The sequence below is a fragment of the Sinorhizobium saheli genome (genome assembly GCF_001651875.1).
GTDB classification, from domain to species: Bacteria; Pseudomonadota; Alphaproteobacteria; order Rhizobiales; family Rhizobiaceae; genus Sinorhizobium; species Sinorhizobium saheli.
This window is the reverse complement of the sequence record NZ_LNQB01000070.1, coordinates 1-55741: the sequence shown is the minus strand read 5'-3', so window position 1 is coordinate 55741 and position 55741 is coordinate 1. Positions and strand designations below refer to the sequence as shown.

The 55741-nt window shown below is 63.2% G+C and carries 54 protein-coding genes and 1 pseudogene (1 of these 55 cut by a window edge); 30 read left to right on the top strand and 25 right to left on the bottom strand.

The features are described from left to right. From ATB98_RS10925 to ATB98_RS10890, 8 genes are all read left to right on the top strand, one after another. On the top strand, positions 1 to 592 hold the 3' portion of the coding sequence (locus ATB98_RS10925; protein ID WP_066873348.1) for a carbohydrate ABC transporter permease. Its footprint begins 317 nt before the window's first position; only the last 592 of its 909 coding nucleotides appear in the window; its start codon lies off the left edge, out of view; its stop codon occupies positions 590 to 592. Next, positions 585 to 1526: a carbohydrate ABC transporter permease gene (locus ATB98_RS10920; RefSeq protein WP_066873345.1), complete on the top strand. Its 942-nt coding sequence runs from the start codon at positions 585 to 587 to the stop codon at positions 1524 to 1526. The genes ATB98_RS10925 and ATB98_RS10920 overlap by 8 nt, the downstream gene beginning before the upstream one ends. A gap of 7 nt (positions 1527 to 1533) precedes the next feature. Further along, entirely contained in the window at positions 1534 to 2619 is a 1086-nt protein-coding gene (locus tag ATB98_RS10915) for an ABC transporter ATP-binding protein (RefSeq protein WP_066873342.1), read from the top strand. Between the two features lie 71 nt (positions 2620 to 2690). Beyond that, complete coding sequence (locus ATB98_RS10910; RefSeq protein WP_066873339.1) at positions 2691 to 5165, top strand: beta-mannosidase; 2475 nt, start codon at positions 2691 to 2693, stop codon at positions 5163 to 5165. Between the two features lie 130 nt (positions 5166 to 5295). Then, positions 5296 to 6057, top strand: a complete 762-nt coding sequence (locus tag ATB98_RS10905) for a sugar phosphate isomerase/epimerase family protein (protein ID WP_066873336.1) — start codon at positions 5296 to 5298, stop codon at positions 6055 to 6057. A 15-nt stretch (positions 6058 to 6072) separates the two neighbouring features. Then, on the top strand, positions 6073 to 7206 hold the full coding sequence (locus ATB98_RS10900; RefSeq protein ID WP_066873334.1) for a Gfo/Idh/MocA family protein: 1134 nt from the start codon (positions 6073 to 6075) through the stop codon (positions 7204 to 7206). A 103-nt stretch (positions 7207 to 7309) separates the two neighbouring features. Next, positions 7310 to 8338, top strand: coding sequence for an L-glyceraldehyde 3-phosphate reductase (gene mgrA / locus ATB98_RS10895; protein ID WP_066873333.1), 1029 nt, complete (start codon positions 7310 to 7312; stop codon positions 8336 to 8338). Between the two features lie 296 nt (positions 8339 to 8634). After that, positions 8635 to 9741, top strand: a complete 1107-nt coding sequence (locus tag ATB98_RS10890; protein ID WP_066873331.1) for a TRAP transporter substrate-binding protein — start codon at positions 8635 to 8637, stop codon at positions 9739 to 9741. A 265-nt stretch (positions 9742 to 10006) separates the two neighbouring features. On the opposite strand, the gene ATB98_RS10885 is transcribed toward ATB98_RS10890, so the two are convergent. After that, positions 10007 to 11797 carry a TRAP transporter large permease gene (locus tag ATB98_RS10885; RefSeq protein ID WP_066873328.1) on the bottom strand — a complete coding sequence of 597 codons (1791 nt, stop codon included), beginning with the start codon at positions 11795 to 11797 and terminating at the stop codon, positions 10007 to 10009. Next, the gene (locus ATB98_RS10880; RefSeq protein WP_066873325.1) at positions 11794 to 12369 is read right to left on the bottom strand and encodes a TRAP transporter small permease subunit; all 576 of its coding nucleotides are present in this window, start codon (positions 12367 to 12369) and stop codon (positions 11794 to 11796) included. Before ATB98_RS10880 ends, ATB98_RS10885 begins: the two co-directional genes overlap by 4 nt. Positions 12370 to 12702: 333 nt before the next feature. Between ATB98_RS10880 and ATB98_RS10875 the strand changes: the two genes are divergently transcribed. Together ATB98_RS10875 and ATB98_RS10870 are read left to right on the top strand one after the other, a co-directional pair. Then, complete coding sequence (locus ATB98_RS10875; protein ID WP_066873596.1) at positions 12703 to 14319, top strand: glycoside hydrolase family 43 protein; 1617 nt, start codon at positions 12703 to 12705, stop codon at positions 14317 to 14319. Between the two features lie 129 nt (positions 14320 to 14448). After that, positions 14449 to 14826: an RcnB family protein gene (locus ATB98_RS10870; protein ID WP_066873322.1), complete on the top strand. Its 378-nt coding sequence runs from the start codon at positions 14449 to 14451 to the stop codon at positions 14824 to 14826. A 66-nt stretch (positions 14827 to 14892) separates the two neighbouring features. On the opposite strand, the gene ATB98_RS10865 is transcribed toward ATB98_RS10870, so the two are convergent. Further along, entirely contained in the window at positions 14893 to 15900 is a 1008-nt protein-coding gene (locus tag ATB98_RS10865; RefSeq protein WP_066873319.1) for a zinc ABC transporter substrate-binding protein, read from the bottom strand. Between the two features lie 145 nt (positions 15901 to 16045). Here ATB98_RS10865 and ATB98_RS10860 point away from each other — a divergent pair, with 145 nt between their 5' ends. From ATB98_RS10860 to ATB98_RS10850, 3 genes are read left to right on the top strand one after another with little or no spacing between them, the layout of a single operon-like run. Further along, complete coding sequence (locus tag ATB98_RS10860; RefSeq protein WP_066873317.1) at positions 16046 to 16954, top strand: ATP-binding cassette domain-containing protein; 909 nt, start codon at positions 16046 to 16048, stop codon at positions 16952 to 16954. Beyond that, a complete protein-coding gene (znuB, locus tag ATB98_RS10855; RefSeq protein WP_066873314.1) occupies positions 16947 to 17774 on the top strand; it encodes a zinc ABC transporter permease subunit ZnuB in 828 nt (275 codons plus the stop codon). The genes ATB98_RS10860 and znuB overlap by 8 nt, the downstream gene beginning before the upstream one ends. After that, positions 17774 to 18169 carry a Fur family transcriptional regulator gene (locus ATB98_RS10850; protein ID WP_066873311.1) on the top strand — a complete coding sequence of 132 codons (396 nt, stop codon included), beginning with the start codon at positions 17774 to 17776 and terminating at the stop codon, positions 18167 to 18169. The genes znuB and ATB98_RS10850 overlap by 1 nt, the downstream gene beginning before the upstream one ends. Before the next feature lie 79 nt (positions 18170 to 18248). Here ATB98_RS10850 and ATB98_RS10845 read toward each other — a convergent pair whose 3' ends face one another. The 4 genes from ATB98_RS10845 to ATB98_RS10830 all read right to left on the bottom strand — a co-directional run bounded on the left by ATB98_RS10845 (position 18249) and on the right by ATB98_RS10830 (position 20650). Further along, a complete protein-coding gene (locus ATB98_RS10845; RefSeq protein WP_066873308.1) occupies positions 18249 to 18779 on the bottom strand; it encodes a gamma carbonic anhydrase family protein in 531 nt (176 codons plus the stop codon). A gap of 59 nt (positions 18780 to 18838) precedes the next feature. Next, a complete protein-coding gene (locus ATB98_RS10840) occupies positions 18839 to 19525 on the bottom strand; it encodes a fumarylacetoacetate hydrolase family protein (RefSeq protein WP_066873305.1) in 687 nt (228 codons plus the stop codon). A 199-nt stretch (positions 19526 to 19724) separates the two neighbouring features. Beyond that, the gene (locus ATB98_RS10835; protein WP_066873302.1) at positions 19725 to 19931 is read right to left on the bottom strand and encodes a hypothetical protein; all 207 of its coding nucleotides are present in this window, start codon (positions 19929 to 19931) and stop codon (positions 19725 to 19727) included. Positions 19932 to 20410: 479 nt separating this feature from the next. Further along, a complete protein-coding gene (locus ATB98_RS10830) occupies positions 20411 to 20650 on the bottom strand; it encodes a DUF982 domain-containing protein (RefSeq protein ID WP_066873299.1) in 240 nt (79 codons plus the stop codon). Positions 20651 to 21061: 411 nt separating this feature from the next. On the opposite strand from ATB98_RS10830, the gene ATB98_RS10825 reads away from it, so the two are divergent. Both ATB98_RS10825 and dusA read left to right on the top strand, forming a co-directional pair. Then, on the top strand, positions 21062 to 21310 hold the full coding sequence (locus ATB98_RS10825; RefSeq protein ID WP_066873295.1) for a hypothetical protein: 249 nt from the start codon (positions 21062 to 21064) through the stop codon (positions 21308 to 21310). A gap of 191 nt (positions 21311 to 21501) precedes the next feature. Continuing rightward, positions 21502 to 22614, top strand: a complete 1113-nt coding sequence (dusA, locus tag ATB98_RS10820) for a tRNA dihydrouridine(20/20a) synthase DusA (RefSeq protein WP_066873292.1) — start codon at positions 21502 to 21504, stop codon at positions 22612 to 22614. A gap of 205 nt (positions 22615 to 22819) precedes the next feature. Here dusA and ATB98_RS10815 read toward each other — a convergent pair whose 3' ends face one another. Beyond that, positions 22820 to 23032: a cold-shock protein gene (locus tag ATB98_RS10815; RefSeq protein ID WP_066873290.1), complete on the bottom strand. Its 213-nt coding sequence runs from the start codon at positions 23030 to 23032 to the stop codon at positions 22820 to 22822. Positions 23033 to 23551: 519 nt separating this feature from the next. Here ATB98_RS10815 and ATB98_RS10810 point away from each other — a divergent pair. Next, a complete protein-coding gene (locus ATB98_RS10810) occupies positions 23552 to 24169 on the top strand; it encodes a J domain-containing protein (RefSeq protein ID WP_084435435.1) in 618 nt (205 codons plus the stop codon). A gap of 230 nt (positions 24170 to 24399) precedes the next feature. Here the strand turns inward: ATB98_RS10810 and ATB98_RS29770 are convergent. From ATB98_RS29770 to uvrB, 4 genes and pseudogenes are all read right to left on the bottom strand, one after another. Continuing rightward, positions 24400 to 24873: pseudogene (locus tag ATB98_RS29770) on the bottom strand (hypothetical protein); the annotation flags it as partial. 555 nt (positions 24874 to 25428) lie between these two features. Further along, positions 25429 to 26274: a DUF4435 domain-containing protein gene (locus tag ATB98_RS27945; RefSeq protein ID WP_084435428.1), complete on the bottom strand. Its 846-nt coding sequence runs from the start codon at positions 26272 to 26274 to the stop codon at positions 25429 to 25431. Further along, positions 26274 to 27548: an AAA family ATPase gene (locus tag ATB98_RS10800; protein WP_066873283.1), complete on the bottom strand. Its 1275-nt coding sequence runs from the start codon at positions 27546 to 27548 to the stop codon at positions 26274 to 26276. The genes ATB98_RS27945 and ATB98_RS10800 overlap by 1 nt, the downstream gene beginning before the upstream one ends. A 192-nt stretch (positions 27549 to 27740) precedes the next feature. After that, positions 27741 to 30806 carry an excinuclease ABC subunit UvrB gene (gene uvrB / locus ATB98_RS10795; protein ID WP_066873280.1) on the bottom strand — a complete coding sequence of 1022 codons (3066 nt, stop codon included), beginning with the start codon at positions 30804 to 30806 and terminating at the stop codon, positions 27741 to 27743. 213 nt (positions 30807 to 31019) lie between these two features. Between uvrB and ATB98_RS10790 the strand changes: the two genes are divergently transcribed. Then, on the top strand, positions 31020 to 31373 hold the full coding sequence (locus tag ATB98_RS10790; protein ID WP_066873277.1) for a DMT family protein: 354 nt from the start codon (positions 31020 to 31022) through the stop codon (positions 31371 to 31373). 172 nt (positions 31374 to 31545) lie between these two features. Here ATB98_RS10790 and ATB98_RS10785 read toward each other — a convergent pair whose 3' ends face one another. Further along, complete coding sequence (locus tag ATB98_RS10785) at positions 31546 to 31932, bottom strand: acyl-CoA thioesterase (protein WP_066873274.1); 387 nt, start codon at positions 31930 to 31932, stop codon at positions 31546 to 31548. Positions 31933 to 32149: 217 nt separating this feature from the next. Here ATB98_RS10785 and ATB98_RS10780 point away from each other — a divergent pair, with 217 nt between their 5' ends. From ATB98_RS10780 to ATB98_RS10755, 6 genes are all read left to right on the top strand, one after another. Beyond that, positions 32150 to 33964, top strand: a complete 1815-nt coding sequence (locus ATB98_RS10780) for a methyl-accepting chemotaxis protein (protein ID WP_066873270.1) — start codon at positions 32150 to 32152, stop codon at positions 33962 to 33964. 346 nt (positions 33965 to 34310) lie between these two features. Further along, on the top strand, positions 34311 to 35525 hold the full coding sequence (locus ATB98_RS10775; RefSeq protein WP_066873268.1) for an extensin-like domain-containing protein: 1215 nt from the start codon (positions 34311 to 34313) through the stop codon (positions 35523 to 35525). 196 nt (positions 35526 to 35721) lie between these two features. Further along, positions 35722 to 36612, top strand: coding sequence for an MBL fold metallo-hydrolase (locus ATB98_RS10770; RefSeq protein ID WP_066873265.1), 891 nt, complete (start codon positions 35722 to 35724; stop codon positions 36610 to 36612). A 10-nt stretch (positions 36613 to 36622) separates the two neighbouring features. Continuing rightward, positions 36623 to 36955 carry a sulfite-sensing transcriptional repressor BigR gene (gene bigR / locus ATB98_RS10765; RefSeq protein WP_066873261.1) on the top strand — a complete coding sequence of 111 codons (333 nt, stop codon included), beginning with the start codon at positions 36623 to 36625 and terminating at the stop codon, positions 36953 to 36955. A 181-nt stretch (positions 36956 to 37136) separates the two neighbouring features. Next, the gene (locus tag ATB98_RS10760) at positions 37137 to 38063 is read left to right on the top strand and encodes an ABC transporter ATP-binding protein (RefSeq protein WP_066873258.1); all 927 of its coding nucleotides are present in this window, start codon (positions 37137 to 37139) and stop codon (positions 38061 to 38063) included. After that, positions 38060 to 38821, top strand: coding sequence for an ABC transporter permease (locus ATB98_RS10755; RefSeq protein WP_066873255.1), 762 nt, complete (start codon positions 38060 to 38062; stop codon positions 38819 to 38821). The genes ATB98_RS10760 and ATB98_RS10755 overlap by 4 nt, the downstream gene beginning before the upstream one ends. A 2-nt stretch (positions 38822 to 38823) precedes the next feature. Here the strand turns inward: ATB98_RS10755 and ATB98_RS10750 are convergent, their stop codons facing one another. The 3 genes from ATB98_RS10750 to ATB98_RS10740 are packed head-to-tail and all read right to left on the bottom strand — an operon-like array spanning position 38824 to position 40580. Then, positions 38824 to 39525, bottom strand: coding sequence for a TIGR02281 family clan AA aspartic protease (locus tag ATB98_RS10750; protein ID WP_066873252.1), 702 nt, complete (start codon positions 39523 to 39525; stop codon positions 38824 to 38826). Further along, complete coding sequence (locus ATB98_RS10745; protein ID WP_066873245.1) at positions 39522 to 39743, bottom strand: DUF1289 domain-containing protein; 222 nt, start codon at positions 39741 to 39743, stop codon at positions 39522 to 39524. The genes ATB98_RS10750 and ATB98_RS10745 overlap by 4 nt, the downstream gene beginning before the upstream one ends. Before the next feature lie 48 nt (positions 39744 to 39791). After that, positions 39792 to 40580 (bottom strand): adenosylcobinamide-GDP ribazoletransferase, encoded by a 789-nt coding sequence (locus ATB98_RS10740; protein ID WP_066873243.1) that lies wholly within the window; start codon positions 40578 to 40580, stop codon positions 39792 to 39794. A gap of 233 nt (positions 40581 to 40813) precedes the next feature. On the opposite strand from ATB98_RS10740, the gene cobT reads away from it, so the two are divergent. Both cobT and ATB98_RS10730 read left to right on the top strand, forming a co-directional pair. After that, a complete protein-coding gene (cobT, locus tag ATB98_RS10735) occupies positions 40814 to 41830 on the top strand; it encodes a nicotinate-nucleotide--dimethylbenzimidazole phosphoribosyltransferase (RefSeq protein WP_066873241.1) in 1017 nt (338 codons plus the stop codon). 276 nt (positions 41831 to 42106) lie between these two features. Continuing rightward, on the top strand, positions 42107 to 42520 hold the full coding sequence (locus ATB98_RS10730; protein WP_066873239.1) for a diacylglycerol kinase: 414 nt from the start codon (positions 42107 to 42109) through the stop codon (positions 42518 to 42520). Between the two features lie 45 nt (positions 42521 to 42565). Here ATB98_RS10730 and ATB98_RS10725 read toward each other — a convergent pair whose 3' ends face one another. Beyond that, a complete protein-coding gene (locus ATB98_RS10725) occupies positions 42566 to 44101 on the bottom strand; it encodes a sensor histidine kinase (protein ID WP_066873237.1) in 1536 nt (511 codons plus the stop codon). Between the two features lie 166 nt (positions 44102 to 44267). Here ATB98_RS10725 and ATB98_RS10720 point away from each other — a divergent pair, with 166 nt between their 5' ends. From ATB98_RS10720 to ATB98_RS10710, 3 genes are all read left to right on the top strand, one after another. Further along, entirely contained in the window at positions 44268 to 44981 is a 714-nt protein-coding gene (locus ATB98_RS10720; protein WP_234781902.1) for a thermonuclease family protein, read from the top strand. Continuing rightward, a complete protein-coding gene (locus ATB98_RS10715) occupies positions 44971 to 45606 on the top strand; it encodes a uracil-DNA glycosylase family protein (RefSeq protein WP_066873234.1) in 636 nt (211 codons plus the stop codon). The genes ATB98_RS10720 and ATB98_RS10715 overlap by 11 nt, the downstream gene beginning before the upstream one ends. 64 nt (positions 45607 to 45670) lie before the next feature. Beyond that, positions 45671 to 46159, top strand: a complete 489-nt coding sequence (locus ATB98_RS10710; protein WP_066873231.1) for an Lrp/AsnC family transcriptional regulator — start codon at positions 45671 to 45673, stop codon at positions 46157 to 46159. Between the two features lie 84 nt (positions 46160 to 46243). Here ATB98_RS10710 and ATB98_RS10705 read toward each other — a convergent pair whose 3' ends face one another. Genes ATB98_RS10705 through ATB98_RS29470 form a run of 4 tightly spaced genes read right to left on the bottom strand, consistent with a single transcriptional unit; the run spans position 46244 to position 49175 of the window. Next, entirely contained in the window at positions 46244 to 46936 is a 693-nt protein-coding gene (locus ATB98_RS10705; protein ID WP_066873228.1) for a DNA alkylation repair protein, read from the bottom strand. Beyond that, positions 46933 to 47868, bottom strand: coding sequence for an NAD(P)-dependent oxidoreductase (locus ATB98_RS10700; RefSeq protein ID WP_268801784.1), 936 nt, complete (start codon positions 47866 to 47868; stop codon positions 46933 to 46935). Before ATB98_RS10700 ends, ATB98_RS10705 begins: the two co-directional genes overlap by 4 nt. After that, complete coding sequence (locus ATB98_RS10695; RefSeq protein WP_066873220.1) at positions 47869 to 48696, bottom strand: class I SAM-dependent DNA methyltransferase; 828 nt, start codon at positions 48694 to 48696, stop codon at positions 47869 to 47871. It lies immediately after the preceding gene. 41 nt (positions 48697 to 48737) lie between these two features. After that, positions 48738 to 49175, bottom strand: a complete 438-nt coding sequence (locus ATB98_RS29470; RefSeq protein WP_167354069.1) for a nuclear transport factor 2 family protein — start codon at positions 49173 to 49175, stop codon at positions 48738 to 48740. Here ATB98_RS29470 and ATB98_RS10685 point away from each other — a divergent pair. Continuing rightward, positions 49075 to 49800: a DUF2270 domain-containing protein gene (locus ATB98_RS10685; protein ID WP_066873217.1), complete on the top strand. Its 726-nt coding sequence runs from the start codon at positions 49075 to 49077 to the stop codon at positions 49798 to 49800. The genes ATB98_RS29470 and ATB98_RS10685 overlap by 101 nt on opposite strands. 189 nt (positions 49801 to 49989) lie before the next feature. Here ATB98_RS10685 and ATB98_RS10680 read toward each other — a convergent pair whose 3' ends face one another. The 4 genes from ATB98_RS10680 to ATB98_RS10665 all read right to left on the bottom strand — a co-directional run bounded on the left by ATB98_RS10680 (position 49990) and on the right by ATB98_RS10665 (position 52990). Beyond that, the gene (locus ATB98_RS10680) at positions 49990 to 50256 is read right to left on the bottom strand and encodes an usg protein (RefSeq protein ID WP_066873216.1); all 267 of its coding nucleotides are present in this window, start codon (positions 50254 to 50256) and stop codon (positions 49990 to 49992) included. 154 nt (positions 50257 to 50410) lie between these two features. Beyond that, a complete protein-coding gene (locus tag ATB98_RS10675; RefSeq protein WP_066873215.1) occupies positions 50411 to 51241 on the bottom strand; it encodes an ABC transporter permease in 831 nt (276 codons plus the stop codon). Beyond that, positions 51238 to 52041, bottom strand: coding sequence for an ABC transporter permease (locus ATB98_RS10670; protein ID WP_066873214.1), 804 nt, complete (start codon positions 52039 to 52041; stop codon positions 51238 to 51240). The genes ATB98_RS10675 and ATB98_RS10670 overlap by 4 nt, the downstream gene beginning before the upstream one ends. Positions 52042 to 52207: 166 nt before the next feature. Next, on the bottom strand, positions 52208 to 52990 hold the full coding sequence (locus tag ATB98_RS10665) for an ABC transporter substrate-binding protein (RefSeq protein WP_066873209.1): 783 nt from the start codon (positions 52988 to 52990) through the stop codon (positions 52208 to 52210). A gap of 406 nt (positions 52991 to 53396) precedes the next feature. Between ATB98_RS10665 and ATB98_RS10660 the strand changes: the two genes are divergently transcribed. Continuing rightward, positions 53397 to 55664, top strand: a complete 2268-nt coding sequence (locus tag ATB98_RS10660; RefSeq protein WP_066873207.1) for an OmpA family protein — start codon at positions 53397 to 53399, stop codon at positions 55662 to 55664. Positions 55665 to 55741 lie beyond the last annotated feature (77 nt).

Below are 55741 nucleotides of genomic sequence, written 5' to 3'. Positions count from 1 at the left end.
CCGCTTCGAGAACACGTTCCGCACCATCATGCTCTATCCCTTCGCCCTGTCGTTCATCGTGACCGGGCTTGTCTGGCAGTGGCTGCTCAACCCGCAATACGGCATCCAGTCGATCATGCGGTCGCTCGGGTGGGAGGGCTTTTCGTTCGACCCGCTCTATAATTCCGACATCGTCATTTACGGCATCCTGATCGCCGCGCTCTGGCAGGGCACCGGTCTCGTCATGTGCCTCATGCTCGCGGGCCTGCGCGGCATCGACGAAGACATCTGGAAGGCGGCGCGGGTCGACGGCATCTCGATGTGGAAGACCTATGTCCTGATCATCATTCCGATGATGCGCGGGGTCTTCATCACCACCCTGGTGATCATCGCCAGCGGCATCGTCAAGGTTTACGACCTTGTCGTCGCGCAGACGAGCGGCGGCCCGGGGATCGCCTCGGAAGTGCCGGCCAAATACGTATACGACTACATGTTCCTCGCCCAGAACCTGGGCCAGGGCTTCGCCGCCTCCACCATGATGCTCGTGACCGTCGCCATCATCATCGTGCCGTGGGCCTATCTGGAATTCGGGGGAGGGCGCAAGCGTGGATAACATCGCAACCAAGGACACGGCCGCGGCCTACGGCGTGGCGCCGGGCAGGCTCAAATCCGGCCCGCGCGGAGCCAAGCCTCGCCGGAGGCTCTCGCGGCGCAACATCATCGTCTACGGCACGCTGATCGTGGTTTCCCTCTATTATCTGCTGCCGCTCTACGTGATGATCGTGACGTCGCTCAAGGGCATGCCGGAGATCCGTGTCGGCAATATCTTCGCCCCGCCGCTCGAGATCACCTTCGAACCCTGGGTGAAAGCCTGGGCCGAGGCCTGCACCGGCCTCAACTGCGACGGGCTTTCGCGGGGCTTCTGGAACTCGGTGCGCATTACCGTGCCTTCGGTGGTCATCTCGATCGCCGTCGCCTCGATCAACGGCTACGCGCTCGCGAACTGGCGGTTCAAGGGGGCGGACCTCTTCTTCACCATCCTGATCATCGGCGCCTTCATTCCCTACCAGGTCATGATCTATCCGATCGTCATCGTGCTCCGGGAAATGGGAGTTTACGGCACGCTCACCGGGCTCGTCATCGTGCATACGATCTTCGGCATGCCGATCTTGACGCTGCTGTTCCGCAACTATTTCGCCGGCCTGCCGGAGGAATTGTTCAAGGCGGCGCGCGTCGACGGCGCCGGGTTCTGGACGATTTACTTCAAGATCATGCTGCCGATGTCCCTGCCGATCTTCGTGGTCGCGATGATCCTGCAGGTCACCGGCATCTGGAACGACTTCCTGTTCGGCGTCGTCTTCACCCGGCCGGAGTACTACCCGATGACGGTCCAACTCAACAACATCGTCAATTCGGTTCAGGGCGTGAAGGAATACAACGTCAACATGGCGGCGACGATCCTGACGGGCCTCGTGCCGCTGACGGTCTACTTCGTATCGGGCCGCCTGTTCGTACGCGGCATCGCCGCCGGCGCAGTGAAAGGATAAGCAGAAAATGACCAGTGTATCTGTGAAGGACCTGTCGCTGAACTTCGGTGCCGTCACCGTGCTCGACAAGCTCAATCTCGACATCGACCACGGCGAGTTCCTGGTGCTTCTCGGCTCGTCGGGATGCGGCAAGTCCACGCTCCTGAACTGCATTGCGGGCCTGCTCGACGTTTCCGACGGGCAGATCTTCATCCATGACCGCAACGTCACGTGGGAGGAGCCGAAGGACCGCGGCATCGGCATGGTGTTCCAGTCCTACGCGCTCTATCCGCAAATGACGGTCGAGAAGAACCTCTCCTTCGGCCTGCAGGTCGCCAGGGTGCCGCAGGCGGAAATCGACAAGCGCGTCAAGCGCGCTGCGGAAATCCTGCAGATCCAGCCGCTCTTGAGGCGCAAGCCGTCGGAGCTTTCGGGCGGCCAGCGCCAGCGCGTGGCGATCGGCCGGGCGCTGGTGCGCGATGTCGACGTCTTCCTGTTCGACGAGCCGCTGTCGAACCTCGACGCCAAGCTGCGCTCGGAACTGCGCGTCGAGATCAAGCGGCTGCACCAGTCGCTGAAGAACACGATGATCTACGTCACCCACGACCAGATCGAGGCGCTGACGCTCGCCGACCGGATCGCTGTCATGAAGAGCGGGGTGATCCAGCAGCTTGCCGATCCGATGACCATCTACAACGCGCCGGAGAACCTGTTCGTCGCCGGCTTCATCGGCTCGCCGTCGATGAACTTCTTCCGCGGCGAGGTGGACGCTCGCGACGGGCGCAGTTTCGTTCGGGCCGACGGCGTCGCCTTCGACGTGAGCGCCTATCCGGCGCGCACGAAGCTGCAGCCGGGCCGGAAGGTGGTGCTCGGCGTGCGCCCGGAACATGTGAAGGTCGACGAAGCGCGCGAGGGCGAAACGGTGCATCAGGCGGTAGTCGACATCGAGGAACCGATGGGGGCGGACAACCTCTTGTGGCTGAAGCTCGCCGGTCAGTCGATGTCGGTCCGGATCGCCGGCCAGCGGCGCTATCCGCCGGGCAGCACGGTGCGGCTTTCCTTCGATACCGCCGTCGCGTCGATCTTCGATGCAGCGAGCGAAAATCGCCTTTGACTTGAAGAACCGACATTTCGATCAGGAAAAGAGATACCGGCAGGTCGCCGGTCCATGACGGATTTGTGGAAATGCCTCCCGAAACCTTGAACCGCGAAGCCACCCGCATCGATCTCTCCGGCGACTGGCTGCTCGCTTCGGCCGACAACAGCCACGCATTGACCATCGCGCTGCCGGGCGATGTGCACAGCGCGCTCCAGCGGGCGGGGATCATTGCCGATCCCTATCACGGCCGCAACGAGGCGGAGGTGCAGTGGGTGGCCCGCAAGGAATGGGTGCTCGAACGCACGGTAACCATCGATGCGGATGACCTCGACGCGGGCTGGTATCTCGATTTCGAAAGCATCGACACCGTCGCGTCGGTCTTCGTCAATGACGAACTGGTGCTGCGGGCGGAGAATTGCTTCCGCCGCTACCGCCCCGACGTATCGAAGGCGATCGTCGCCGGCGAGAACCGCATCCGCATCGTGCTTCATTCCGCGATTGTCGAGGGGCTGCTGCGGCAGCAGGCACAGCCTCTTTTCGTGCCCTATCACGAGGGCAATTCACCGATCGCCAACGGCAACATGCTGCGCAAGCCCCAGTGCCATTTCGGCTGGGACTGGAACATCGCCATCGCGCCGCTCGGCGTCTATGGCTCGCTTGCGCTCTGCCGCTTGGAGACGGCGCGGATCGAGCACGTCACCACCCGTCAGCTCTGGCTGGAGGACGGCTCGGTCGACCTGCAGGTCACCGTCACGCTTCTTGCCCGCGAGCCCGGCATCGTGCCGCTCCACTTTGCTCTCGACGGGGTGGGCGAGCGGCTGGATTGCGCCGTCGCGGCGGGCGAAACGCGCATCACCCACGTCTTCACCATCGAGAAGCCGAGGCGCTGGTGGCCGGCCGGCAGCGGCGATCAGGCCCTTTCGCTCCTCGAGGTCGAAACACCCGAGGAGCGGGTGACGCGCCAGATCGGCTTCCGCACGATCGAACTCGTCACCGACAAGGACGAAGCGGGCAGCCGCTTCGCCTTCCGGGTCAACGGCCGCGAGATCTTCTGCCGCGGAGCGAACTGGATACCGGCCGACGCGCTGATGTCGCGCGTTACGCCGGAAGCCGTCGAGGACCTGCTTCGATCGGCCGTAGACGCCAACATGAACATGATCCGCGTCTGGGGCGGCGGGTTCTACGAGCCCGACTGGTTCTACGATCTTTGCGACCGGCTTGGCCTCATGGTCTGGCAGGACTTCATGTTCGCCTGCAATCTCTATCCCTCGACGCCGGATTTCCTGGAGAACGTGGCGGCAGAGGTCGACTACCAGGTCAAGCGGCTCTCCTCGCATCCGTCGCTGGCACTCTGGTGCGGCGACAACGAACTTGTCGGCGCGCTCACCTGGTTCGAGGAGAGCCGCAAGGACCGCGACCGCTATCTCGTTTCCTACGACCGTTTGAACCGGACGATCGAAGCAGCGATGAAGCAGGCCTGCCCGGAGGCGATCTGGTGGCCGTCGAGCCCGTCGGTCGGCTATCTCGACTTCGGCGACGCCTGGCATGCGGACGGTGCCGGGGACATGCATTACTGGTCCGTCTGGCACGAGAACAAATCCTTCGACAATTACCGGACCGTGCGGCCGCGTTTCTGCTCCGAATTCGGCTTCCAGTCCTACACGTCGATGCCGGTGATCCGGCAGTTCGCCGAGGCGGGCGACCTCAACATCGCTTCGCCGGTGATGGAGGCGCATCAGAAGAATGCCGGCGGCAACGAGCGGATCGCCGGCACGATGTTCCGCTACTTCCGCTTCCCCAAGGACTTTCCGAGCTTCGTCTATCTGAGCCAGGTCCAGCAGGGGCTGGCGATCGGCACCGCCGTCGACTACTGGCGGTCGCTGAAGCCGCATTGCATGGGCACGCTTTACTGGCAGCTCAACGACACCTGGCCGGTGGCCTCCTGGTCGAGCCTCGACTATGGCGGCCATTGGAAGGCCATGCATTACATGGCGCGCCGGTTCTTCCAGCCGGTCGCCGTCGCGGCCATTCCATCGGCGGACGGCCGTGAGATCGTTTTCTCGATGGTGAACGACACGGCCGAGCCGGTCACGGTGCAACTGCAGACCTTTCTCGTGTCGCTCGATGGCAAACGCATGCCGCTCGTCGCGGCGGCCGGGGCATGCTCGCCGGATCGCGCCGCGACGCTCGTCGTCATCGCCGCGAAGGATATCCCTGCCGAGACGCTCCTCTTCTGGTCCTTCGAGGCATCCAATGGCATGCGCGGTGAGGGGCACCATGTCCAGGGCACCTACAAGGCGCTCGAGCTCGCCCCGTCAGGGCTCAGCATCGAGACGGCGCCGCGTACGGACGGTTCCTTCGACGTCACCGTGACCGCGACGGGCCTGGCGCTCCACGTGATGGTCGAGGCGGACGTGGAGGGACGTTATTCCGACAATGCCTTCGACCTGACAGCGGGCGAGGCGAAGGTCGTCCGCTTTACGCCGAAGGTGCCGCTCGAAAGTGGCGCCACGCCGCGCTTCAGCGCCTTCGATCTCGAATCCTGCCAGGGAAAGGGCTGAGCGTCATGACAGGCCCTCCCGTTCGAGCGCGCGGCTCGCCACCAGCCGATGCCATCCCGTGAATGACGGGCGGGGCTCGCCGCCTCGCCTCGCCAGCCCGTTCCTGCAATTTCCACGAGGAGTATTTTCGATGAAAGACGTCAGCTTCCAGCTTTATAGCGCCCGTAATTTCCCGCCGCTTGCCGAGGTGCTCACCGCCATCGGCGCGGCGGGCTACACCCAGGTCGAAGGATATGGTGCGCTCTATGCGGCCCTGACGGACGCGGAGATCGCGGCGTTCAAGGCCGGCCTCGAGCGCAACGGCCTCTCCATGCCGACCGCCCATTTCGGCCTCGACATGCTGGAGAAGGATCCGGTGCGGGTGCTGCAGATCGCCAACACGCTCGGCATTCGCGCCATCTATTGCCCCTTCGTCATGCCGGATCAGCGCCCGAACGACGCTGCCGGCTGGCGGGCTTTCGGCGGCCGGCTGCAGGCAGCGGGCAAGCCCTTCCGCGACGCAGGGCTCGATTTCGGCTGGCACAATCACGATTTCGAATTCAACGCCCTTGCCGACGGCTCGGTGCCGCTCGACCATATTTTCGCCGGCGGGCCCGAGCTTTCGTGGGAGGCTGACATTGCCTGGATCGTTCGCGGCGGCGGCGATCCCTTCGCCTGGATCTCGAAATATGCGAGCCGTATCACCGCGGTCCATGTCAAGGACATCGCGCGGAAGGGCGAGAACACGGACGAGGACGGTTGGGCCGATGTCGGGCAGGGCACGCTCGACTGGAAGCGGCTCATTGGCGCGCTTTCCGCAACCACGGCGAAATACTTCATCGCCGAGCACGACAACCCCAGCGATTTCCGGCGTTTCGCCAAGCGTTCGCTGGCTTTTATTCAATCCTACTGAGCGGCGGGTAATTCCATGGCAAAAGATCTCGGGGTCGGCATCATCGGATGCGGCAATATTTCCACCACCTATTTCAAGCTTTCACCGCTCTTCAAGGGCATCAGGGTCGTTGCCTGCGCGGACATCAACCCGGCGGCAGCCGAAGCGCGCGGGGCCGAATTCGACGTCACGGCCCAGAGCATCGAGGCGCTGCTCGCCAATCCGGAAGTGGACATCGTCGTCAACCTGACGATCCCGAACGCGCATTTCCCGGTCTCGAAGGCGATCCTCGAAGCCGGCAAGCATGTCTACTCGGAAAAACCCCTCGTGCTGTCGCTCGAGCAGGGGGAGCAATTGAGGGCCATTGCCACGGGCAAGGGGCTTGTGGTCGGCTGCGCGCCGGATACGTTCCTCGGCGGCGCGCATCAGCTTGCCCGCTCCCATATCGATGCGGGGAAGATCGGCCGCATCACCTCCGGAACATGCCACGTCATGGGCCCGGGGATGGAGATGTGGCATCCGAACCCGGACTTCTTCTTCCTCCCCGGGGGAGGCCCGATCCTCGACATGGGGCCCTATTACATCGCCAACCTCATCAACCTGATCGGACCGGTCAAGCGCGTCGCAGCCCTTTCCTCCATGGCGAGCGAGACCCGCACCATCACCAGCGATCCGCGCAAGGGGGAGGTGATCCCGGTCAAGACGCCGACCAATATCCACGCGCTTCTCGAGTTCCACAGCGGCGCGACCATCACGCTGTCGGCAAGCTGGGATGTCTGGTCGCATCGCCACGCCAATATGGAACTCTACGGAACGGAGGGGTCGCTGTTCGTTCCGGACCCGAATTTCTTCGGTGGTACGGTTGAGGCGAGCGGGCGCGACAAGAACATTGAGCCGTTGGAGACGTGGGAGCACCCCTTCGCGGTGAACAATTGGGAGCATCCGCTGGGGGCGATCGCCAATTACCGCACCGCCGGCCTCGCCGACCTGGCGGACGCCATCGTCACCGGCCGCGATGCGCGCTGCTCGCTCGATCGCGCGCTGCACGGCGTCGATGTCATGGTGTCGATCCTCAAATCCGGTGAAGAGGGCCGGTTCGTGACGCTGTCGACGACCTGCACGCAGCCGGCCGCTCTCGGCATCGAGGAGGCGAGGGCGCTCTTGCGCTGAGCCGGAAGAAGACCCCCTCCCCAACCGTTCCCCACAAGGCCCCTTGTGGGGAGGGGTTGGGGAGGGGTATTCAGACGCACCAACGAAACGAGGAGCAATATCCATGGCCTGGCAGCCGGCGGAAAACCGCTACGAGAAGATGAAATACAATCGTTGCGGCAGGAGTGGCTTGAAGCTGTCGGCGATTTCGCTTGGTCTCTGGCACAATTTCGGTGACGACACTCCGCATGAGCGCAAGGTGGCGATGTGCCGTACCGCCTTCGACCTCGGCATCACCCATTTCGACCTCGCCAACAATTATGGTCCGCCCCCGGGCTCGGCCGAGATCGCCTTCGGCGAGATCCTGCGCACCGACTTCGCGGGCCTGCGCGACGAGCTCATCATCTCGTCAAAGGCAGGCTACAACATGTGGCCAGGTCCCTATGGCGAGTGGGGCAGCCGCAAGTACCTGATTGCCTCCTGCGACCAGAGCCTGGAGCGCATGGGGCTCGACTATGTCGACATCTTCTATTCGCACCGCTTCGACCCGGACACGCCGCTCGAGGAGACGTGCGGCGCACTCGATCATATCGTGCGCTCGGGCAGGGCGCTTTATGTCGGCATCTCTTCCTACAATTCCCAGCGCACCCGCGAGGCGGCGGCGATCCTCAGGGAACTCGGCACGCCCTGTCTCATTCACCAGCCCAGCTATTCCATGCTCAATCGCTGGATTGAGGACGACGGCCTCGTCGACACGCTCCAAGAGCTCGGCATCGGTTCGATCGTCTTCTCGCCGCTCGCCCAGGGCATGCTGACGACGAAGTACCTCAATGGCATTCCCGAGGACAGCCGCGCGGCGCAAAACCACTTCCTCAAGCGGGACTTCATCCGTCCGGAGATCATCGAAAACATCCGCAAGTTGAACGGCATAGCCGAGCGACGCGGCCAGACGCTCGCGCAGATGGCTCTCGCCTGGGTGCTGCGGGAAGGGCGCGTCACCTCGGCGCTCATCGGCGCCAGCCGCTCCGAGCAGATCGTCGATTGCGTCGAGGCGCTCAGGAACGACACGTTCACGGCCGCTGAGCTGGCCGAGATCGATCTCTATGCGCGCGAGGCCGACATCAATCTCTGGGCCAAGTCCGCCGAGCGCTGAGCCGGCGCGAATGCGTTGATTTGCCTCGATTTTGATCCAAATCCGCGCCCCGTGCACCCCCACTACAAAAGTAGGGAGCGGGGGCCGAAAGCCAGCTCTGGACATGCATTGGTATGTATGTATGGTGCGGTGGTGCCGGTCCGACTTTCAGCGATGTCTTTGCATTTTTGCGGCCGGCAAAACGAGGAGAATGAGCTTTTCGGCGCGCGGAGGCGAGCCGAGCAACGGCTCAGACGACGGTATCGCTGGCCGCAATCGTGCCTGCAACCGTCTTGGCGGGAAATTGGGAGGTATTAATGGATCGCCGTTCATTCATAAAAAATGCGAGCCTCGGCGGCCTCGGTGCGGCTGCCGCAACGGCGCTCGCGACGCCGGCCATCGCGCAAGGCAACCCGAAGGTCACCTGGCGCCTGACGTCGTCATTTCCGAAGTCCCTGGACACCATCTACGGCGGTGCGGAAGTCCTGTCGAAATACGTGTCCGAGGCCACTGACGGCAATTTCCAGATTCAGGTCTTCGCCGCCGGTGAAATCGTTCCGGGCCTGCAGGCCGCCGACGCCACGGCCGCCGGCACGGTCGAGGCTTGCCACACGGTGGCCTATTACTACTGGGGCAAGGACCCGTCCTGGGCTCTCGGCTCCGCCGTGCCATTCGCCCTCAACGCCCGCGGCATGAACGCCTGGCACTACCATGGCGGCGGCATCGACATGTTCAACGAATTCCTGGGCGCCCAGGGCCTGATCGGGTTCCCCGCAGGCAATACCGGCGTGCAGATGGGTGGCTGGTTCCGCAAGGAGATCAAGACCGTTGCCGACATGAAGGGCCTGAAGATGCGCGTCGGCGGCTTCGCCGGCAAGGTCATGGAACGGCTCGGCCTCGTCCCGCAGCAGCTTGCCGGCGGCGATATCTACCCGGCGCTCGAAAAGGGCACGATCGACGCGGCCGAATGGGTCGGCCCCTATGACGACGAGAAGCTCGGCTTCTACAAGGTGGCGCCCTACTACTACTATCCCGGCTGGTGGGAAGGTGGGCCGACCGTGCATGCCATGTTCAACAAGGCGGCATACGAGGGCCTGCCGAAGGCCTACCAGTCGCTGCTGCGCACGGCCAGCCAGGCGACCGACGCCAACATGCTGCAGAAGTACGACTACCTCAACCCGTCGGCGATCAAGCGTCTTGTCGCCGCCGGTGCCAAGCTGAGCCCGTTCAGCCCGGAAATCCTCTCGGCCTGCTTCGACAAGGCGAACGAAGTCTATGCCGAAATGGAAGCTTCGAACCCGACCTTCAAGAAGATCTGGGGCTCGATCAAGGCGTTCCGCGCCGAGTATTACCTCAACGCCCAGATCGCCGAATACAACTACGACACCTTCATGATGATCCAGCAGCGCAACGGCAAGGTCTAGGCTGCGCCTGCATCAGTATCGCCAAAGAAAGAACCCCGGAGCGTCGCTCCGGGGTTTTCTTTTGCTGTTCTTGATAAGGATGTGAATTTGGCCCTCTCCTCCGGGTAGACCCTGGGCTTAACCCGAGGACTAACCCTCTCCCCCCGCGCACCCGCGCGGGGGCGCGGGGAGAGGGGACCCATATGAGGCGCCGCCGCGCGTCCCTTCTCCCGTCAAAACGGGGAGAAGGTGCCGGCAGGCGGATGAGGGGCATACGCACCCCACCTTACTTGAACGACGGCGGTGCACTGAGGTCCGGTGCCTGGTTATTCTGCTGCGGCGCCACGTTCGGCTCGGCCGGCTTCTGACCGCCGTCGAGCGGGCTGCCGCCCGGGAGTTGCAGCCCGCCGGGAAGGCCGAGGCCGCCGCCGTTGTCCGGCAGGGTCAGCCCGCCGCCGCCGGCGCCAAAACCCGGAACCTCGATCTTGATCGTGGACGGATCGACTGCAGCGCCGCTTCCCTTGTAGTGCATGACCATCTGCGGGAACATCAGTGTCAACGCCACCATCAGGATCTGGATGCCGACGAAAGGCACGGCACCCCAATAGATCTGGCCGGTCGTCACCGGTTGCGTCATCTTGCCGGTGACCTTGTCGAGGTAAGGCACCCTGGCCGCGACCGAGCGGAGATAGAAGAGCGCGAAACCGAAGGGCGGGTGCATGAAGCTCGTCTGCATGTTGATGCCGAGCAGCACGCCGAACCAGATCAGGTCGATCCCGAGCTTCTCCGCCGCCGGTGCGAGCAGCGGCACGATGATGAAGGCGAGCTCGAAGAAGTCGAGGAAGAAGGCCAGGAAGAAGACGAGCGTGTTGACGGCGACCAGGAAGCCGATTTCGCCGCCGGGCAAGGCGACCAGCAGATGTTCGACCCAGAGATGCCCGTTGACCCCGTAGAAGGTCAGCGAGAAGACGCGCGCGCCGATGAGGATGAACAGCACGAAGGCGGAGAGGCGCGTGGTGGAGGCGAGCGCGGCGCGCACGACCTCGAGGTTCAGCCGGCCCTTCGCAGCCGCCATGACCAAGGCGCCGACGGCCCCCATCGCGCCGCCTTCCGTTGGCGTCGCGATGCCGAGGAAGATCGTGCCGAGCACCAGGAAGATCAGCGCCAGCGGCGGGATCAGCACGATGATGACCTGCTGCGCGAGGCGCGACAGCGCATTGATCTTCATGGTCCTGTCGATGACGGCGACGACATAGATGAATGCCACGCCGACAGTTGCGCCGAGGATGTCGGCATTCTCGCCCTGTGTCGGCGAGAGATAGACGTGCGCCGCATAGGCGATTCCGGCCGCGACCAGGAGCGCGATTACGAGCGAGGTCACGCCCGAGCCGAGCGTGCGGGCCTCGAGCGGCAGCGCCGGCATGGAGTCGCGATTGAGGAACGACATGAGCAGAATGTAGGCCATGTAGAGGCCCGTCAGCACCAGGCCCGGGATCAGCGCGCCGGCATACATGTCGCCGACCGAGCGGCCGAGCTGGTCGGCGAGAACGATCAGCACAAGCGACGGCGGAATGATCTGGGCGAGGGTACCCGAGGCGGCGATCACGCCGGAGGCGATCCGGCGGTCATAGCCGTAGCGCAGCATGATCGGCAGCGAGATCAGGCCCATGGCGATGACCGAGGCCGCGACGACGCCGGTCGTTGCCGCAAGCAGCGCGCCGACGAAAATCACCGCATAGGCGAGACCGCCGCGGACCGGGCCGAAGAGCTGGCCGATCGTGTCGAGGAGATCCTCCGCCATGCCGGAGCGTTCGAGAACTATGCCCATGAAGGTAAAGAAGGGAATGGCGAGCAACGTGTCGTTGGACATCACGCCCCAGAACCGCTCCGGCAGCGCGTTCAGCAACGGCCAGGAGAGATTGATCGAATCCGAAAGCGGCGCGAGTTCCACGCCGATGATGAAGAACAGAAGACCGTTGGCGGCGAGCGAGAAGGCAACGGGATAACCCAGCAGCAGGAACACGATCAGCGAAAGGAACATGATCGGCGCCAGGTTTTCAGCGATGAATTCGATCACGGGCGCACCTCCGGAGCAATGGTCTCGTCGAGCGGCGCGTGGCTCGGCACATAGGGCGCGGGATCATCCATGTGCCCGGTCATGATGGCGATCTTCTTGATGATTTCCGAAACGCCCTGCAGGGCGAGAAGGATGAAGCCGATCAGCAAAACAGCCTTTGCAGGCCAGATGATGAGCCCTCCGGCGCTGGAGGAAACCTCGCCCGAGACATAGGACATGCGCACGTAGGGCACGAGGTAATAGAGCATCAGCAGCACGAAAGGCATCAGGAAGAAGACGTGCCCGAAGAGATCGATCCAGTGCTGCACGCGACGCGAAAACATGCCGTAGACGATGTCGATGCGGATGTGTTCGTTCTGGCTCAGCGTGTAGGCGGCGGCGAACATGAAGGCGGCCCCGAAGAGGTACCACTGCGCCTCGAGCCAGGCGTTTGACGATATGTTGAACGCTTTTCTGATGATCGCGTTGCCTGCGCTGACAAGGACGGCAACGAGAATGAGCCAGGAGACGGCCTTGCCGACCCTCTCGGTGACGGCGTCTATCAATCGGCTGAAGCCGAGTAACGGTTTCATGAAATACCTCCCCGCTGTGGCTGTTTTTGGTCTTCTGCCAAGCACAGTCACAGTGCCCATTTCAAGCTGCCTTTCAAGCCTGTGCCGCCATTTTTCCCCTCGACAACGGGCTCCTGTACGAAAGTATCATATGGGTGCAAGCGGAATCGGTCAGGCTTGGGCACAAGCGGACGGCCGCCCCGTCGGGGAACCGGGCCGCAGCGCGCGGGGCTTTCTCGGCCGAGGCGATTCGGGGACTGCACTCCCATGAGCGCGAGAATGGTCGGCACTTGAAACGGCGCCGAGTTTCGGGCTGGATGCACCCCGGAAATGGAGGAGGAAGACATGGCCGCGATGATCCGCAATCCCATCCTGCCGGGTTTCAACCCCGACCCGTCGATCTGCCGGGTGGGCGACGACTACTACATCGCCACCTCGACCTTCGAATGGTATCCGGGCGTGCAGATTCACCATTCGCGCGATCTCGTGAACTGGCGGCTGATCCGCCGCCCGCTGGAGCGCGCGAGCCAGCTCGACATGCGCGGCAATCCCGACAGTTGCGGCATCTGGGCGCCCTGCCTTTCCTATTGCGACGGGCTTTTCTGGCTGGTCTACACCGACGTGAAGCGTTTCGACGGCAACTTCAAGGATGCGCATAACTACATCGTGACGGCGGAAGGCGTCGAGGCGACATGGTCCGACCCGGTCTACGTCAATTCCTCCGGCTTCGATCCGTCGCTCTTCCACGACGACGACGGCCGCAAGTGGTTCCTCAACATGCAGTGGAACCACCGCACCGAGAGTTTCGGCGGCTCGCCGAAAAGCCCCGCCTTCGACGGCATCCTGCTGCAGGAATGGGACGAGCGGACGCGCAGGCTGGTCGGTCCGGTCAAGAACATCTTCGCCGGCAGCTCGCTCGGGCTCGTCGAGGGGCCGCACCTCTTCAAGCGCGACGGCTGGTACTACCTGACGGTCGCCGAAGGCGGAACGGGCTACGACCATGCGGTGACCATGGCGCGTTCCCGCACGATCGACGGACCCTACGAGATGCATCCGAACGTCCACCTCATTACCTCGAAGGATCACCCGGAAGCGGCGCTGCAGCGGGCGGGGCACGGGCAATATGTGGAGACGCCGGACGGGGAGGCCTATCACACGCATCTTTGCGGGCGGCCGCTGCCGCCGCATCGCCGCTGCACGCTTGGGCGCGAGACGGCACTGCAGAAATGCGTCTGGCGGGAAGACGGCTGGCTCTATCTCGAAAACGGCGGAGTCGTGCCCGAGGTGACCGTCCAGGCGCCCGCGGGCGCGAGCGAGGCGGCAGAACCGGTGGTGATCGAGACCGATTTCGACGAGCCAGCGCTTCCGCCGGAGTTCCAGTGGCTGCGCACGCCCGTGCCGGAGCGAATTTTCTCGCTCGGCTGGCGCAAGGGGCACCTTCGGCTTTTCGGGCGCGAGAGCATCGGCAGCTGGTTCGAGCAGGCGCTGGTCGCGCGGCGACAGGAGCATCACGCCTTTCGCGCCGAGACCGTCGTCGAGTTCGCGCCGGCGGGCTACCAGCAGGTCGCGGGGCTGACGCATTATTACAATCGGCACAAGTTCCATGCGCTCGGCGTCACCTGGCACGAGACGCTCGGGCGGGTCGTCACGATCCTTTCCTGCCCCGGCGATTATCCGAACGGGCGGCTCCAGTTTCCGGCGGGAAGCGGCGCGACGGTCCCGGCGGGGCCACTTCACCTCGCCATGGAGGTGCGGCAGAACGATCTCCAATTCTTCTGGAAAGCCTCGGGGCAGGAGGAATGGACGGCGATCGGGCCGGTGCTCGACGCCGGGGTGATCTCGGACGAGGGCGGCCGCGGCGAGCATGGCTCCTTCACGGGCGCGTTCGCAGGCATGTTCGCCTTCGATATTTCGGGCAGCGCGCTGCCGGCGGATTTCGACCGGTTCCGCTACGAGGCGATCACGAAATGAACGGTTCCAGTCTTATGAGAAAAGACTCATAAGCTGCGGTTATCATTACATATTTGTAATATCCCGTTTCATGTTCCGTTCAGGAAGACAGACCTAGTTTGATGGGGCAATCAACGAAAGGAATACCCCATGAAACGCTTTCTGATCGCGCTCGTCGCCAGCTCGTTCCTCGCCACGCCCCTGGCGTTCGCGCAGCCGGCAGGCTCCTTCGAGCTCGCACAGCATGATCGCTATCGCCACCGCCATGTCGATCGCCAGGTCGATCGCCATGTCGACAAGCGCGTGGTAAGGACCATCGAAAAGCGCGTCGTCATCAAGAAGAAGCGTTGGGTGCGCGGGCACAGGCTGAGCCCGGCCGAGCGCCGCCACATGGCCTATGTGCACGACTACCGCCGCTACAGGCTGCGGCCGCCGCCGCGCGGTCAGCAGTGGGTGCGGGTCGACAACGACTTCCTGCTGATCAGCCTCGCGACCGGCGTCATCGCCGGCCTTGCCGCGGCTCACTGACGGCCGGCGATGGATTGAAAAGGGCGGGCCCCTGGGCCCGCCTTTATCGCTTCCCCGCAGGTGAGATCAGTCCGCCGAGGCGAGGCAGGATTTCAGCGAGGCACCGATATTCTCCATCAACTGGAAATAGAGGTCCGGTCCGGACTCGAGCGTGGCCGCTTCCGGATCGAGCGTGCCGGATTTCGCCGGCGTGCCTTCGATGACGACGCTGATCAGCTTCGGCTCGAACTGGGGCTCGGCGAAGACGCAGGTCGCGCCGAGGTCCGCGATCTTGGCATGGATCTCGGAAATGCGCTCGGCGCCCGGCAGCACTTCTGGGCTGACCGTGATCGAACCGGCGACGCGCACCTTGTAGCGGTGCTCGAAATATTGATAGGCGTCGTGGAAGACGACGAAAGGCTTGTCACTGACCGGCGCCACCGTCTCGGCAAGGCTCTTGTCGAGGGTGTCGATCCTTTGCTTGAGCTTATCGAGGTTCGCTTTATAGGCGGCAGCATTCGCCGGATCGACCTCGGCGAGCGTCTTCTCGATCTCGGCCGCCATTGCCTTGGCGTTCATCGGATCGAGCCACATGTGCATGTCGAATTCGCTTTCGCCGTGGTGGTGGTCATGCCCGCCCTCGTCCGAAGCTTCGGCTTCGCCGGCATGATCGTCGTGCCCGTCATGGCCCGCCTCTGCGCCATGGTGGTCTTCATCGCCGTCGTCGTGCGGCTCGAAGGCGCCGCCCTCGCGGAATTTCAGCTTTTCGAGCCCCGGTGCCTCGCTGAGTTCGACCACTTTGGCGCCGCCGCTGAGCGCGTCGAGAGGCTTGTCAAGGAAGGCCTCTAGGCCGGGCCCGACCCAGAACACCACCTTCGCCGCCTGCAGCGCCGCGGCGTTCGAAGGCTTCATATTGTAGGTGTGGGGGGAGGCGCCGCCCTCCACGATGAGCGACGGTTCGCCGACGCCTTGCATGATCGACGCGACGAGGGAATGGATCGGCTTGATCGACACCACCACGTTCGGGGCTTCCGCCCAGGCGGGCGAGGAGAGGAGGATGGTGGATGCGAGAAGCAGGGCAGGCGTCGATTTCATCGGTTTCTCCGAGCTTGGTTCGAAATGCTGCGGCGGCTCACATGCCTCGGACATTGCAAGGCGCCACGTGTAATGTTATTACATCAATTGCGTTATGCTATAACGTGTGCAATGACAAGAGGCAATCGTCAGGCTGGATTTTTCGATGCTGAACTATCGATCGCCGGAAACGGCTTCCCTGGTCCGTCTTGCCAATGCCGGCGTGCGGCGCAACGGCCGCTGGCTCGTGCGCGGCGTCGACTTCTCGATCAGCCGCGGCGAAATCGTCACGTTGATCGGGCCGAACGGGTCGGGAAAATCCACGACTGCGAAGACGGCGATCGGAGTCCTTAAGCCGGACGAGGGCCATGTCGAGCGGATCGCGGGCCTCAGGGTCGGCTACGTGCCGCAGAAGCTCGCCGTCGACTGGACGCTGCCGCTGACGGTCGAGCGGCTGATGACGCTGACAGGCCCGCTGAAGGGTCGCGAGATCGAGGAAGCGCTGGCGGCGACGGGGATGCTGCACATGGCCAAGGCCGAGGTCCAGCACCTGTCGGGCGGCGAATTCCAGCGCGCGCTGCTTGCCCGCGCGATCGCCCGCAAGCCGGACCTGCTGGTGCTGGACGAGCCGGTGCAGGGCGTCGACTTCTCCGGCGAGATTGCGCTCTACGAATTGATCAAGCAGATCCGCAACCGCACCGGCTGCGGCATCCTCTTGATTTCGCACGATCTCCATATCGTCATGGCGGAGACCGACACGGTCGTCTGCCTGAACGGCCATGTCTGCTGCCGCGGCACGCCGCAGGCGGTCAGCCAGAGCCCGGAATACCTGGCGCTGTTCGGCCGGCGGGCCGCCAGCGCCCTTGCCGTCTACAGCCATCACCATGACCACACGCACCTGCCGGACGGGCGGGTGCTGCATGCCGACGGCAGCATCACCGAAAGCTGCTTCCCGGGCGACGGCCATCATCATCAGCCGTTGGCCGAGAACGTGCACGACCACGATCCGGATTGCGGCTGCGGCCATCATGCGCGGCTGCAGGGATTCGAGAAGGCGGAGAAGCGCGATGCTTGACGATTTCTTCATCCGCGCCCTTGTCGCCGGCATCGGCATTGCGATCGTCGCCGGGCCGCTCGGCTGCTTCGTCGTCTGGCGGCGCATGGCCTATTTCGGAGACACCATGGCGCATTCGGCGCTGCTCGGCGTGGCGCTGTCGCTGCTCATGGATCTCAACCTCATGGTCAGCGTCTTCATCGTCGCCTCCGCCGTGTCGCTGCTGCTGCTTTTCCTGCAGAAGCGCGGCGCGCTCTCCACCGACGCGCTGCTCGGCATCCTGTCGCATTCGGCCCTGTCGATCGGTCTCGTCATTGTCGCCTTCATGACCTGGGTCAGGATCGATCTCGTCGGCTTCCTGTTCGGTGATATACTCGCGGTTTCCGAGGCGGATATCGACATCATCTGGGGTGGCGGCATTCTGGTGATCCTCGCGCTCGTCTATCTGTGGCGGCCGCTGCTCGCCTCGACTGTCAATCCGGAACTGGCGGAGGCGGAGGGGCTGAAGCCGGAGCGGGCACGCCTCCTCTTCATGCTGTTGATGGCGCTGGTGATCGCGATCGCCATGAAGATCGTCGGCATCCTGCTGATCACGTCGCTGTTGATCATACCGGCCGCGACGGCGCGACGCTTCGCCACCTCGCCCGAGATCATGGCGGTGCTGGCCTCGCTGATCGGCGCGCTCGCCGTCGCCGGCGGTCTTTTCGGCTCGCTCCACTGGGATACGCCGTCCGGACCGTCTATCGTGGTTGCGGCGCTGGCGCTGTTCGTGCTGAGTCTGCTGCCGGTCGGGCGGCGGCTCGATCGCGCGTCGCCGTCTTCACCGGGAGGAAACCGCTGATGGGTACGCCCCAATTGACGAAAAACCAGTCCCTGGTCATGGGAGCGCTCGCCCATTCGGAGGGGCCGATGAGCGCCTATACGATCCTCGACAAGCTGCGCGACCAGGGCTTTCGCGCGCCGTTGCAGGTCTATCGCGCGCTCGACAAGCTGCTCGAATACGGCCTCGTGCACCGGCTCGAGAGCCTCAACGCCTTCGTCGCCTGCACATGCCCGCACGAACACGAGCACGACCACGGCGTTACGGCCTTCACGATTTGCGAAGGCTGCGGCCAGGTGACGGAGTTCCACGACGAGGCAATCGAGGAGCGCCTGTCGGCGCTCGTTCGCGGACAGAGTTTCAAGACCGAGAAGACGACGATCGAGATCCGCGGTCATTGCAAGAGCTGTGCGTAGCGCGTCGGCCCGCCGAGAATAGCGCGACATCACCGCGGAGCCTATGGCCCTGCGCCCAAAGCCGGCCGCACTCCGGGCGTCAGTCCAGGAGCGTGAGCTGCGCGGCGTAGCGCTGCCAGTTCTTCACATAATGCGCGGCCGAGCGCTTGAGACCCTCGACCGCGGCGGCGTCGAGCGTCCGCACCACCTTTGCCGGAGCGCCGACGATCAGCGAATTGTCGGGAAATTCCTTGCCCTCCGTGACCAGCGCATTGGCGCCGACGAGGCAGTTGCGGCCGATCCTTGCGCCGTTCAACAGGGTGGCGCCCATGCCGATCAGCGAATTGTCGCCGATGGTGCAGCCGTGAACGATCGCCCGGTGGCCAATGGTGCAGCCTTCGCCGATCGTCACCGGAAAGCCAGGGTCGACGTGTATGATGACCGCTTCCTGGATGTTCGTGCGGGCGCCGATGCGGATGGGCTCATTGTCGCCACGCAGCGTCGCCCCGAACCAGATGCCGACATCCGCGCCGATTTCCACATGGCCGATGAGATTGGCGTCCGGCGCCAGCCAATAGCCGCCTTGCGGCGGTGTCTGCGGTCGCAATGGTCCGAGGGCGTAAAGGGGCATGCAATATTCCTTCGTGGCCGATGCGCCGGCGCCCCCCAGCGGGCGGCCCGCGCGGTTGCTCAGATGACCTTCACGGAGAGTGCCGCGACGCCGTCGATGCCGCAGGTCACGACGTCGCCACGGACGACCGGACCGACGCCCGAGGGCGTTCCGGTCATGATGACATCGCCCGGCGCAAGCGTGAACATCCGGGAGAGTTCGGCGATGATCTCCGGTACCTTCCAGATCATCTGGCCGAGGTCGCCCTGCTGGCGCAACTCGCCATTGACCTTCAGCCAGATGTTGCCGTTTGCCGGATGACCAACCGCCGTGACCGGGGCGATCGCCGAAACCGGGGCGGAATGCTCGAACGCCTTGGCGGCCGTCCATGGCTTGCCGGCCTTCTTCGCTTCCGCCTGCAGGTCACGGCGGGTGAAATCAATGCCGACGCCGTAACCGAAAATGTGGTCGGGTGCTTCCTGGACCGGAATGTCTGCGCCGCCGCCGCGCATGGCGACGATCAGCTCGACCTCGTGATGCACGTCCGAGGAGAGCGGCGGGTAGGGGAAATCCTGGCCGGGCGGCAGCAGATTGTCCGGGTTCTTCTGGAAGAAGAAGGGCGGTTCGCGCTCGGGGTCATGCCCCATTTCGATCGCGTGGGCCGCATAGTTGCGCCCGACGCAGTAGACGCGCCGCACCGGAAAGCCCACGGGGCTGCCCGAAATCGGCAGCAGGACCGGCGGCGGGGGCGCTAGAACTGTTTCCATGGTCGTCCTCTGGCTCCGTGCTACGGCTCCATCCGGCTTTACCCGGCGAGACACATCGCGGGAAGGTGAAACGCTATAGCAGCTCGCCCTGCCGCAACGGGGCGCGATGCTATAGCGAATCTCGAAAGGACGTTAGCAGCCGGAAAGGCTGCCGCAATAGGCAATCTTGGTGGATGACGCCCGGTCGTGATCGCCGCGCTCAAGCGCAGCGGACATAGTCGACGAGCTGGGCGCGCGTGAGGAACCGGCCGTCCGAGCGCGAATTTAGATCCGGATGGCTGTATTCGAGGCTGGGTACTTCGGGAAGTTCGAGGGCCTGGCGTACGGTCATGATGCCGATGTCCTTGCGGCCACTTTCGCGCTTCATGCTGACTTCCACGATGCGATAGAGATTGCTCTCTTTCATGATGGCTCTCCCGACTTATTTTTGTATCCCCTTTTTGAGGGATTTTAAACACTCCGAAGTTGTTCTTTATGAGGCACCTCAGAATATAACGACGATAAATGAATGTTTCGCGACAGGAATCGGGCGACTTGGCGGAGATTTCGGTGTCATTTCGCGATTGCGGCGGCGACCGACAGCGCGCAGCCCGATTGTGTCGCAAAAATATGATTGCGCCATAGTTTATATTGGAATGCGGTTTGCTTTGCAAGCAATGCTAAGTGGAACCAAGAAATATTGCGCTGCACCAGAATAATATTATTTATACATGCGAGCTGACGGTATCGTGAAAGTATCGCCCCTGCCATCGAGACGATCGGCGTGCTTTCGCCGAGGGCGAGGGGCGCGGCAGAAAGCGAACTGCCGACACCGGTCGCTTTCGCGAAAGGTGGTCGCGTCGACGCTGAGCCGGGGACGACGCTAAGCCGGAACGGGGCGAGCGTTTAATGCGCTTTCAGGTGGGCTTCCTCGGCTGCGGAAATGAAGAGCCTGCGGGCCTCCTCGACGGTGCGGCGGCCTTCGATCGCGGCGCGGCAGGCGCTGCGCGCAGCAACATAATAGGGGCCGCGGTGGGGCCACTGCCCCGCGAGGCACGCAAGCGCGTCCGAGGGTCCCTTGACCGTGCGCACGTCGTCACCGGTCAGTCCAAGCTCGATAGGATGGCTCCACAACATCTGCTGCATACTTCTCCTCCTGGAACGCGACGTCTCGAAAGGCTCGCCGGTTCGCCCCGAGCGGGATGCCGGCAGGGGAACTTCGCCCCGTCGCGCGTGGCTCCAATGGGTCACATACAAAACGTTATCAGGCCGAGCCCGGTTCCACGCGACTCCCGCGCGTGAAACCGCGCCGCATCCTGCAATGTAACTCAGCAATTGTTGTTTGTCCGCAATTTTGGCGAGCCTCGCCGTCCGGGAGCGTCGCGGCCCATCGGACGCTCAAACCGGACGCGGTGGCCCTCACGCTGGGTCGTTTGCCCTGCCACGACTTGTGCTGCCCAAATATGTGCTCGTGTCGGTTGAGAATCCCCTAAATTGTCGGGGTTTCAAGCACTTGTAAGGCGCCATATATCTTTTACCGTGCTGGAGGGTTGAGATGTGGTGTCGATTGCCGAGATTCGATTGACATGGTTGCCGCTACGCCATGAGGCCTATTGCGCGATGCTCGGGCGGCATGAGGTGGCCTTCGTTATGAAACGCCAGACAACGAGCGACTGGGCCTGGCGGATTTCCCATTGCAACGGTACGCGCGAGACCGGCTTTCATTATGCGCCGACCCTTGAGGGCGCAAAGTCGGCGGTGCTTGCCGGGATACAGGAGTGGTTCCGCCAGGCGGGCTTCCACTAGCGCATCGGCGTCCCGCGCCGTTTTGCCGGTCGCCACGGCGAGCGGCCGCCCTGGCGCACTTCCTGTCGCGCGCTGCCAGCCGCTCGCGGTGCCGGCGCCCGCTGCAATGGTTTCAGGCGATCAACTGTGATAGAGACGTGCCGAAACCGGCTCGGCACGAGCCTCAAAGCTTCGCGACGACAGAAGAAAGCATGAAAAATCAATATTCCAGCGGAGTGAAGATCTTCGCCGTGGCGCCGATGATCGACTGGACCGATCGGCATTATCGGTTCTTCGCGCGGCAGCTTTCGCGCCATGCGCTGCTCTATACCGAGATGATCGTCGCCGATGCGATCCTGCGCGGCGACCGCGAGAAGCTGTTGGGCTACGATGCCTCGCAGCACCCCGTCGCGCTTCAGCTCGGCGGCAACGATCCGGCCAAGATGGCGGAGGCAGCGCGCATTGCCGAGGCGTTCGGCTATGACGAGATCAACATGAATGTCGGCTGCCCGTCCGACCGGGTGCAGTCCGGCACCTTCGGCGCCTGCCTGATGCAGGAGCCTGCGCTGGTCGCCGAATGCGTCGCGGCGATGAAGGCGGCGGTCAGGATTCCCGTCACCGTCAAATGCCGCATCGGCGTCGACGATCAGGACCCGGAAATCGCCCTGCGCGCGCTCGTCTCGCGCATCCGCGATGCCGGCACGGATGCGGTCTGGGTGCATGCGCGCAAGGCATGGCTGCAGGGGTTGAGCCCTCGGGAAAACCGCGAAATCCCGCCGCTCGACTATGGCCTCGTCCACCGATTGAAGGCGGAAAACGAGAGTCTTTTCATAGGCCTCAATGGCGGTCTTCAGACTTTGAATCAGGCACTGGCGCATCTCGGGACGGCCGCCGGCGATGCGGCCCCGACCGCGCCCGAAAACGCGCCGGCACTCGACGGCGTCATGCTCGGCCGCGCCGCCTATCACGACAGCGGCCTGCTGACCGCCGCCGATAGCTATTTCGCTCATCCGCTCACCGGCAGGCGGCCCGAGCCGATCGATCCCGACGCTTTCTCCAAGCGCTACCACCGCCTGTCGCTCGATTTCTGGACGGGCGTGTGCGACGCGATGGCGGATTATGCCGCCGCCCATATCGAGAATGGCGGCCGGCTGATCCATGTCACCCGCCACATGGTCGGGCTCTTCCAGGGCTGGCCGGGCGCGCGGCGCTACCGCCAGATCCTTTCGGCGGAAGCCAGCCGCACCGGCGCCGGCTCCGAAGTCATCCACGCGGCCTTCGACGCCGTATTCGAGGCGGCAACGGCCCGCCAGGCGGCGGAGTAGGGCTGACCGACGCTCCGCTTGTCGGTGCCGCGAGTCTCCTTCGCCCGCCTGCGGGGAGAAGGTGCCGGCAGATGAGGGGCATTACCGAGCACGAGCAAATGCGGTGAGAAGGTGGCCGACAGCCGGGCCCTTGCCGCCCAAAACCCACAAAAAAACGGCGCCCCTTGCGAAGCGCCGTCCTTCAATTCCGATCGGAACTTAAGGCTTAGAGAGCCTGGAGGTTAACCGCCTTCGGGCCCTTGCCCATGCGGTCCGGCTCGGTGTCGAAGGCGACCTGCTGGCCGTCCTTCAGGGTGGTCAGGCCGGCGGCCTGGACGGCGGAGATGTGGACGAAAACGTCCTTCGCGCCGCCATCCGGCGTGATGAAACCAAAGCCCTTGTCCTGGTTGAAGAATTTTACGATGCCCTTGGTGGCCATGGAAGAAGTCCTTTTCCTTCAGTCTGTATTTGCCGCAACTGGGCGCGCTCATCATGCGCCTCGGCTGCCTGTGGGGGGTGTCCGCGCCCCCGAAGGGAAACGAACGTGTCGTCTTCAGCGAAAGCTGAAAGGCGTCGAGTGGTCACGATATCGGGGAAAAGACGTCTACGATGCCGCTTGCGGCTGTCCCGGCGGCAAGCCGGGCTCAAAACGAAAGTCCAGTCTCCGGGATTGAAATCGCCCGAACGCGGATAGGAGTGACAGCATTCGGGAAAAAAGGCAAGGAAAGAGTTCACACGCGCCGGGGAGGGGTCAACGCCTTATGCTAGCGGCTTTTGCGCGCCTCGCGGGCAGCAGCGCAGATCAGGTGAATGTCGTGGATTGCCTCTTTTCGACCACAATTTCGACTCGACGCTGGGCTGAGCCTGCAACGCCCGCGCGACAGGCGCGCAAGGGTAGGGTGCAACCTTCATGGGCTTGCTGCTGGCGCGGCGAACCGGTAGGTCTGAACCGGAAGGAATTGCAGTCGATGAACAACAGGTGGCCGGCGTGATCGATCCCTATGTCCTGCTTGGAATTGAGCGCGATGCCGACGAGCGGGCGATCCGCACGGCCTATCGCCGGGCGGTGAAGACGGCGCATCCGGATCGCGGCGGCGATGCCGACCAGTTCGGCAAGCTGCAGGCGGCCTATGACCTGCTGAAGGACCCGGTGCGGCGCAAGGTTTTCGACGACACCGGCTACGACCCGGAACTCGCCGACCCCAAGGACCTCAAAGGCCTGATGATGCTGGAGACGCTCGTCAACGAGTTCATCCTCGACGAGCGCGAGCCCGGCAGCTTCGACCCGGTCGCGGCGATGCGACGCAAGCTCTCCGACGACATCGTCAAGAACCGCTTCCATATCCTCGAGCTGGAGCGCCACCGCTCCCGCGTCCGCAAACACCTCGACCGCCTCGGCCGCCGCCCGGACACGGACGTGCTCGGCTCGATGCTGCGAGCCCGCAGCCAGTCGATCGCCGATGCGATCAAGAACGCCGAGGCGCAGATCGAGGCGATCGAGCAGGCCTATCAGATGCTCGAGGGATATTCCTACGAGCTGGAGGCGGCGGAGGTGAAGGCGCGCGCGGCGGAGTAGGGCCCGCCAGGGTCGCGGCGCGTCGCAGGCCGAAAACGGGACGCCGGGTAGCCGCTCGGCAGCTCCAATGCCGAGGCATTCGCGCCTCGCCGCGGTTTCGCGAGAGCAATCGAACAGGCCTCGCCATTTTGCGGTAAGCCGGCGCGGCCTGTTCGTCAGTTCCGGGCAGAGCAGAGCGGGCTCGCGCTCGCATCCAGGTTAGCAGTTATAGCGATCTGGCCGCCAAGCTAATCCAGGTTACGCTTTCCGTGGTCCTGGTTACCTTTGCCATGGTCCTGGTTGCCCTTGCCATGGTCCTGGCCGCCGCCGCCGTTATCCTGACCGCCGCCGCCATTATCGCCGCCGCCGCCGCCACCGTTGCCGCCGCCGGGGCCACCGCCGCCACCGCCGGTGCCGCCGCCAGCGCCACCGTCGTCGCCGCTACGGGGGCCTTCGGTGGACGTCGTCGAGAACGGGTTTTCGCTAATGAGCGCCGTGGACAGCGGCGGGCATGCTGCTATCTGCGCGGTGGTGAGGACATCAGCCCTGTTCTGCGCCATGCAGCAAAGCTGATAGTTGTCGTCCGTCAGTGGGCTGCACTGGTCAGCCGTGACGATGGTCGCTTCGACCGCTTGAGCCCTTACCGGCACCGCGCCGGAAACCAGAAATCCAGCCGACATAATTGCCAGGCTGGTACTCGCGAGAAATGTGCTTAAGGATTTCATTTAAACCTCCCTAATTTAGAGGTTACTGAAATCAGCAAAGTGGACGAATGTTCCGTAAAAAATTAGGGTTTTTGCGGCGAAATGCGGCGACAGATGGCTATGAACCATTAAAAGGTATGGGCGCTCAGCCGGCGGCAAACCGGGGATGCACGGCCATCTCGCAGGGCCAAGGTCCTGAAGGTTTGACGATCTCGGGTCAATGCGTCCATCCGCGACTAGGTACGCGCTCGGCTGTTTAGCCGTTTCGTACGCCGCAATCTTCCGACTGTATCGTCAAGGGCAGCGTCAGGGTCTCGACGCGGAGCGTCACCGCTGATGATTGCGCAAACACCTCCACTAGCTTGGGCAGTGGCCGGAGATCAACGTGTTTGGGGCGAACCTGCTAGCTTGCTCGCAACCGATCTCGAAAACGATCAAGACGCTGGGCGCGGGTCGAGGTGATAGAGCAGGGTTTTCGTTATGAGAGATGGTGGAGGTGAAGAAGAGCGGTGGATTAGAGCGGTATGTTGGCGTTCAGAAAGGTAGTGCGTTGAACTAGGGCCTACGACTTGCGAATTAGACGTGGTCGAACGTGGTTGCGTAGTAATCTGAACGAACGTCTCCATTCGTCGGGAAATCTTTAAAGTGTAGAGTAATGAGTGCTCTACAAAAAAACTTTTTATCTATCTTAAATCTTGGATCAAATTTACGACCAATCCGAGTAGTAAGTCGATAAAATATATCTAGCAAAAAGTGTCCATTTAGCCGGCGGCTCCAATCCAAGTCGGAAACTTCCCCGCGCTCGCCCTCGATTGACGAGACGACCCTGCAAATTTCGGTTTCTATGACTTCTGGTGAAATGTCTGGTTGACTTCCGAGAGCAGGATCACTGTACAACCTTTGAAAATTTGCCGTAGCAATGCCCGCGACATCGTGAAAGCGAGACAGCTGATCGAAGCGAGCTATAGATTCGAATGAACCCATATTCTCTTCTATGTACGATCCGATCTCTCTTTCGGATATCTCTTCTATGTCTCTTAGGGGAAAATTTTCCTTGAGGAACTTTATGATGTTATCTTGCCGCGCAAGGTCATTCTCGAAGCTATAACCGTACGTATATATTATGTTCCTGTCTTGTCTAATAACACCAATTACGTCATCATAATCACGATCAAGTAAAAATAAAGTATTTGAAGGTACTGAATCAAAACTATCGGCCATTTGTGTGATATCCGACTTCGAACCTGAGGGAAGAAAACGTATGTTGATTCCTGGTTTGAGCCTTTCTGCAAGATTGGACCAGAACAGCATGTCTAAGCTAAATGCGTCATCTTCCGAGCCTTCGTGATATGCGACGTAGTCGGCGTCGAGAAATAGAGCTCTGTTGGCTATCCCATCGGGAGATCGTTCAAACGTCGACATTATCGGCGAAGGCTTTCTATTATGCTTTCCATGCGTATCACTTGTCGCTGGTTGCCAGCGACAATGTCTGGTGAATGCGTCGCAAAGATAATTTGTGCGTGTGGATTTAGGTTTCTCAGATTGCCAACGAGCTTCCTCTGCCACTCTATATGCAGCGAAAGCTCTGGCTCGTCAGCCAAATAAATAAAAGGCGTATTTTCTTGTATCAGTGACGTAGACAGCATGATGAACAATTGCTTTTCCCCAGAAGAGAGGTTTGCTATGTCAATCTTTTTATTGTTTGCGTGAAACAATGGTTGGTTCCTTTCGTCAAAGCGGAAACTCTTGTTTACGAGGAGGTTGTTCAGTAAGTTTGAGAACTTTGTTTTGGGGCTGAATGTCTCGTCTTTATCTTTTTGGAGATCATTCCAATTTTCAACAAGCTTATGAAGTCTTATCGTGTCGGAGATAGCAATAAAGTCGTTGTATCTCAGCGGCTTCTCTTCACTGAAGTGCGATATAGATCGCTTTGCTCTGTCAAAGTGATTTTTGATCGAATTCTTGTATTTTGTATTGTCCTTGAAGAATTCGCGAAAAATTTGCTCCAGGCTGATTTGCTCCTCGTTCAAATCTAGTTGCGATGCTTCGTCCAGCTTTTCTACTGTCGCATTAAGTAACGATAAAAAATAGTTTTGTTGGAATTCCTCAATCTTTTTAGCATAAATGCCATCCAGTGAAGACAGGTATTTCGTTGTTGTTGTTATGAGTTGAGATATCTTCTGATCAACTGGATTTTTGTTGTCAGCGATCGTCCCTTTTTGCGACAGTAATCCTCTGTGCAATGGCAGCCAAATCGTTTTGGGGAGGAATTCCGCAATTGGACTCCTTTCCTGCTCATCATCGTCGCCAGTGAAAGGCAGGAACGCAAGGTTCCAGTTATGCAGGCTCGGCCTATTTTCTGGGGTCGCAACAAACTCAATTGGCTCGGAGCGGGCGCTTGCCTTATATTGATAAACGACGGCCGCGCGCGGAATGTCGTGCTTTCGCCTGATTAAAAGGGTTGGTTTGCTTTTTCCGGAAATTGGGTGAAATGTTATCAGCACTTCACTGAAGTCGATTTCTTTAAGAGAGCGTGAGTCTCCATGTAGAGATGCTCGTATAAGATTTATGAATGTCGTCTTTCCGGTCCCGTTCAATCCGATTATAAAGTTTATACTTTGGTCAAATTTGACAAATATATCCTTCTGGCCGAGAAATTCTTTAACAGTGATAGTGTCAACATACTTTGCCGTCATCGAGAATCTCCAGTCTCGCAATAATAGTATGTATCCGTGCCCGCGTGCAATCTGGTCGCGCGAGTCACACGCGGCGTTCTCTTGGCCGTCTATGAATTCAGGGCTCAGAAAATCGGCGATGGCTAGGTGCGAAAGTGGAGGCGGTTGGATGTTTAGCGCTGCTAAATTTGGAATTCGCGTCGATCAGCCGGTTCACCGCCCCGGCCGCCCCGTCTTCCCCTTCGTGCGCCCCTTGCGCCGCTTCTCCTCCGCCGGGTCCTCGTATGAGCCGATGCCCGGCTTGGCGCGGGTGAGGGTCGGCTTTTCCGGAGCCTTGCCTGGCACCGGCTTCTCGGTGCGGCCGACGGTCATCTCGTCGAGAGTGTTCTTGCGGAACAGCGACTGCCCCTCATTCGACCCGTGCCCGGCAGGGATCGCCACGTCGCGGCCCATTTCGTCGAGGTCGGGCTTGCGGAAGAGGGGGCGTTCGGTGTCGGTGCCCGGGCCCATGTCGTCGAGCGACGGCTTGGCGAAGTAGGTCTTTCCCTCGCCCTCGTGGGGAGGGTGGCCAGCAGGGGCGGGAGGGGTTTCTCGGTTTTTCCCCTCCCCAACCCTCCCCACAGGGGGGAGGGAGCGCGTCGTGCTTGCCGCGCCTTTGCGGGCCTCTTGCGACCGCGCTTCTTCCCGCGCCATCGGGTCATCCAGCACGGCGAGCTCGGTGGCCTTGAGGCGCTTGATCTCGTCGCGCAGCCGCGCGGCGGTTTCGAAGTCGAGGTCGGCGGCGGCGTCGCGCATCTGTTTTTCCAGCGCGTTGAGATGCGCCTGGAGATTGTTGCCGACGAGGTGGCCGGCCTCGGCAAAGCCCTTGCCGGAGACGCCCGAGATGTCGGCGCGGACGTGGTCGCGCTCGTAGACGGAGTCGAGGATGTCGGAGATCTTCGCCTTCACCGATTCCGGTGTGATGCCGTGCTCGGCATTGTAGGCCATCTGCTTTTCGCGGCGGCGGCTGGTCTCGTCCATCGCCCGCTGCATCGAGCCGGTGATGGTGTCGGCATAGAGAATGACCTTGCCGTCGACATTGCGGGCGGCGCGGCCGATCGTCTGGATAAGCGAGGTCTCCGAGCGCAGAAAGCCCTCTTTGTCGGCGTCCAGGATGGCGACGAAGCCGCATTCCGGGATGTCGAGGCCCTCGCGCAGGAGGTTGATGCCGACCAGCACGTCGAAGGCGCCGAGGCGCAGGTCGCGGATGATCTCGATGCGCTCCAGCGTGTCGATGTCGGAGTGCATGTAGCGCACGCGGACGCCCTGCTCGTGCAGATATTCCGTCAGGTCCTCGGCCATGCGCTTGGTGAGCACGGTGACCAGCGTGCGGTAGCCGGCGGCGGCGGTGGCGCGGATTTCGCCGAGCACGTCGTCGACCTGCGTCTTGGCCGGGCGCACCTCGACCGGCGGGTCGATGAGGCCGGTCGGGCGGATGACTTGTTCGGCAAAAACGCCGCCGGCCTGCTCCATCTCCCAGCCGCCGGGCGTCGCCGAGACGGCGATCGTGTCGGGGCGCATCGCGTCCCATTCCTCGAAGCGCAAGGGCCGGTTGTCCATGCAGGAGGGCAGGCGGAAGCCGTATTCGGCGAGCGTCGCCTTGCGGCGGAAGTCGCCGCGATACATGCCGCCGATCTGCGGAATGGTGACGTGGCTCTCGTCGATGAAGATGATGGCGTTGTCCGGGATATATTCGAACAGCGTCGGCGGCGGCTCGCCCGGCTTGCGGCCGGTGAGATAACGCGAATAGTTCTCGATGCCCTGGCAGGAGCCGGTGGCCTCGAGCATTTCGAGGTCGTAGCGGGTGCGCTGTTCGAGCCGCTGCGCCTCCAGCAGGCGTCCCGCCTTTTCCAGTTCCTCGAGCCGGAAGACCAGTTCCTCCTTGATCGCCTTGATGGCGGCATTCAGCGTCGGCCGCGGCGTCACGTAATGCGAGTTGGCGTAGATCTTTACCGATTTCAGGTCGCCGGTCTTCTGCCCGGTCAGCGGATCGAACTCGGTTATCGCGTCGATCTCGTCGCCGAACATGGAGATGCGCCAGGCGGCATCCTCCAGGTGGGCCGGGAAAATCTCGATCGTGTCGCCGCGCACGCGGAAGGAGCCGCGCTGGAAATCCATGTCGCGGCGCTTGTACTGCTGCGCCACCAGGTCGGCGAGCAATTGCCGCTGGTCGAGCCGGTCGCCGACATTCATCTGGAAGGTCATCGCCGTATAGGTCTCGACCGAGCCGATACCGTAGATGCAGGAGACCGAGGCGACGATGACGACGTCGTCGCGTTCGAGCAGCGAGCGCGTCGCCGAGTGGCGCATGCGGTCGATCTGCTCGTTGATCGAGGATTCCTTCTCGATATAGGTGTCGGAGCGCGGGACGTAGGCCTCCGGCTGATAGTAGTCGTAGTAGGAGACGAAATACTCGACGGCGTTCTCCGGGAAGAAGTTCTTGAACTCCGAATAGAGCTGGGCCGCGAGCGTCTTGTTCGGTGCCAGGATGACCGCCGGGCGCTGCGTCGCCTCGATCACCTTGGCCATGGTGAAGGTCTTGCCGGAGCCGGTGACGCCGAGCAGCACCTGGTTGCGCTCGCCGGAGGAGAGGCCTTCGACGAGATCGGCGATGGCCGTCGGCTGGTCGCCCGACGGCTGGTAATCGGTCACCATCTTGATCGCAATGCCGCCCTCGGACTTGTCCGGCCGCGGCGGTCGGTGCGGCGTCCAGAGCTTGCCGTCCTTGAACAGCGGGTTGCCGCTCTCGATCAGCTTGGCCAGCGCCTCGACGGTTGCCGTGACGCCGGAGCCGGCGGTCAGCCGGTCGGCATCCTCCAGCGCGACGTCGAGGCCGGGGACGGGGTTGAGCCCGGCGGCGGCGCGCGTCTTCGGATCGTGGCTGCCGCCGATCGAGGTGCCGCGCGCCGTCTTTCCGCTGACGCTGTCGGCACGTTGCGCCTTCGCTCCCTCTTTCTTTGATTGCGCGCCGGCGGCGTCGAGCCTGCGGCCTCGGGCCGATTCCTTGTCCGTGGAAGCCTTCGATGCAGCGATCTCGACCTTCTTGCGGTGCTTGCCCGCCTTGGAGGCGAGCGCGCGCTGGCTTTCGATGGTGCTCGCTTCGGCCTCCGCCTCCAGCTGCTTCACCCAGTCGGAGACATTGCCGGAGAGCGGCATGCCGGAAAGCGGCGCCTGCGGCGCTTCTTCGAAGCCGCTGGGCGCCGATGATTTCTTGGAGGGGTTCTTCGGATCTTGGGCCATGGCCGGAATATGGACAGAGTCAGCCGCATTGTGAAGGGGGAATGAGTACAAAAGGGAAACGGGGCGCCGGGTTCAGTTATCCGGGGCGGTGTGGTAGATGGCCGCGTTGCTCATTCCTGTGACAAGCACGGGAATGAGGGAATTTCGGCGCTTGCCGCCAGTCTTGCCGCTCGCCATCGTCAGCCTGATGATTCGCTTCCTCCCGAGGTTTTCATGCCCTTCGCCATCAATCCCGCCTATGTCTGGCCGGTCCTGCTCTTGCTCGCCTCGAATATCTTCATGACCTTCGCCTGGTACGGGCACCTGAAGTTCACCTCCTCGCCGCTCTATATCGTCATCGTCGCGAGCTGGGGGATCGCCTTCTTCGAATATTGGCTGGCCGTTCCCGCCAACCGCATCGGCCATTCGGTCTATTCGGCGGCGCAATTGAAGACGATGCAGGAGGTGATCACCCTCAGCATCTTCGTCATCTTCTCGGTCTTCTGGCTGAAGGAGCCGGTCGGCTGGCACCAGATGATCGGCTTCGCGCTCATTGCGCTCGGGGCGTCGTTCATCTTCAAGGGGTGAGGGCTGGCGGAATTGCTCCTCATCTGGCCTGCCGGCCACCTTCTCCCCGCAAGCGGGGCGAAGGGGACTCGCGGCGCCGCCCAAAGTCCCCTCTCCCCGTCGAACGGGGACAGGGTTAGGGTGAGGGGCAGGGGCGCGAGAAGAGGGGCAAATCCCGGGACGATCCGGGATCCTATTCGTCCGGGACCGGCGTCGGCTTGCCGGTCGAGTCGAGCGCCACCATGACGAAGATGGCATCGGTGACCTTTTCCATGACGTGGGAGAGGTAGCGCTGCGCCCAGGCTTCGACCTTCAGCGTCATCGAGGTGCGCCCGACCGCGACGATGTCGGTATAGATGCAGAGCGTATCGCCGATCTTCACTGGCAGGGCGAAGGCCATCTCCTTGACCGCGGCCGTCACGACGCGGCCCCTCGCGCGTTCGGCGGCGCGGATGCCGCAGGAAAGGTCCATCTGCGCCATGACCCAGCCACCGAAGATGTCGCCGGCGGCATTGGCGTCGCCGGGCATGGCAAGCGTGCGCAAGGTCAGTTCGCCGTTCGGCTTGGTCGCTGCGGTCATATGGGGCCGTCTCCCTGTTGTGTCGGTGAAGGTGTAGCGCATCGCCCGCGCGCGAGAAAAGGGCGAGGGGACGATTTTGCGCCGAAGATTTCGGGGGTGAAGCCGCATGCGAAGGTTTCCGGAGCGTTAATTCCCGGCTGCGAAATCTAATAAGTGCTTGTTAGGAGGTTTGAAAATACCTCTTCTTATCCTGCAGGCCACTCAAAGGAGGCAGGGGATGAAGAAGTTTCCAATTTCGGCGCGTCTCTACGCACTCGTGGCCTTTGCGCTGCTCACCATGGCGGCGGCGCTGACCTTCGGCCTGTTCCAGTCGCAGGACAAGCTGGTGGCTGAGCGCAAGGCGATGCTCGCGGCGATGAATGAGAATGCGATTGCAGTGTTCGCCGCCTATCATGCCCAGGAAACGGCCGGCACGTTTACGCGCGAGGAAGCGCAGAAGCGCGCCTTGGACGCGATCAAGGCGATGCGCTACCAGGACAGCGGCTATTTCTGGGTCAACGACATGCAGCCGACGATGGTTATGCATCCGATCAAGCCCGAACTCGACGGCAAGGATCTTTCCCAGAACAAGGACCCGAACGGCAAGTTCCTCTTCATGGAATTCGTGAAGACGGTGAAGGCGCAGGGCAAGGGCTTTGTCGACTACTACTGGCCGAAGCCCGGTGCCGACGAGCCCGTGTTGAAGTACTCGCATGTCGCCGGATTCGAGCCCTGGGGCTGGGTGGTCGGCACCGGTGTCTATGCGGACGACCTGGCCGCGATGTTTCGCGAGCGGGCCTGGCAGGTCGCCGGCATTCTCGCCGCTGCAGCGCTGGCGATCATGATGGCGGCGCTGGCGGTCGTGCGCAGCGTCGTGCGGCCGATCGAAAAGCTGAAGGTTTCGATGCGAGCGATCGCCGACGAGGACCTGTCCTCGGAGGTTCCCGAGACCGATCGCGGCGACGAGATCGGCCAGATGGCGAAGGTGCTCGTCGTTCTGCGTGACTCGGTCAAGGAGCGCCAGGAACTGCGCTCGCGCGAAGCGGAGCAGCAGGACCGGCTGAGCGCCGAGCGGCGCGGCAACGAGGAGCGTCAGCACGCCACGGCGCAGGCGCAGGCGGAGGCGATGGAAACGATCGGCGCCGCGCTGGAGCGGCTGGCGAGGGGCGATCTCACCGCCGAGATCGTGCGGATCGCGCCGGAATACGCCAAGCTCAAGGATGATTTCAACACGGCGGTGGCTGCGCTTTGCGATGTCATCGGCGCCATTTCGCAGTCGACCGAAGTCGTATACGGCAGCGCCGGGGATATTTCCCAGGCGGCGAGCAACCTGTCGCGCCGGACCGAACAGCAGGCCGCTGCGCTTGAGGAAACCGCGGCGGCGCTCGACGAGATCACCTCGACCGTGCGCCATGCCTCGGATCGCGCCCATGAAGCGCGCGACATGGTCAACGAGACCAAGGCGAGCGCCGCGAAATCCGGCGGCATCGTGCGCAACGCCATCGATGCCATGGGCCGAATCGAAGATTCGTCGAGCCGGATCAGCCAGATCATCGGCGTCATCGACGAGATCGCCTTCCAGACCAACCTGCTGGCGCTCAATGCGGGTGTCGAGGCGGCGCGGGCGGGCGAGGCGGGCCGCGGCTTTGCCGTCGTCGCCCAGGAGGTGCGCGAGCTTGCCCAGCGTTCGGCGGGCGCAGCCAAGGAGATCAAGGACCTGATCAACACGTCGGTGAAGGAGGTCGGCGCGGGCGTGGAGCTCGTTCGCTCGACCGGCGACGCGCTGATGGAAATCGAGACCCTGGTCAACCGGGTGAACGAGCAGGTCGCCTCGATCGCCACCGCCGCCCGCGAGCAGGCGACGGGCCTGCAGGAGGTCAACACCGCGGTCAACAGCATGGACCAGATGACGCAGCAGAATGCGGCCATGGTCGAGGAGACGACCGCGGCGAGCCAGACGCTGGCGAATGAGAGCCGCGAGCTGAAGGCCCTGCTCGAAAGGTTCCGGCTGCAGGAACAGGACCGAAACGCTGCCTTCGGCAGAGCGGCGTGACGGCGAAAGCAAACGAGGCCCGCATCCGGAAGGATGCGGGCCTTTCCGATTCCGGCAGGCGGCGTCAAGGCGGCGGCAAATCCCAGGGTTGTCGGCCCCGGATGCATTTCGCGTGAATTGACGCGTTGCCCGCGGAAGGTGAGATCGACCGGGGAGGGAGTGGCTTCGAAGGAATGTGGTGAGCCGCCGACAAGGCTTCGTTTACCACGATTGCATAAACTGCCTTGAGAAATCGCCTTTTTCGGTAGCGCGCCGCCTCGTGACATGGCCGGCGGTCAGTTTCGTCACGGGCGGGCGGCGCACCGCCGAGGCATCGGCCTGGTGCTGGACGAAGGCGGCAATGAGTATGGCGTATGTTTCTCTTCTCCATCGGCCGTTGACGGCGCTTCTCCTGTCCATCCCGCTCGTCGCCTGCACGACCGATGTGCTTTCGCCGCCGACGCGGATCGACAGCAGCGCTCGTGTCGGCGCCATCCGGCCCGCGGCAATGGCGGAGCCCGAGCAGGAGGTCGCGGCCTATCCTTCGGCAGAACCCGTCGCGGCGGTTGCCGAGCCTGCTGGCGCTTCGGCATCTGCGGGGCCCGGCCGGCAGCCCGTAATCGACGATGCGTCGATGCCGGAGCAGGTCGCGAGCGCCGGCCCCATGACGGTTCCGCCCGAGGGCGTCAATATGGATGCCATGCTCGGCGTTCAGCCGGTTGTCGGCCTGGCCGAGGAACAGGCCGGCGACATCGCCGAGGGTACGACCTCGCAGCCGGTGGTCGGCGGCATCGGCGAGGATCATGTGCGGCAGCTCGGTGCCGGGTCGCAACCGGTACCGGTCGCGGAGGCAAGCCCCGGCTATGACCCCGACCTGCCGCCGTTGACGCCGGCGCCGGGCGCAGCCGAGGAGGTGAGGAGGGCGGGCCGTCTCCAGCCGCAGCGCGCGAGGGCCGAGGAGCCTGAGCAGGTGGCTTTTCTGCCGCGCGCCCGCAGCCCGCTTTCGACGCCGGATTATACCGGCGAAATGCCGCGCTCCGAGATAGCCTGCCGCCAGCGGCTGAAGAAACTCGGCGTCGTCTTCCGCGACGTGCCGCGCATCTCCAATGGGCCGTCCTGCGGCATCGACTATCCGGTCGAGCTCAGCGGGCTCTCCGGCAACATCGGCGTCAGGCCCGCCGTCCAGCTCAACTGCCAGGTGACCGAAGCCTTCGCCAAATGGGTCAAGTACGAGCTGGCGCCGTCGTCGCGCTACCGATACTGGTCGGGCGTCAAGACGATCAAGCCTCTCGGCGGCTATTCCTGCCGGACGATGAACTCGCGCCGCGGCAATCCGATGTCGGAACATGCGCGCGGCAACGCCATCGACGTCGGCAAGTTCGTGCTCAAGAACGGCAAGGAAATCGACGTGCGCCGGAAGGGCTTCTTCGCTTTCCGTGAGCGCGGGCTGCTGAAGGCGGTACGGGCCGACAGCTGCAAGTATTTCAACACCGTGCTCGGTCCCGGCAGCGACCCGTTCCACAAGGACCACTTCCACTTCGATCTGAGGACGCGCAGGTCCGGCTACCGGCATTGCGACTGATTTAGAGACGGATCGGGCCCGCTGCGTCGATCATCGGTTGTCGCCTGCTTCCGGTTTTCGAAGATTCGATCTCGCGTGTGAGCGAAGCTGTGCGATAATTCCGTCCCTGCGGCCGGCCTGGGGAGCCTGGCGGCTCGCCTGTCGGACCATACGCTATATATTATATTTAATTGTATAATGATAACGGGGGCAAGCCATGCCTGCAGAGGCAATCGCCAGACCAGACGTCAGGGGCTTCTACGAACTCCGCACGGGGAGCATCCAGTATATCGTCGCGGATCCGTTGACGCGGCGCTGCGCCATCATCGATCCCGTTCTCGATTTCGACGAGAAGTCGGGAGCGACCGCAACGGTTCAGGCGGATTTGATTCTCGAATGCGTCGCCGAGAACGAACTGACCGTCGAATGGATCCTCGATACCCATCCCCATGCGGACCATTTCTCGGCCGCCGCCTATTTGAAAGAAAAGACGGGTGCGCCGACCGGCATCGGTACCGAAATCGTTCAGGTCCAGAAGCTTTGGAAGGAAATTTATAATCTGCCGGAGCTTGCGGCAGACGGTTCGCAATGGGACCATCTTTTCGCCGACGGCGAGCGCTTTTCCGTCGGCACGATCGAAGGGCGGGTGATCTATTCGCCGGGGCATACGCTCGCGTCCGTGACCTATGTGATCGGGGACGCCGCCTTCGTCCACGACACGATCTTCATGCCCGACAGCGGCACGGCGCGCACGGACTTCCCCGGCGGCGATGCCCGCCAGCTGTGGCGCTCGATCGGCGCAATCCTCGCGCTGGCGGACGAAACCCGCATCTTTACCGGCCACGACTATCGGCCGAACGGCCGGGAGCCGCGCTGGGAAAGCACGGTCGGCGAGGAGAAGCGCTGCAATCTCCATCTCGCCGGCGTGACCGAGGAGCATTTCGTTGAGTTGCGCGAGGCGCGAGACCGGACGCTGCCGATGCCGAAGCTGATCCTGCATGCCTTGCAGGTGAATATTCGCGGCGGCCGCCTTCCGGAGCCGGAGGCCAATGGCGCGCGTTACCTGAAGTTTCCGCTGAACGCTCTGAACGGCGCTGCGTGGGGCTGAGGATATGGACATGGGAACGGTGACGAAATTCCGAAACCTTCGTCCCGACATGGAAGAGCGGGCGAGCGAAGCCGCGGCGCTTTTGAAGACGCTCGCAAACCCGAACCGGCTGATGATCGTCTGCACCCTCGTGGAAGGCGAGCACTCGGTCGGCCAGCTGGAAGAGATGCTCGGCATCCACCAGCCCACCCTGTCGCAACAGCTGACCGTGTTACGCGAAGCGGGCATCGTTGCGACGCGGCGCGAAGCCAAGCAGATCTTCTACCGTCTGGCCGAGGATAAGGCGGCGCGGCTGGTGATGGCGCTCCATGAAATCCTCTGCCACGAGGGCGCCAGACGGTGAGTGCTTCTCTGGCATCTCGCGATGGCGACGCCCGATCCCGTCGGGGGGACTGGCGCCGCTTGATGTTTGGTTGACGCAGCGTCACCCGCAAATTTGGGTTCGGGCGGGCTGCAAAAGCGGATGAATCGGCCCATATAGAGCAGCATCCTGCCGATTTCACACCGCTTCCGGGTTCGTTTTCATGGCGCCGATCGTTTCCATCTCCAATCTGTCGAAGACCTATGCCTCCGGGTTCGAGGCGCTGAAGGGCGTCAGCCTCGATATAGAGGAGGGCGAAATCCTAGCTTTGCTCGGGCCGAACGGCGCGGGCAAGACGACGCTGATCTCGATCATCTGCGGCATCGTCAATGCGACCAGCGGCAAGGTCACCGTCGGCGGCCGTGACGTCGTGCGCGACTTTCGCGACACCCGGTCGATGATCGGCCTCGTGCCGCAGGAGCTGACGACCGACGCCTTCGAGACGGTCTGGAACACCGTGTCCTTTTCGCGCGGGCTGCACGGCAAGAAGCCGGATCCCGCCCATATCGAGAAGGTGCTGAAGGACCTCTCGCTCTGGAACAAGAAGGACAGCACGCTGCGGGAGCTGTCGGGCGGCATGAAGCGACGGGTGCTGATAGCCAAGGCCCTCTCGCACGAGCCGCGCGTGCTCTTCCTCGACGAGCCGACCGCCGGCGTCGACGTCAGCCTGCGCAAGAGCATGTGGGACGTCGTGGAGCGGTTGCGCGCCTCCGGCGTGACGATCATCCTGACGACGCACTACATCGAAGAGGCGGAGGAGATTGCCGACCGCATCGCCGTCATCAACGGCGGCGAGATCCTGCTGGTGGAAGAGAAGGACGCGCTGATGGCAAAGCTCGGGCGCAAGCAGTTGCGCGTCGATCTCGCGCATCCGCTGGAGCGGATCCCTGAGTCGTTGTCGTCCTACAACCTGACGCTCGACGAAGAAGGCCAATGCCTGATCTATGACTACGACACCAGCGCCGAGCGGACCGGGATCACGGCGCTGCTCGCGGCGCTGGCCGAGACCGGCATCAGGCTTCGGGACCTCTCGACGCGGCAGAGTTCGCTCGAGGATATTTTCGTGGAGATCGTGGAGGCGGGGCGATGAACATCGAGGCGGTAAAATCCATCTATTTCTTCGAGATGGCGCGCACGCGCCGCACGCTCCTGCAGAGCGTCGTCTCGCCGGTGATCTCCACGTCGCTCTATTTCATCGTCTTCGGGGCGGCGATCGGCGGGCGCATCCAGGAGATCGACGGCGTATCCTATGGCGCCTTCATCACGCCGGGCCTGATGATGCTGACGCTGCTGACGCAATGCATCGGCAACGGCTCCTTCGGCATCTATTTCCCGAAGTTCACCGGCACGATCTATGAAGTGCTGTCCTCGCCGATCTCCATGCTGGAGATCGTCCTCGGCTATGTCGGGGCGGCGGCGACGAAGGGACTGATGATCGGCACGATCATCCTGATCACCGCGTCGCTGTTCGTCGATCTCAGCATCGCTCATCCCTTCGCGATGATCTTCTTCTTCGTGCTGACGGCGGTGACGTTCAGCCTCTTCGGCTTCATCATCGGCATCTGGGCCAAGGATTTCGAGCAGCTGAACCTGATCCCGATGCTGGTGATCCCGCCGCTCGTCTTCCTCGGCGGCAGCTTCTACTCGATCGACATGCTGCCGCCCTTCTGGCGCGCGGTCAGCCATTTCAATCCGGTGCTCTATCTGATCAGCGGATTCCGCTGGAGCTTCTTCGAGATTTCCGACGTCAATCCGCTCGCCAGCGCGGCCATCATGCTGGTTTTCCTGGCGCTCTGCATGTCCGTTCTGACGTGGATCTTCCGCACGGGCTACAAGCTGCGAAACTGAACTCAGTCCCTCAGCCGCAGCTCGTCGGATTGCATCTGCAGGAAGTCCAGCGTCGAGAGGAAGCTCATGCCGAGCAGGCTCCGGTCGAGTGCGCCTTCGGCTGCGACCATCGCGCCGATATTGTTCCGCCGGATCGGGCCGATAGAGATCTCCGACAGGGTGACGGGCGCCGCCAGCGTCCGCCCGTTCGCCGTCATCACCGTTACCGTGTAGCCGAGACGCGACGGATCGAGGCCGATCCTTTCTGCATCCTCATAGGTAAGCGCGATGCTGCTCGCGCCGGTATCGACAAGCATGCTGACCTTATGCCCGTTGACCGTCGTATCGACGGCGAAGTGGCCGTCGATACGCTTTTGCAGCACGACCTCCTGCTGTCCTTCACTGTCGGTGATGACCATCGCACGCCCGGGCAGGAGCCCCGCCAGCAGCCGGTCGCCGAAGGACTGCAACTCGAAGCGGTAGACGTAGATCGATACGAGGACGAGGGCGATGAGCAGCCATGTCAGCATCTGGCGCAAGCTCTCGCCGAAGCTGCGGCGGCTCCTGAGGGCGGCGGCGGCGAAAAGCGTTGCCAGCGCGCTCAAGGCGACGAGCCGTCCGAAGTCGTCATTGTTGATGCCGAACGTCTGGCCGGCATCGTGGTTGGCGATCAGGAGACCCAGGCCGATGGCGAGAATTGCGAGCAGGAGGGTCAGCGGGTTCATATGCCGTTGCGTTCTCGCGCCAGTCGGGAGCGGCGCGTCTCCCGGCGTGGCTTGCGCTCCACGGTCTCCAGGCGCGCGGGCAGAGCCTGCATGATGCCGTGCCGCTCGGCATCGGTGTAGAGCGTCCAGGAGCCGATCTCCTCGCGCGTGCGGCCGCAGCCGAAACAATAGCCGGTCCTGTCGTCGATCGCGCAGACAAGAATGCAGGGGGATTCCATGGTCCGGACGGTGCTCTGCTGGTGGTTGCTTCGGACTATATCGGCCTTTCAGATCGCCAGTGCAAGAGCGCCGAGGATGGCGATCTCGGCTAGTTGCTGAGTGGCGCCGATGGTGTCGCCGGTATGGCCGCCGAGCTTGCGTTCGGCGATCTTGCCGAAACCGCGGACGGAAGCCGCGTAGGCCGCAAGCGAAAGGACGACGCCGATCGCCGGAACGCCCGCCGCGAAGAAGAGGAGGAGCGCGAGGACGACGCCGGAGCCCAGGGCGAAGGATGCGGCCTGCGGTTCGGGGGCGCCGGCGGCGACGGCAACGCCGTCGCGCCGGGCCGGCGGCAGGCGCGACCAGTGCCAGACCATTGCGGCGCGGCTGAGTGCGGCGGTTGCGACCAGTGCAAAGGCCCCGCCGAGCGGCGTCAGCAGCGGCAGGAAGGCGGCGAGCGCGGAGACGCGAAGCCCGAAGGAAAGGATGAGCGCCACGGCGGCGTAGGTGCCGATGCGGCTGTCCTTCATGATCGTCAGGGCGCTTTCCCGGTCGCGGCCGCCGCCAAGGCCATCCGCCGTGTCGCCGAGACCATCCTCGTGCAAAGCGCCGGTGAGGAGCGCCTGCATGGCGACGATGACGAAGGCGGTGAAGAGCGAGCTTGTCTCAAGCGCGATCAACAGCGCCGAGACGATGCCCGCCGGCAGGGAGATCACGATCCCCGCAAGCGGAAGGGCACGCGCGGCGCGGCTGAGGCGACCGTCGTAATCGGCAAAATAACGCTGCGGCACGGGCAGGCGGCTCAGGAATGCCACCGAGCGTGCCACGTCGTTCCAGAGATCGCCGATATATGTCATTTCGCCTCCTGCGGGCCCACTGCATCTGTCCTTGAATCGACCTCGGTTTAAGGACGAGGACATGCCGCAATTCAAGGTGCTGCAGCGACCTTTGCGGGTCTGACGGCGCTGTAGAATCGCCGAGCCCTCGGCAATCATGCGCGGCGACAGCAATTGGCGCAAATGCCGTTGCCGTCGACGATGCCACCCTCTATGAACGGCGAAACGACGCTTCAGAAACGCAAGGATTGTCCATGAGTGCCAGCGGCCTGCCGTTCGATGACTTCCGTGAATTGCTGCGCAACCTGCCGGGGCCGGATACGGCGGCGCTGGTTGCGGCGCGCGAGCGGGACGCGCAACTGACGAAGCCGCCGGGCGCGCTCGGGCGTCTCGAGGAAATCGCCTTCTGGCTTGCCGCCTGGACGGGGCGTCCGCCGGCGGTCAATCGGCCGCTGGTGGCGATCTTCGCCGGCAATCATGGCGTGACCCGTCAGGGTGTGACGCCCTTTCCGCCGTCGGTGACGGCGCAGATGGTGGAGAATTTTTCTGCCGGCGGTGCCGCCATCAACCAGATCTGCGTGACGCACGACCTCGGGCTCAAGGTCTTCGATCTTGCGCTCGATTACCCGACCGGCGACATCACCGAGGAGGCCGCGCTTTCCGAGCGCGACTGCGCCGCCACCATGGCCTTCGGCATGGAGGCGATCGCCGGCGGCACGGACCTGCTCTGCATCGGCGAGATGGGCATCGGCAACACGACGATCGCCGCCGCGATCAATCTCGGCCTCTATGGCGGCACTGCGGAAGAGTGGGTGGGCCCGGGCACCGGGTCCGAAGGAGAGGTGCTGAAGCGCAAGATCGCCGCCGTCGAAAAGGCCGTTGCGCTGCATCGCGACCATCTGGCCGATCCGCTCGAGCTGATGCGCCGGCTCGGTGGACGTGAGATCGCCGCGATGGCTGGCGCCATTCTTGCGGCGCGCATGCAGAAAGTCCCCGTCATCATCGACGGCTACGTGGCGACGGCGGCGGCGGCAATCCTGAAGGCCGCCAACCCGGCGGCGCTCGACCATTGCCTGATCGGCCATGTTTCGGCCGAACCCGGGCACATCCGCGCCATCGAAAAACTCGGCAAGACGCCGCTCCTGGCGCTCGGCATGCGGCTCGGCGAAGGCACCGGCGCGGCGCTTGCCGCCGGTATCGTCAAGGCCGCGGCCGCCTGCCATGGCGGCATGGCGACCTTCGCCCAGGCCGGCGTCAGCAACAAGGGCTGATGGCGGACGAAGCTCTTTCCGCAGCGGGTCTGCACGCGAGTTCATGCCGTGGCAGCGCGTGCTCCCTTGCTGTCGATTGGCCGTCAGGCATGCTATTCTCGCGCGTCGCAGGTCTTGATGCAGGGCCGCTTCTCGCCTATCGGGAAGGGCCGGCGCAGACGGTTTCGTCGGCGCCCGAATGCGGAGGCGCGGTTTCACGCTTTCCAGGCGAAGTCGCCTTGCATTCGCCTCAATCAGACTGTCGATGCTCAGCCTATCCCGAGCCCGCGAGACGATATGGACGCCAAGAACACCAGCCCCCGCGACGGCCAGACCAGGCCCGTCGACAAGCATACCGGCATCCGGCACTTCTTCGCGGCGGCCAGCTATTCGCTCGGCGGTGCTAAGCGGTTGATCGGCGAGGCGGCCTTCCGGCACGAGCTCATCGCCTTCGCCGTCGCGATGGTGGCGTTCGTGATCGCCGGCGCGACATTCTTCCAGTATGTTGCGATGGCAATCCTGTTCCTGTTGATGATGGCCTTCGAGGCGATCAACACGGCGATCGAGGAGATCGTCGACCGCGTCTCGCCGGAAATCTCCGAAATGGGCAAGCATGCAAAGGATCTCGGATCCTTCGCCTGCCTCTGCGTGATCGTCGCGAATTGCGCCTATGCCTTCTACGTGGTGTTCCTGGCGCGTTTCCTGGGGTGATCTTTAGATTTTAGAGCGGGATGCGCCAGGGTCGGGCGGCCGCGATCAAGCAAAGCTCTTGCGACGGCGGGCGGGCGAGGGGGCGTCCTCGACCGGCGGCAGGCTCTGCAGCACGCGGCGCGGCGGCAGGATGGCGATCGCCTCGGTGCCTTCCCGCAGCTTCGAGCGCAGGATGAACTCGCCGTTGTGCTTGGCGAGGATCGCCTGGACGATCGGCAGGCCGAGGCCCGTTCCCTGTTCGGCGCTCTTGATCGCGATCGATCCCTGGCCGAAGGCGGAAAGGACGATCGGGATTTCCTCTTCCGGAATGCCGGGGCCGTTGTCCCTGATCGAGAGATATTGCCCGCCGCCGGCGGTCCAGCCGACCTTGACGGAGATTTCGCCGCCCGACGGCGTGAACTTGACGGCGTTCGAAAGGAGATTGAGCGTCACCTGCCGCAGCGCCTTCTCATCGACCCAGACGGCCGGCATGCCCTGCTCGACCTGCGGTGTGATCGCGATGTTCTTGCCGCGGGCGCGAAGCTGCACCATGCCGATGCAGTCCTCGGCGATGTCGACGAGATGCACGGCTTCCTCGTTGAGCTCGTACTTGCCGGCCTCGATGCGCGAAAGATCGAGAATCTCGTTGATGAGGTTCAGGAGGTGTTCGCCCGAGCGATGAATGTCGACGGTGTATTCCTTGTAGGTCGGGTTGTTGAGCGGTCCCAGCACTTCGCTGGACATCACCTCGGAGAAGCCGAGAATGGCGTTGAGCGGCGTGCGCAGTTCATGCGACATCGAGGCGAGGAACCGGGATTTGGCGAGGTTCGCTTCCTCGGCGCGGCGGCGGGCTTCGTCGGACATGGATTTCGCCACCTCGAGCTCGGCGATGAGATCGTCCTTCTCGGACTGGACCGACAGGATATGGACATTCGCGCGGTTCATCCGGTCTGTCATGAAGGCGAGGAAAACCAGGGAGAGCGAGAGGATGCCCGTCAGGCCGAAATGGATCGGGTCACCCGCCGTCAGTGAAGAGAAGGCGAGTGCGACGATGACCGGCACGAAGGTGTAGAAGAGTGCATTGCGCAACAGGAAGGTGCCCATCGCCGTTGCCGCAAGGGCGATGAACAGCACTGTGCCCTGGAAGAGGCCGGACGCCACGGGCCCGCAGGAGGCGCAGTCCTGTAGCGAGAAGATCGCCCAGCAGAGGCCCATCAGCGTCTGGCCGGCCAGGAAGCGGCGGCGCCAGACGGCGACCTTCTCGACGACGATATCCTCGCGCTTTGCCTTTCGCGCCAGGAAAATCGTGACCGCATGCGCCGAAAGCATCATCAACGCCCAGGCAAGGATGCCCGGTTCGCTGGAGAGATAGATGCCGACGGCCGCGATCAGGGCGATGAGGACGGGCAGGGCGATCGCGCCATGCAGGACGGAATCGATGTAAAGGAGGAGCATTTCCCGGTCGAAACCGGAGGGGGCGGAGGAGCCAGTCTGCAGTCGTTGGCGCGTCGCGCGCACGGTCTTCGACACAGCCTTGTTTCGGTGGCTGCGCGACTTGTCGACGATGATCTTATCGGTCGATGTGCTGACGGCGATGCTCATGCTCTTGGGTCGGGATTGCGTTCCGCTTGCAGTCTAGGATGCAATCCTTAAGAAGTTGCTGCCCCTCGTGAAGGATTCGACAACCATTGTGGCGCGATTGCGTTTTCGGGGCCGCCACGATGCCGAAAGGATGGGCGATGGTAGCGCGACAGGAAGAGGCCTTCTCTTGAAGCCGCGAGACCGCAGATTCCGGGACGCTGTCGGCGCGAGGTCTGGCCGGCGCTTCAGCTTCGGTCGGCCCGACGGTGGCCTGCCGCGACGGCGGCGTGCCCGGGAGGGACGGGTCGGCATGATCGGCGGGTGGATCATTCTCTTCGTGCTGAGCGTCGGCGCTTACGTGGCCGCCAGGCTGCCGCCGCCCGAGCGCGCGACGACCGGCGAGCTCTTCGGCCGGGCCACGCCGAGCGACGGCGACAGCCTCAGGCTCAAGGGGCGGCGGGTGCGGATCGAAGGCATCGACGCTCCCGAAATCGGCCAGACCTGCAGGCACGAGGAGGCGGTGTGGGACTGCGGCGCGGCGGCGCGCCTGCGGCTGAAGACGCTGGTCGAGGGAGTGACGACCACCTGCCGGCTTCATGGCCGCGACCGCTACGGCCGGGAACTCGGCGTCTGCACTGCGAATGGTCTCGATGTCGGGCGCGCGATGGTTCTTTCCGGCCATGCCGTCAGCTATGGTCTCTACCGCGACGAGGAAGCGAAGGCCCGCGCCGACGAGGTGGGGCTCTGGGGCGGCGAGTTCGTCAGGCCGCAGGAATGGCGGCGGTCGCACGGCGGAGCGGAAGACGGACCGCACCGGGCGGATGATTGGATGGAGCTCATCGCGCGATGGATCGAGGATGAGGCAAGCGCGCTGGTGACGAGGATCATCCGTGCCCTGTGACGACGACAAGCTCGGCGGCCTGCGGGCGGCAATTGCGGCGTGCCGGCTCTGTCGCGACGAGCCCGCGCGGGGAGAGGATCACCGGCTGCCGCACGAGCCGAGGCCGGTGGCGGTCCTTTCCGCCTCGGCGCGAATCCTGATTGCCGGCCAGGCGCCGGGCCTGCGCGTGCACGAAAGCGGCCTCCCCTTCAACGACGCCTCCGGGGACCGGCTGCGGCAATGGCTCTCGGTGGACCGGGAGGCGTTCTACGATCCGCGGAAATTCGCCATCGTTCCGATGGGGTTCTGCTTTCCGGGCTATGACCGGCACGGCAGCGACCTGCCGCCCCGCAGCGAATGCGCACCGCTCTGGCGCAGGCGGGTGATCGATGCCATGCCGCAGATCGAGCTGGTGCTGGCGGTCGGCCACTACGCCCAGCGTTGGCATCTGGGAAGCGACTGTCCGAAATCGATGACCGAAACGGTTCGCAACTGGCAACGCTATGCGCAGCGCAACTCCGGCGTCGCCGTGTTGCCGATGCCGCATCCGAGCTGGCGCAACACCGCCTGGCTCAGGCGTAATCCCTGGTTCGAGGCCGAACTGCTGCCCTTCCTGCGCGAGCGAGTCCGGGCGCTTGCAGCCTGAAACAATTTTCTTTCCTTTCATGAAATTCGCGTTATGACAGGAAAAATATTCGAGAGGACTTTCCATGGATCGCCTGGACCGCAAGATCCTGCGCATTTTGCAGGAAGATTCCACCTTGGCCGTTGCCGACCTCGCCAAGAAGGTCGGGCTTTCGACCACGCCTTGCTGGCGGCGTATCCAGAAGATGGAGGAGGACGGCGTGATCCGCCGCCGCGTGGCGCTGCTCGATCCGGTGAAGATCAACACCAAGGTCACGGTGTTCGTGTCGATCCGGACCAATTCGCACTCCATGGAATGGCTGCGCCGGTTTTCCGAAGTGGTCGCCGATTTCCCGGAAGTGGTCGAGTTCTACCGGATGAGCGGGGACGTCGATTATCTGCTGCGCGTGGTCGTGCCGGATATCGCGGCCTATGACGCCTTCTACAAGCGGCTGATCGCCAAGATCGAGATTCGCGACGTCTCGTCGGCTTTCGCCATGGAGCAGATCAAGTACACGACGCAGTTGCCGCTCGACTACATGGTCCTCGATCAGGCGAAAAGCAGCGAGGAATAGCGCGTCGGCGCTCACGTGAGCGTTGAATACTTCGCTCTACCATCTTGATTTGGTGGAATTAGCGCGCGCCTCCGGCGAGCACGCCTATAGCCCGAGCCGATTGAGGACTCTGGCGTCCGTAAGCTCGCGCACCGCATCCCTGCCGGTCCACCGCGCGGCGCGGTCTGCGCTCGCGGCGAGCCTCTCGGCGACTGCCAGCGCCGGCCCGTGGCAGGCGGCGTTGCGCTTGCCGATCTGCCGCAGCGCCCAGTTGACGGCCTTCTTCACGAAATTGCGGCCGTCGGTCGAATGGGTCTCGATCAGCGGCAGCCAGGCAAGAAGGGCCGAATCCGGCTCGGTCTTGAGATGCACGGCCGCCGTCGCAATCATTGCGAAGGCGAGGCGGCGGACGAATTCCCGGTCGTCGTCGGCGAATTCCGGCACGAGCACCTGCTCGAGCCGTGCCGCGATGCAGAGGTCGGCGACCGTGTCGACCACCTCCCAGGAATTGCATTCGCTCGCCCAGCGTCGCGCTTCGTCGAGCGTCAATGCGCCCGGGTCGGCGGTGAAGGCCGCGAGGAGGCGGGCTTCGCGGATGCCCGACCGCCAGAGATCGAGCGCTCGGGCATGGTCGGTTCCGACGGCCCGGGCGATACGGCGAAGCACGACGTTCGAAAGCCCGAGCGCCGTTTCGGTCGCGATCCCGAAGCGCGCCATGCCGGCGACGTTGTCCTTTGAGCCGCGGGCGCGGAGGTGGTCGATGATCTCCTGCGCCGCGGACGCCGGGGTTGGCGTCATTTCTCCAGCCGGGCGAGCAGCGAGGAGGTGTCCCAACGATTGCCCCCGAGCGCCTGGACGTCCCCATAGAACTGGTCGACGAGGGCGGTCACGGGAAGTTTGGCGCCGTTTCGCCGCGCCTCCGCAAGGATGATGTCGAGGTCCTTGCGCATCCAATCGACGGCAAAGCCGAAATCGTATTCTCCCGCGTTCATGGTCTTGTAGCGGTTTTCCATCTGCCAGGAGCCGGCCGCGCCCTTGGAAATGACCTCGATGACTTTCTCGATGTCGAGCCCCGCCTTCTTGCCGAAATGAATGCCTTCGGCGAGCCCCTGGACGAGGCCGGCGATGCAAATCTGATTGATCATCTTGGTGAGCTGGCCGGCCCCGGCGGAGCCCATCAGCCCGACCATGCGGGCGTAGGATTCGATGACGGGTTTCGCCTTTTCAAAGGCTTCCGCGTCGCCGCCGCACATGACGGTGAGCACGCCGTTCTCGGCGCCGGCCTGGCCGCCGGAAACCGGGGCGTCGATGAAATGCGCGCCCTTGGCGCGGGCTGCGGCGTAAAGCTCGCGGGCAACCTCGGCCGACGCCGTGGTGTTGTCGATGAAGATCGCGCCGGACGCGATGGTCTCGAAGGCGCCGTTTTCGCCGATCGTCACCGAGCGAAGGTCGTCATCGTTGCCGACGCAGGCGAAAACGAAATCCTGGCCCCGGGCCGCTTCGGCCGGCGTCGCCGCCGTGCGACCGCCGAAGGCGGCCGCCCATTGCTCGGCCTTGGCGGCCGTGCGGTTATAGACGGTTACGTCGTATCCGCCGCGGGCCTTGAGATGACCGGCCATCGGATATCCCATGACCCCCAGACCGATGAATGCGACTTTGGCCATTCCTGCAGACTCCCGTTTGCTTTCAAGATTCGGGCGACAATAGCCGCGGAGACGGGGTGCCGGCAATCAGGGCTTGAACCGCGCGATCACCAACTGCCCGGCAATCGGCTCGCCGTCTTCCATGCGCACGGTGATGTCGCTGATCTCGACGATCTCGAACCCCGTCGCCGTCAGGCGGTCGCGCAGGTAGGCCTCCGAATGGGCGAAGCGCTGGTGCGGGCCGACCATGAAGCCGTGGCCGGCAAAATCCTCCGCCGGCAGTGTCTCGCTCGAGAAGATCAACAGGCCGCCCGGGACGAGATTGTCGACGGCACCGAAGAAGAGCGCCTCCAGGGCGCCCATGTAGGGCAGGACATCGGTGGCGACGACCAGGTCGAAGGGCTCGTCATCATTGTCGTCGAGGAAATCGACGGCCTCGGCGACGTAGAGCGTCTCGTAGAGGTCCTTCTCATGGGCGACCTCGACCATGTTCTCGGAGAGGTCGACGCCGGTTATGTCCTCCGCGATATCTCGCAGCGCGCCACCGGTCAGTCCGGTGCCGCAGCCGAGATCGAGCACCCGCTTGAAGGGGCCGAGACCGAGCGCCTGAATCCGCTGGCGAACGAGGAGGGGCACGCAGTAGTCGAGCTGGTCGACGAGGACGTCCTCGAAGACATCGGCGTGCTGATCGAAGAGCGTCGCGACATAGGCGTCCGGAGCCTTGAGCGGCGTCTCTCCGCGTCCCATTGACGCGAGCCGCACGCAGGCGCCTCCATGATCCTCGGGGTCGAGCTCCAGGACTTCCCGGTAAGCCGCCGCGGCCGCGTCGAACTTGCCGGCCTTTTCAAGCGAAAGCGCGCGGTTGTAAGCCTCCGCCAGCGCTTCCTCGTCGATCTTCTTGTTCTTCTGGGTCATGGACGCTTCTTACGACCGCGAGCGGGCGTTGACAATCGCCGTCAGCGGCCATCCTGCGTAAGGGACCAATGCGTCTGAATGATACGCCATTTTTCCGCCGAGCGGCGGTAGACCTCCGTGCAGTTCCAGCGCATGCGTGCGCCCTCGCTGCCGCCATAGGAGATGAAGTTGAAGGTGAGCACCGCGGCGTCGCCTATATAGGTCACGATCGGGTCGATGATCTCGAAGCTGCCGAATTCGTTTATGTGATGCAAGAACAAAAGTGGAACAATTAGCATCCGGTCAAAAAAATGACGAAGCGCAAGAGCGCGGGATTTATCCTCCTCGGGAAAGGAGTCATCATTCGCAAAACCCGCGATAAATCGGGAGGACGCGCCGATGAACGCCGAACTCAGCCCGCTGACATTGGGAACGGAAATGCCGGAAGGGCAGGGACCGCCTTTGCCGCAAACACCCCAGGAAACGATCAACACGATCATCCATTATTATCGCGGCGAGATCGGGCGCATGGCCGGTTGGCGGGACCGGATAGATCGGACCTCGAACTGGGCGATCACGGTGGTCGCCGCCATGCTGTCGGTATCGCTGTCGACGCCCTCCTCGCACCACGGCGTTCTGCTCTTCGCGATGCTGTTGATCAGCCTGCTGCTCCTGATCGAGGCGCGGCGCTACCGCTTCTTCGACGTTTATCGCGCCCGCGTGCGCCAGCTCGAGCGCGGCTATTTCGCACAGATTCTCGCGCCCGAAGGCACGTCGAGCGCCAAATGGTCGGTGTCCATCGCCAACAGTCTGCGCAAACCGGCCTTCCTGATGAGCTACCGCGGGGCGCTCTGCCGGCGGCTGCAGCGCAACTACTGCTGGATGTACCTGATATTGCTCCTGGCCTGGGCGCTGAAGATCTCGTCGCCGAAGATCGCCACTACCGGCGAGACCTTCGATCATGTCCGCTCCTGGAGCGATGTAATGGAGAACGCCGCGCTCGGTCCGGTGCCAGGCTGGGCCGTGGCGATCGCCGTCGCGCTTTTCTATGGCGCCGTCCTCTACGGCTCCATCCGCCGGGAGCCCGGTGCCGGCGAGTTGGCCCATGGCGAGGTGCATGTCTAGGCATTTTGCAGTCAGATGGATTCACCTGACGTTGCACAAATGCGGCAAAACGAGCAGATGGAGCGGCGTGAGCGCATCCCCCCAGGACCGTGGGCCATCTCCCTGAATCGGCCTCACTTTAAGGAGGCGTGCAGCATTTCCTGCAGTGACCTCTGCACGTCCGACAGGACGCGTGCGCCGCCGTAGGGATCAATGGAGAATGAACTCTCCCTTGAGCGCCCGCCATTCCGTCGCGGAGATCAGCTTGCGGTGCACGTAGCGGACCGAATGCAGCGGCCCGTCCAGCTTCTCCTGCCAGAACTTCAGGAAGCTGTGCATTTCCGGAAACTCCGGCGCGATGTCGTAGTGTTGCCAGATGTAGGTCTGCAGCAAAGCCGGATGGTCGGGCATCCGATAAAGTATGTGGGCCGTCGTCAGGCCGTAACCCTTGAGCTGCAGTTCGAACTCGTTCGTCATGCGGACCTCGCTTCTCACAAAGGTTGGTCTCTATGATGGAGCGCCTGATTCCTTAATCAAGCCCTAATATTTTGGCCCGAAACGAAAATTTGTCCGGATTTCAATGGCTTGGCAGCGCTCAGCGACGAGTGCTGCCAGGCGTCGCTCCAGTCTCTCAGCGCTTCAGGTGGCGGGTCAGGCGGGCTTCGAGCCAGCCCCAGACATTGCGCAGCAGTTCCACCATGGAGAGATAGAGCAGCGCCGCCCAGACATACATCTGGTAGTCGAAGGTGCGCGAGAAGGCGCGCCGCGTCTCGCCCATGAGATCGAAGACGGTGACGATCGCGACGATCGCGGACCCCTTGATCATCAGGATGATCTCGTTGCCATAGGGCCGAAGCGCGACGATCATCGCCTGGGGCAGGATGACCTTGAAGAAGGCGACGCGCTGCGGCAGGCCGAGTGCTGCCGCCCCCTCGTGCTGGCCGCGCGGCACGCTTTGAATGGCGCCGCGCAGGATCTCCGCCTGGTAGGCGGCGGTGTTCAGCGTGAAGGTGAAGAGCGCGCAGTTCCAGGCGTCGCGGAAGAACCACCACAGCCCGATGGCATCGAGTTGCGGACGGAAGCTGCCGAGGCCGTAATAGACGAGGAAGAGCTGGGTGATCAGCGGCGTGCCGCGGAAGAAGTAGACATAGGCATAGGCAAGCCACGACCAGATCTTGTTCTTCGACATGCGCCCGAGTGCCACGGGCAGCGACAGGACGGCGCCCATGAGAATCGAGGAGATGACGAGCGCCAGCGTCACGCCGAGACCGGACAGGAAGCTCGGCCCGTAGCGGGAGAATTTCTCCGGATCCCAGCCGTTGACGACGGTCAGGAAGATGCCGACGCCAAGCGCCAGCCAGATGCCGAGCGCGACGCTGCCGAAGAAACGCGAGAGAGTGTAGGCTTTCGGGGGCGCCGGCGGCGGGGCCTGCGGCGGGATCATTGTTTCGGCAATGCTCATCGGCCTGCCTCCGCGCGCCGGGTCGAGCGCTCCAGCGCCGAAAAGACGACCGACGAAATCATCGCCAGGATCAGGAATAGAATGCAGGCGATGCCGAAGAACTCGAAGGCGTGCTTCGTAACGCGGGCGGCGACGCCTGTCTGACGGAGAATGTCGGGGAGGCCGACGACCGAAACGAGGGCGGTATCCTTGAGCAGCGCCATCCACAGATTGCCGAGACCCGGGAGGGCGATGCGAATGAGCTGCGGCAGGATGATCAGGCGCATCGTCGCGCCGCGGTGAAGGCCGAGCGCGTCGCCGGCCTCGTACTGGCCCTGCGGGATCGCCTTGAAGGCCGAAAGCAGCACCTCGGAGCAGTAGGCGGAGAAGACCACGCCAAGCGCGATCATGCCCGCCACGAAGGCGTTGATCTCGACCGGCCCCTCGTAGCCGACGGTTGCGAGAAACTGCTGCACGAGGATCTGCAGGCCGTAATAGACGATGAACAGCGTCAGGAGTTCCGGCAGCCCGCGAAAGATCGTCGTATAGATATTGCCGGCCAGCCGCAGCGATCGCTCCTCCGATTGCTTGGCCAGCGCTATGAAGAAACCGACGACGAGCCCGAGAGGCAGCGTGGCGATCGCCAGGCTCGCCGTCACCAGGAAGCCATAGGCGATCTCGTCGCCCCAGCCGGCGTCACCGCACGCCAGAAGCGTGCCGGCACCGAACCATCGGAAGACTCCGATCGGACCGCACAGCGGATCGATAAGCGATGCGATCCAGGCGAGACCGGAAAAAAGGGCGGCAAAGGGTCCGCTCATGCCAAGAATTTCCCCTTGTGCGTTTTTTTGGCCGAAGACGGCTTATTATTCGAGGAATCTTGTCAGACAAAAACGGCGGAAGGGCAAGCCATCCGCCGTTGCAATTTTTTCATCAACCGAGATTTTCCCGGCATGATCAGCAGAATCCACGCAGGAATCCCGGCGATCAGCTGCCGTAGACGTCGAAGGGGAAGTACTTTTCGTTGATTTCCTTGTACTTGCCATTCGCGCGGATGGCTTCGATCGCCTTGTTGAACTTCTCGCGCAGCGCGTCGTCACCCTTGCGCAGCGCAATGCCGGCGCCTTCGCCGTTGATGACCGGATCGATCGGCAGCGTGCCGAGCAACTTGCAGCAGGCGCCGTCTTCGGTCTTCAGCCATTCCGAAAGCACGACGACGTCGTCGATGGCGGCATCGATGCGGCCGTTTGCGAGGTCGAGCTTGTATTCGTCCGCGGTCGGATAAAGCTTGATGTCGGCGCCCTTCATGTGCGCTTCGGCATAGTTGGAGTGGGTGGTCGAGCTCTGCGCACCGAGCGTCTTGCCCGCAAGCGCCGCCTCGGTCGCCTCGGTGATCGGCGAATCCTTCGGCACGGCGATCGCCGGCGGGGTGTTGTAATACTTGTTGGTGAAGTCGACCTGCTGCTTGCGCTCCTCGGTGATCGACATGGAGGCGACGAACGCGTCGAACTTCTTGGCCATCAGCGCCGGAATGGCACCGTCCCACTCCTGCGTCACGAAGGTGCACTCGGCCTTCATTTCCGCGCAGAGCGCCTTGGCGATGTCGATGTCGAAGCCGGTCAGCGTGCCATCCGCTTCGAGATTGTTGAAGGGCGGGTAAGCGCCTTCCGTGCCGATGACGATCTTTTCGCCGTCCGCCATGGCTGCGCTCGCCATAGCCACGAACAGGGCAGCCGATGCGGCGGCTGCCAGCCGTTTGGAAATACGCATGTTTATCCTCTCTGTTGGCTCGACACCCGTTTTTTCTTTTTTCGCGGATGCCGATGGCGCCGGGGCGTGAGCCACCGGTTGCGGCGATATTCGTACTGTTTTCCTGTAAAAATCAACAGGAAAGCGGCGCTGCCCACCGTTTAGCGCGAATCGAGCCTTTCGACCGTCCCGATGGTTGCGGCCGCAGGTAAAGGGACCGTTCAGGTGCCGTTAATGTCGGCTTCGATAGGCCTTCGGGCGGAACCGATCTGCGGCTGCGGCGTTGCCGCTACGCATTTTGCGACTGACATAAAAAAGTCGGAACCGCGGATCAGGGCCCTGTGACGAGGGCGCCGGAGCGGGCGAGGCGATTGACTTTGCGAACGCGCGCCAGGCGTCGGGACCTCCCACAAGAGGAAGGAAGACAATGTCGATTCGATTCAAACTTTTCGCAACGGTGGCCTTGCCGGTCCTTTCGTTGACTTTGGCGGCGCAGCCCGCGGCGGCTGAAAGCCTGACGGCTCCGTTCGAGGTGGCGCAGGAAGGCGCCGGCGAGCCGTCGCCCGAGGATCTGCTGCTTCTGAAGAAGCGCAAGCAGCGCCAGGCCGAGGAAGAATCCCAGGGGCAGGCGGAAGAGCAGCCGCAGGCCGAAGAGCAGGCGCCGAGGCGCAAGAAGCGCCAGCAGCAGGCCGAGGAACAGCAGCCCGCCGCGGAGGAGAGCGCTCCCCAGCAGGCGGAAGAACAGGCTCCGAGGCGCAAGAAGCGCCAGCAACAGGCCGAAGAGCAGCAGCCTGCCGCGGAGGAGAGCGCTCCCCAGCAGGCCGAAGAGCCGGCTCCAAGGCGCAAGAAGCGCCAGCAGCAGGCCGAAGAACAGCAGCCCGCCGCGGAGGAGAGCGCTCCACAGCAGGCGGAAGAACAGGCTCCGAGGCGCAAGAAGCGCCAGCAACAGGCTGAAGAGCAGCAGCCCGCCGCGGAGGAGAGCGCCCCTGAGCAGGCCGAAGAGCCGACCTCGACGCGCAAGAAGCGCCAGCAGCAAGCGGAAGAGCAGCAGCCCGCCGCCGAGGAGAGCGCTCCCCAGCAGGCGGAAGAGCAGCAGGCACCCACGCGCAAGAAGCGCCAGCAGCAGGCCGAAGAGCAGCAGCCCGCCGCCGAGGAGGGCGCGCCGCAGCAGGCCGAAGAGCAGCAGGCTCCGACGCGCAAGAAGCGTCAGCAGCAGGCCGAAGAGCAGCGTCAAAGCGACGAACAGAAGGCCGCCGAGCAGCCGCCCATTGTCCCCGAAGGCGGGACGACCGCCGAGCAGCCGGCGCCCGGGGCCCCGGCCGAGCAGACAGGCGAGGGCGAGCAGCAACTGGTTCCGGGTACGGAACAGCCCGCGACGGCCGAGGGTGAGCGGCCAAACGGCGAGGCTGCGCCGGAAGTGGTCGATGAGCGCACGGTAGAAGAAAAGCAGAAGATCGCCGAGGACCCCGCCGCCTCCGATGAAACCGTCGTGCTTCCGATCGAGAAGGGCGCGGCCGTGCTCGACAGTGACAAGGATGCCGATATTTCCGGCGGCAACCGGGCGCGCGAAGCTCGCCGCAAGCAGCGCGAGGAACTGCGTGCCAAGGAAGCCGAGGTGGCACCGCCGACGGACGATGCGGCCGCCCAGGCGGCAATCCCGGCGGAGGTCAGGGAAGCCGTTCCGCAGCGGATCGAAGCCGTGCTGAAGGAGGAAGGCGAACGCGTCGAGGAAGCGCCGGCCTTCGCCGTGCCGGAGACTACCAACATCGTCAACAATACCGTGATCAACAACACGGTAATCAACAACACGACCGTCAACAACACCACGGAAAACAATGTGACCGAGGTGCAGGTCGTCGAGGAGGTCGATGATCGCGTCATCCTCGGTGTTGGCGATCGCATCTTCGTGCGTGGCGACGACCGGCCGCGGCTGCGACAGAACTCGGAAGAGACCTTTTACGACAATCTTTCGGGTGGTCGCGTCCGTGAGACGATCGTACGTCCCGGTGGCTACCGGATCGTCACGGTCTACAGCCGCTACGGTGACATCCTGACGCGGACCCGCGTCGACCGGGACGGCAACGAATATGTGATGATGTATACGCCGGAGTATGAAGAGGACCGGCCGGCGATTGTCGACGTCGGCTATGAGTTGCCGCCGATGCGTCTCACCATTCCGGTCGACGACTATATCGTCGATGTCGCCGAGGATCCGGACCGGGACTACTACGAATTCCTGTCCGAGCCGCCGGTCGAGTCGGTCGAGCGCGTCTACACGATCGACGAGGTTCGCCACTCGGCACGCCTGCGCGACAAGGTGCGACGCATCGACCTCGACACGATCCACTTCGCGACCGGCAGTGCCGAAGTGTCGATGTCACAGGCAAAGACGCTGCGCGGCGTCGCCGACGCGATGAACAAGGTGCTCGAAAAGGATCCGGGCGAAACCTTCTTCATCGAGGGCCACACGGATGCCGTAGGCTCCGACCGCTCCAACCTGGTGCTCTCCGACGAGCGTGCCGAATCTGTCGCGGTGCTCCTGACAGAGGTCTACGGCGTGCCGGCGGAGAACCTGGTGACCCAGGGCTACGGCGAGCGGTTCCTGAAGATCCGCACGGACGGGCCGGAGCAGGAGAACCGCCGCGTGACCATCCGTCGCGTGACGCCGCTGGTGCGGCCGGTGGCACAGCGCTAGGTCGTGTGGACTCTTGGGGATTCCCAAGGCTGAGCAAATCAGATTCAAGACTGTCTTTTGGAGGCAGTCATGGGTGT

What these genes read in the sequence shown, in the direction of transcription:
- mgrA (WP_066873333.1), top strand. Translation starts at nt 7,310, where the DNA reads ATGGCCTGGCAGCCGGCGGAAAACCGCTACGAGAAGATGAAATACAAT.
- ATB98_RS10780 (WP_066873270.1), top strand. Translation starts at nt 32,150, where the DNA reads ATGAAGAAGTTTCCAATTTCGGCGCGTCTCTACGCACTCGTGGCCTTT.
- ATB98_RS10760 (WP_066873258.1), top strand. Translation starts at nt 37,137, where the DNA reads ATGGCGCCGATCGTTTCCATCTCCAATCTGTCGAAGACCTATGCCTCC.
- ATB98_RS10850 (WP_066873311.1), top strand. Translation starts at nt 17,774, where the DNA reads ATGGGTACGCCCCAATTGACGAAAAACCAGTCCCTGGTCATGGGAGCG.
- ATB98_RS10680 (WP_066873216.1), bottom strand. Translation starts at nt 50,256, where the DNA reads ATGACGAACGAGTTCGAACTGCAGCTCAAGGGTTACGGCCTGACGACG.
- ATB98_RS10770 (WP_066873265.1), top strand. Translation starts at nt 35,722, where the DNA reads ATGCCTGCAGAGGCAATCGCCAGACCAGACGTCAGGGGCTTCTACGAA.
- ATB98_RS10755 (WP_066873255.1), top strand. Translation starts at nt 38,060, where the DNA reads ATGAACATCGAGGCGGTAAAATCCATCTATTTCTTCGAGATGGCGCGC.
- ATB98_RS10660 (WP_066873207.1), top strand. Translation starts at nt 53,397, where the DNA reads ATGTCGATTCGATTCAAACTTTTCGCAACGGTGGCCTTGCCGGTCCTT.
- ATB98_RS10845 (WP_066873308.1), bottom strand. Translation starts at nt 18,779, where the DNA reads ATGCCCCTTTACGCCCTCGGACCATTGCGACCGCAGACACCGCCGCAA.
- ATB98_RS10745 (WP_066873245.1), bottom strand. Translation starts at nt 39,743, where the DNA reads ATGGAATCCCCCTGCATTCTTGTCTGCGCGATCGACGACAGGACCGGC.
- dusA (WP_066873292.1), top strand. Translation starts at nt 21,502, where the DNA reads ATGAAAAATCAATATTCCAGCGGAGTGAAGATCTTCGCCGTGGCGCCG.
- ATB98_RS10740 (WP_066873243.1), bottom strand. Translation starts at nt 40,580, where the DNA reads ATGACATATATCGGCGATCTCTGGAACGACGTGGCACGCTCGGTGGCA.
- ATB98_RS10905 (WP_066873336.1), top strand. Translation starts at nt 5,296, where the DNA reads ATGAAAGACGTCAGCTTCCAGCTTTATAGCGCCCGTAATTTCCCGCCG.
- ATB98_RS10900 (WP_066873334.1), top strand. Translation starts at nt 6,073, where the DNA reads ATGGCAAAAGATCTCGGGGTCGGCATCATCGGATGCGGCAATATTTCC.
- ATB98_RS10880 (WP_066873325.1), bottom strand. Translation starts at nt 12,369, where the DNA reads ATGAAACCGTTACTCGGCTTCAGCCGATTGATAGACGCCGTCACCGAG.
- ATB98_RS10800 (WP_066873283.1), bottom strand. Translation starts at nt 27,548, where the DNA reads ATGACGGCAAAGTATGTTGACACTATCACTGTTAAAGAATTTCTCGGC.
- ATB98_RS10875 (WP_066873596.1), top strand. Translation starts at nt 12,703, where the DNA reads ATGATCCGCAATCCCATCCTGCCGGGTTTCAACCCCGACCCGTCGATC.
- ATB98_RS10865 (WP_066873319.1), bottom strand. Translation starts at nt 15,900, where the DNA reads ATGAAATCGACGCCTGCCCTGCTTCTCGCATCCACCATCCTCCTCTCC.
- ATB98_RS10870 (WP_066873322.1), top strand. Translation starts at nt 14,449, where the DNA reads ATGAAACGCTTTCTGATCGCGCTCGTCGCCAGCTCGTTCCTCGCCACG.
- znuB (WP_066873314.1), top strand. Translation starts at nt 16,947, where the DNA reads ATGCTTGACGATTTCTTCATCCGCGCCCTTGTCGCCGGCATCGGCATT.
- ATB98_RS10705 (WP_066873228.1), bottom strand. Translation starts at nt 46,936, where the DNA reads ATGACGCCAACCCCGGCGTCCGCGGCGCAGGAGATCATCGACCACCTC.
- ATB98_RS10785 (WP_066873274.1), bottom strand. Translation starts at nt 31,932, where the DNA reads ATGACCGCAGCGACCAAGCCGAACGGCGAACTGACCTTGCGCACGCTT.
- ATB98_RS10665 (WP_066873209.1), bottom strand. Translation starts at nt 52,990, where the DNA reads ATGCGTATTTCCAAACGGCTGGCAGCCGCCGCATCGGCTGCCCTGTTC.
- ATB98_RS29470 (WP_167354069.1), bottom strand. Translation starts at nt 49,175, where the DNA reads ATGATCGTGTTGATCGTTTCCTGGGGTGTTTGCGGCAAAGGCGGTCCC.
- ATB98_RS10750 (WP_066873252.1), bottom strand. Translation starts at nt 39,525, where the DNA reads ATGAACCCGCTGACCCTCCTGCTCGCAATTCTCGCCATCGGCCTGGGT.
- bigR (WP_066873261.1), top strand. Translation starts at nt 36,623, where the DNA reads ATGGGAACGGTGACGAAATTCCGAAACCTTCGTCCCGACATGGAAGAG.
- ATB98_RS10775 (WP_066873268.1), top strand. Translation starts at nt 34,311, where the DNA reads ATGGCGTATGTTTCTCTTCTCCATCGGCCGTTGACGGCGCTTCTCCTG.
- ATB98_RS10910 (WP_066873339.1), top strand. Translation starts at nt 2,691, where the DNA reads ATGCCTCCCGAAACCTTGAACCGCGAAGCCACCCGCATCGATCTCTCC.
- ATB98_RS10830 (WP_066873299.1), bottom strand. Translation starts at nt 20,650, where the DNA reads ATGCAGCAGATGTTGTGGAGCCATCCTATCGAGCTTGGACTGACCGGT.
- ATB98_RS10695 (WP_066873220.1), bottom strand. Translation starts at nt 48,696, where the DNA reads ATGACCCAGAAGAACAAGAAGATCGACGAGGAAGCGCTGGCGGAGGCT.
- ATB98_RS10890 (WP_066873331.1), top strand. Translation starts at nt 8,635, where the DNA reads ATGGATCGCCGTTCATTCATAAAAAATGCGAGCCTCGGCGGCCTCGGT.
- ATB98_RS10840 (WP_066873305.1), bottom strand. Translation starts at nt 19,525, where the DNA reads ATGGAAACAGTTCTAGCGCCCCCGCCGCCGGTCCTGCTGCCGATTTCG.
- ATB98_RS10835 (WP_066873302.1), bottom strand. Translation starts at nt 19,931, where the DNA reads ATGAAAGAGAGCAATCTCTATCGCATCGTGGAAGTCAGCATGAAGCGC.
- ATB98_RS10815 (WP_066873290.1), bottom strand. Translation starts at nt 23,032, where the DNA reads ATGGCCACCAAGGGCATCGTAAAATTCTTCAACCAGGACAAGGGCTTT.
- ATB98_RS10710 (WP_066873231.1), top strand. Translation starts at nt 45,671, where the DNA reads ATGGATCGCCTGGACCGCAAGATCCTGCGCATTTTGCAGGAAGATTCC.
- ATB98_RS10860 (WP_066873317.1), top strand. Translation starts at nt 16,046, where the DNA reads ATGCTGAACTATCGATCGCCGGAAACGGCTTCCCTGGTCCGTCTTGCC.
- ATB98_RS10790 (WP_066873277.1), top strand. Translation starts at nt 31,020, where the DNA reads ATGCCCTTCGCCATCAATCCCGCCTATGTCTGGCCGGTCCTGCTCTTG.
- ATB98_RS10730 (WP_066873239.1), top strand. Translation starts at nt 42,107, where the DNA reads ATGGACGCCAAGAACACCAGCCCCCGCGACGGCCAGACCAGGCCCGTC.
- ATB98_RS27945 (WP_084435428.1), bottom strand. Translation starts at nt 26,274, where the DNA reads ATGTCGACGTTTGAACGATCTCCCGATGGGATAGCCAACAGAGCTCTA.
- ATB98_RS10675 (WP_066873215.1), bottom strand. Translation starts at nt 51,241, where the DNA reads ATGAGCATTGCCGAAACAATGATCCCGCCGCAGGCCCCGCCGCCGGCG.
- ATB98_RS10670 (WP_066873214.1), bottom strand. Translation starts at nt 52,041, where the DNA reads ATGAGCGGACCCTTTGCCGCCCTTTTTTCCGGTCTCGCCTGGATCGCA.
- uvrB (WP_066873280.1), bottom strand. Translation starts at nt 30,806, where the DNA reads ATGGCCCAAGATCCGAAGAACCCCTCCAAGAAATCATCGGCGCCCAGC.
- ATB98_RS10915 (WP_066873342.1), top strand. Translation starts at nt 1,534, where the DNA reads ATGACCAGTGTATCTGTGAAGGACCTGTCGCTGAACTTCGGTGCCGTC.
- cobT (WP_066873241.1), top strand. Translation starts at nt 40,814, where the DNA reads ATGAGTGCCAGCGGCCTGCCGTTCGATGACTTCCGTGAATTGCTGCGC.
- ATB98_RS10685 (WP_066873217.1), top strand. Translation starts at nt 49,075, where the DNA reads ATGAACGCCGAACTCAGCCCGCTGACATTGGGAACGGAAATGCCGGAA.
- ATB98_RS10725 (WP_066873237.1), bottom strand. Translation starts at nt 44,101, where the DNA reads ATGAGCATCGCCGTCAGCACATCGACCGATAAGATCATCGTCGACAAG.